Source organism: Kitasatospora papulosa (genome assembly GCF_000717245.1).
In the GTDB taxonomy this organism is placed as follows: Bacteria; Actinomycetota; Actinomycetes; order Streptomycetales; family Streptomycetaceae; genus Streptomyces; species Streptomyces papulosus.
This window is the reverse complement of the sequence record NZ_JNYQ01000005.1, coordinates 55,592-112,095: the sequence shown is the minus strand read 5'-3', so window position 1 is coordinate 112,095 and position 56,504 is coordinate 55,592. Positions and strand designations below refer to the sequence as shown.

51 protein-coding genes (2 of these 51 running past the window's edge) are annotated in these 56,504 nt (G+C 70.9%); 22 read left to right on the top strand and 29 right to left on the bottom strand.

Annotated elements, in window-relative coordinates; all coding sequences use genetic code 11:
* A protein-coding gene (locus IA22_RS0117765) for a D-alanyl-D-alanine carboxypeptidase (protein WP_014155682.1) crosses the window boundary here: on the bottom strand, positions 1–930 show its 5' end (the start). 1,752 nt of this gene lie to the left of the window's left edge; only the first 930 of its 2,682 coding nucleotides appear in the window; its start codon is at positions 928–930; the stop codon falls past the left edge of the window.
* Positions 931–1,125: 195 nt separating this feature from the next.
* Here IA22_RS0117765 and IA22_RS0117760 point away from each other — a divergent pair, with 195 nt between their 5' ends.
* The 4 genes from IA22_RS0117760 to IA22_RS0117745 all read left to right on the top strand — a co-directional run bounded on the left by IA22_RS0117760 (position 1,126) and on the right by IA22_RS0117745 (position 5,554).
* Positions 1,126–1,845, top strand: a complete 720-nt coding sequence (locus IA22_RS0117760; protein ID WP_014155681.1) for a GOLPH3/VPS74 family protein — start codon at positions 1,126–1,128, stop codon at positions 1,843–1,845.
* A gap of 239 nt (positions 1,846–2,084) precedes the next feature.
* On the top strand, positions 2,085–2,942 hold the full coding sequence (locus IA22_RS0117755) for a helix-turn-helix domain-containing protein (protein ID WP_014155680.1): 858 nt from the start codon (positions 2,085–2,087) through the stop codon (positions 2,940–2,942).
* Between the two features lie 245 nt (positions 2,943–3,187).
* On the top strand, positions 3,188–3,394 hold the full coding sequence (locus IA22_RS0117750; protein WP_014155679.1) for a DUF397 domain-containing protein: 207 nt from the start codon (positions 3,188–3,190) through the stop codon (positions 3,392–3,394).
* Positions 3,395–3,970: 576 nt separating this feature from the next.
* Positions 3,971–5,554 (top strand): sodium:solute symporter family protein, encoded by a 1,584-nt coding sequence (locus tag IA22_RS0117745; RefSeq protein WP_015577575.1) that lies wholly within the window; start codon positions 3,971–3,973, stop codon positions 5,552–5,554.
* A 103-nt stretch (positions 5,555–5,657) separates the two neighbouring features.
* Here the strand turns inward: IA22_RS0117745 and IA22_RS0117740 are convergent, their stop codons facing one another.
* From IA22_RS0117740 to IA22_RS0117730, 3 genes are all read right to left on the bottom strand, one after another.
* On the bottom strand, positions 5,658–6,773 hold the full coding sequence (locus IA22_RS0117740) for an ADP-ribosylglycohydrolase family protein (protein ID WP_030124139.1): 1,116 nt from the start codon (positions 6,771–6,773) through the stop codon (positions 5,658–5,660).
* Between the two features lie 256 nt (positions 6,774–7,029).
* A complete protein-coding gene (locus IA22_RS0117735) occupies positions 7,030–7,503 on the bottom strand; it encodes a carboxymuconolactone decarboxylase family protein (RefSeq protein ID WP_030124138.1) in 474 nt (157 codons plus the stop codon).
* Positions 7,504–7,673: 170 nt separating this feature from the next.
* Entirely contained in the window at positions 7,674–8,780 is a 1,107-nt protein-coding gene (locus IA22_RS0117730) for an alkene reductase (protein WP_030124137.1), read from the bottom strand.
* A 57-nt stretch (positions 8,781–8,837) separates the two neighbouring features.
* Here IA22_RS0117730 and IA22_RS0117725 point away from each other — a divergent pair, with 57 nt between their 5' ends.
* Positions 8,838–9,212, top strand: coding sequence for a MerR family transcriptional regulator (locus IA22_RS0117725; protein WP_014155672.1), 375 nt, complete (start codon positions 8,838–8,840; stop codon positions 9,210–9,212).
* Positions 9,213–9,282: 70 nt separating this feature from the next.
* Here the strand turns inward: IA22_RS0117725 and IA22_RS0117720 are convergent, their stop codons facing one another.
* Positions 9,283–11,859, bottom strand: a complete 2,577-nt coding sequence (locus tag IA22_RS0117720; protein WP_030124136.1) for a bifunctional FO biosynthesis protein CofGH — start codon at positions 11,857–11,859, stop codon at positions 9,283–9,285.
* A gap of 120 nt (positions 11,860–11,979) precedes the next feature.
* Between IA22_RS0117720 and IA22_RS0117715 the strand changes: the two genes are divergently transcribed.
* On the top strand, positions 11,980–12,798 hold the full coding sequence (locus IA22_RS0117715; RefSeq protein WP_030124135.1) for an HAD family hydrolase: 819 nt from the start codon (positions 11,980–11,982) through the stop codon (positions 12,796–12,798).
* A 37-nt stretch (positions 12,799–12,835) separates the two neighbouring features.
* Here the strand turns inward: IA22_RS0117715 and IA22_RS0117710 are convergent, their stop codons facing one another.
* The gene (locus IA22_RS0117710) at positions 12,836–13,570 is read right to left on the bottom strand and encodes a FadR/GntR family transcriptional regulator (protein WP_030124134.1); all 735 of its coding nucleotides are present in this window, start codon (positions 13,568–13,570) and stop codon (positions 12,836–12,838) included.
* A 248-nt stretch (positions 13,571–13,818) separates the two neighbouring features.
* On the opposite strand from IA22_RS0117710, the gene IA22_RS0117705 reads away from it, so the two are divergent.
* The 6 genes from IA22_RS0117705 to IA22_RS0117680 are packed head-to-tail and all read left to right on the top strand — an operon-like array spanning position 13,819 to position 19,882.
* Positions 13,819–15,180 (top strand): MFS transporter, encoded by a 1,362-nt coding sequence (locus IA22_RS0117705; RefSeq protein ID WP_015577584.1) that lies wholly within the window; start codon positions 13,819–13,821, stop codon positions 15,178–15,180.
* Positions 15,180–16,916, top strand: coding sequence for a dihydroxyacetone kinase family protein (locus IA22_RS0117700; protein WP_015577585.1), 1,737 nt, complete (start codon positions 15,180–15,182; stop codon positions 16,914–16,916). The genes IA22_RS0117705 and IA22_RS0117700 overlap by 1 nt, the downstream gene beginning before the upstream one ends.
* On the top strand, positions 16,916–17,410 hold the full coding sequence (locus IA22_RS0117695) for a ribose-5-phosphate isomerase (protein ID WP_015577586.1): 495 nt from the start codon (positions 16,916–16,918) through the stop codon (positions 17,408–17,410). The genes IA22_RS0117700 and IA22_RS0117695 overlap by 1 nt, the downstream gene beginning before the upstream one ends.
* Positions 17,410–18,231 carry a triose-phosphate isomerase family protein gene (locus IA22_RS0117690; protein ID WP_030124133.1) on the top strand — a complete coding sequence of 274 codons (822 nt, stop codon included), beginning with the start codon at positions 17,410–17,412 and terminating at the stop codon, positions 18,229–18,231. The genes IA22_RS0117695 and IA22_RS0117690 overlap by 1 nt, the downstream gene beginning before the upstream one ends.
* The gene (locus IA22_RS0117685; RefSeq protein WP_030124132.1) at positions 18,216–19,013 is read left to right on the top strand and encodes a sugar phosphate isomerase/epimerase family protein; all 798 of its coding nucleotides are present in this window, start codon (positions 18,216–18,218) and stop codon (positions 19,011–19,013) included. Before IA22_RS0117690 ends, IA22_RS0117685 begins: the two co-directional genes overlap by 16 nt.
* Positions 19,013–19,882, top strand: coding sequence for a phosphogluconate dehydrogenase C-terminal domain-containing protein (locus IA22_RS0117680; RefSeq protein ID WP_014155663.1), 870 nt, complete (start codon positions 19,013–19,015; stop codon positions 19,880–19,882). The genes IA22_RS0117685 and IA22_RS0117680 overlap by 1 nt, the downstream gene beginning before the upstream one ends.
* Before the next feature lie 94 nt (positions 19,883–19,976).
* Here IA22_RS0117680 and IA22_RS0117675 read toward each other — a convergent pair whose 3' ends face one another.
* Entirely contained in the window at positions 19,977–20,600 is a 624-nt protein-coding gene (locus IA22_RS0117675) for a TetR/AcrR family transcriptional regulator C-terminal domain-containing protein (RefSeq protein ID WP_030124131.1), read from the bottom strand.
* Positions 20,601–20,661: 61 nt separating this feature from the next.
* Between IA22_RS0117675 and IA22_RS0117670 the strand changes: the two genes are divergently transcribed.
* Positions 20,662–22,077: an FAD-dependent monooxygenase gene (locus IA22_RS0117670; RefSeq protein ID WP_030124130.1), complete on the top strand. Its 1,416-nt coding sequence runs from the start codon at positions 20,662–20,664 to the stop codon at positions 22,075–22,077.
* Between the two features lie 96 nt (positions 22,078–22,173).
* Here IA22_RS0117670 and IA22_RS0117665 read toward each other — a convergent pair whose 3' ends face one another.
* The gene (locus IA22_RS0117665) at positions 22,174–25,659 is read right to left on the bottom strand and encodes a hypothetical protein (RefSeq protein WP_030124129.1); all 3,486 of its coding nucleotides are present in this window, start codon (positions 25,657–25,659) and stop codon (positions 22,174–22,176) included.
* A 297-nt stretch (positions 25,660–25,956) separates the two neighbouring features.
* Here IA22_RS0117665 and IA22_RS0117660 point away from each other — a divergent pair, with 297 nt between their 5' ends.
* Positions 25,957–27,117 carry a hypothetical protein gene (locus IA22_RS0117660; RefSeq protein ID WP_030124128.1) on the top strand — a complete coding sequence of 387 codons (1,161 nt, stop codon included), beginning with the start codon at positions 25,957–25,959 and terminating at the stop codon, positions 27,115–27,117.
* Between the two features lie 57 nt (positions 27,118–27,174).
* Here IA22_RS0117660 and IA22_RS0117655 read toward each other — a convergent pair whose 3' ends face one another.
* The 4 genes from IA22_RS0117655 to IA22_RS0117640 form a co-directional block, all read right to left on the bottom strand.
* Entirely contained in the window at positions 27,175–28,659 is a 1,485-nt protein-coding gene (locus IA22_RS0117655; protein WP_014155658.1) for a peptidoglycan D,D-transpeptidase FtsI family protein, read from the bottom strand.
* Positions 28,660–28,795: 136 nt separating this feature from the next.
* Positions 28,796–29,641, bottom strand: a complete 846-nt coding sequence (locus IA22_RS0117650; protein ID WP_014155657.1) for an LLM class F420-dependent oxidoreductase — start codon at positions 29,639–29,641, stop codon at positions 28,796–28,798.
* Positions 29,642–29,811: 170 nt separating this feature from the next.
* Complete coding sequence (locus IA22_RS0117645; RefSeq protein ID WP_014155656.1) at positions 29,812–31,725, bottom strand: AMP-dependent synthetase/ligase; 1,914 nt, start codon at positions 31,723–31,725, stop codon at positions 29,812–29,814.
* Positions 31,726–31,842: 117 nt separating this feature from the next.
* The gene (locus IA22_RS0117640) at positions 31,843–33,120 is read right to left on the bottom strand and encodes an acetyl-CoA C-acetyltransferase (protein ID WP_030124127.1); all 1,278 of its coding nucleotides are present in this window, start codon (positions 33,118–33,120) and stop codon (positions 31,843–31,845) included.
* A gap of 74 nt (positions 33,121–33,194) precedes the next feature.
* Between IA22_RS0117640 and IA22_RS0117635 the strand changes: the two genes are divergently transcribed.
* Positions 33,195–34,517, top strand: a complete 1,323-nt coding sequence (locus IA22_RS0117635) for a 3-oxoacyl-ACP reductase (RefSeq protein WP_030124126.1) — start codon at positions 33,195–33,197, stop codon at positions 34,515–34,517.
* 3 nt (positions 34,518–34,520) lie between these two features.
* Positions 34,521–35,345 carry a MaoC/PaaZ C-terminal domain-containing protein gene (locus IA22_RS0117630; RefSeq protein WP_015577599.1) on the top strand — a complete coding sequence of 275 codons (825 nt, stop codon included), beginning with the start codon at positions 34,521–34,523 and terminating at the stop codon, positions 35,343–35,345.
* Positions 35,346–35,377: 32 nt separating this feature from the next.
* Here the strand turns inward: IA22_RS0117630 and IA22_RS0117625 are convergent, their stop codons facing one another.
* Complete coding sequence (locus tag IA22_RS0117625; protein ID WP_030124125.1) at positions 35,378–35,998, bottom strand: TetR/AcrR family transcriptional regulator; 621 nt, start codon at positions 35,996–35,998, stop codon at positions 35,378–35,380.
* Between the two features lie 211 nt (positions 35,999–36,209).
* On the opposite strand from IA22_RS0117625, the gene IA22_RS0117620 reads away from it, so the two are divergent.
* Positions 36,210–37,403, top strand: a complete 1,194-nt coding sequence (locus IA22_RS0117620; RefSeq protein ID WP_030124124.1) for an alpha/beta hydrolase family protein — start codon at positions 36,210–36,212, stop codon at positions 37,401–37,403.
* A gap of 65 nt (positions 37,404–37,468) precedes the next feature.
* On the opposite strand, the gene IA22_RS0117615 is transcribed toward IA22_RS0117620, so the two are convergent.
* From IA22_RS0117615 to IA22_RS0117595, 5 genes are all read right to left on the bottom strand, one after another.
* Positions 37,469–38,824: a dicarboxylate/amino acid:cation symporter gene (locus IA22_RS0117615; RefSeq protein ID WP_030124123.1), complete on the bottom strand. Its 1,356-nt coding sequence runs from the start codon at positions 38,822–38,824 to the stop codon at positions 37,469–37,471.
* Positions 38,825–39,217: 393 nt separating this feature from the next.
* Positions 39,218–39,514, bottom strand: a complete 297-nt coding sequence (locus IA22_RS0117610) for a DUF4229 domain-containing protein (protein WP_014155649.1) — start codon at positions 39,512–39,514, stop codon at positions 39,218–39,220.
* Positions 39,515–39,624: 110 nt separating this feature from the next.
* Positions 39,625–40,155: a GNAT family N-acetyltransferase gene (locus tag IA22_RS0117605; RefSeq protein ID WP_014155648.1), complete on the bottom strand. Its 531-nt coding sequence runs from the start codon at positions 40,153–40,155 to the stop codon at positions 39,625–39,627.
* 135 nt (positions 40,156–40,290) lie between these two features.
* Positions 40,291–41,454: an aminofutalosine synthase MqnE gene (gene mqnE, locus IA22_RS0117600; protein WP_014155647.1), complete on the bottom strand. Its 1,164-nt coding sequence runs from the start codon at positions 41,452–41,454 to the stop codon at positions 40,291–40,293.
* 91 nt (positions 41,455–41,545) lie between these two features.
* Positions 41,546–42,001 carry an Lrp/AsnC family transcriptional regulator gene (locus IA22_RS0117595; protein ID WP_014155646.1) on the bottom strand — a complete coding sequence of 152 codons (456 nt, stop codon included), beginning with the start codon at positions 41,999–42,001 and terminating at the stop codon, positions 41,546–41,548.
* Positions 42,002–42,122: 121 nt separating this feature from the next.
* Here IA22_RS0117595 and IA22_RS36805 point away from each other — a divergent pair, with 121 nt between their 5' ends.
* Positions 42,123–42,272: a hypothetical protein gene (locus IA22_RS36805; RefSeq protein WP_157840930.1), complete on the top strand. Its 150-nt coding sequence runs from the start codon at positions 42,123–42,125 to the stop codon at positions 42,270–42,272.
* Between the two features lie 10 nt (positions 42,273–42,282).
* Here IA22_RS36805 and IA22_RS0117585 read toward each other — a convergent pair whose 3' ends face one another.
* Positions 42,283–42,915 carry a UbiX family flavin prenyltransferase gene (locus tag IA22_RS0117585; protein WP_015577604.1) on the bottom strand — a complete coding sequence of 211 codons (633 nt, stop codon included), beginning with the start codon at positions 42,913–42,915 and terminating at the stop codon, positions 42,283–42,285.
* A gap of 148 nt (positions 42,916–43,063) precedes the next feature.
* Here IA22_RS0117585 and IA22_RS0117580 point away from each other — a divergent pair, with 148 nt between their 5' ends.
* Positions 43,064–43,669, top strand: a complete 606-nt coding sequence (locus IA22_RS0117580) for a rhomboid family intramembrane serine protease (protein WP_015577605.1) — start codon at positions 43,064–43,066, stop codon at positions 43,667–43,669.
* On the opposite strand, the gene mqnP is transcribed toward IA22_RS0117580, so the two are convergent.
* Positions 43,659–44,570: a menaquinone biosynthesis prenyltransferase MqnP gene (gene mqnP, locus IA22_RS0117575; protein WP_015577606.1), complete on the bottom strand. Its 912-nt coding sequence runs from the start codon at positions 44,568–44,570 to the stop codon at positions 43,659–43,661. The genes IA22_RS0117580 and mqnP overlap by 11 nt on opposite strands.
* A complete protein-coding gene (locus IA22_RS0117570; protein WP_014155641.1) occupies positions 44,567–46,024 on the bottom strand; it encodes a menaquinone biosynthesis decarboxylase in 1,458 nt (485 codons plus the stop codon). Before IA22_RS0117570 ends, mqnP begins: the two co-directional genes overlap by 4 nt.
* 89 nt (positions 46,025–46,113) lie before the next feature.
* On the opposite strand from IA22_RS0117570, the gene IA22_RS0117565 reads away from it, so the two are divergent.
* A complete protein-coding gene (locus IA22_RS0117565; protein WP_015577607.1) occupies positions 46,114–46,521 on the top strand; it encodes a PLD nuclease N-terminal domain-containing protein in 408 nt (135 codons plus the stop codon).
* A gap of 72 nt (positions 46,522–46,593) precedes the next feature.
* Here the strand turns inward: IA22_RS0117565 and IA22_RS0117560 are convergent, their stop codons facing one another.
* Positions 46,594–47,031, bottom strand: coding sequence for a MarR family winged helix-turn-helix transcriptional regulator (locus tag IA22_RS0117560; protein ID WP_014155639.1), 438 nt, complete (start codon positions 47,029–47,031; stop codon positions 46,594–46,596).
* A gap of 174 nt (positions 47,032–47,205) precedes the next feature.
* On the opposite strand from IA22_RS0117560, the gene IA22_RS0117555 reads away from it, so the two are divergent.
* Together IA22_RS0117555 and IA22_RS0117550 are read left to right on the top strand one after the other, a co-directional pair.
* A complete protein-coding gene (locus IA22_RS0117555) occupies positions 47,206–47,901 on the top strand; it encodes a type 1 glutamine amidotransferase domain-containing protein (protein WP_014155638.1) in 696 nt (231 codons plus the stop codon).
* Complete coding sequence (locus IA22_RS0117550; RefSeq protein ID WP_014155637.1) at positions 47,898–49,214, top strand: aldehyde dehydrogenase family protein; 1,317 nt, start codon at positions 47,898–47,900, stop codon at positions 49,212–49,214. Before IA22_RS0117555 ends, IA22_RS0117550 begins: the two co-directional genes overlap by 4 nt.
* A 67-nt stretch (positions 49,215–49,281) precedes the next feature.
* Here IA22_RS0117550 and ccsB read toward each other — a convergent pair whose 3' ends face one another.
* The 7 genes from ccsB to hemL form a co-directional block, all read right to left on the bottom strand.
* On the bottom strand, positions 49,282–50,361 hold the full coding sequence (gene ccsB, locus IA22_RS0117545; RefSeq protein WP_030124122.1) for a c-type cytochrome biogenesis protein CcsB: 1,080 nt from the start codon (positions 50,359–50,361) through the stop codon (positions 49,282–49,284).
* Positions 50,358–52,058, bottom strand: a complete 1,701-nt coding sequence (gene resB, locus IA22_RS0117540) for a cytochrome c biogenesis protein ResB (RefSeq protein ID WP_014155635.1) — start codon at positions 52,056–52,058, stop codon at positions 50,358–50,360. Before resB ends, ccsB begins: the two co-directional genes overlap by 4 nt.
* A 4-nt stretch (positions 52,059–52,062) precedes the next feature.
* Entirely contained in the window at positions 52,063–52,836 is a 774-nt protein-coding gene (locus IA22_RS0117535; RefSeq protein ID WP_014155634.1) for a cytochrome c biogenesis CcdA family protein, read from the bottom strand.
* Positions 52,833–53,438 carry a TlpA family protein disulfide reductase gene (locus tag IA22_RS0117530; RefSeq protein ID WP_014155633.1) on the bottom strand — a complete coding sequence of 202 codons (606 nt, stop codon included), beginning with the start codon at positions 53,436–53,438 and terminating at the stop codon, positions 52,833–52,835. Before IA22_RS0117530 ends, IA22_RS0117535 begins: the two co-directional genes overlap by 4 nt.
* A gap of 67 nt (positions 53,439–53,505) precedes the next feature.
* A complete protein-coding gene (locus IA22_RS0117525) occupies positions 53,506–54,762 on the bottom strand; it encodes a polysaccharide deacetylase family protein (RefSeq protein ID WP_030124121.1) in 1,257 nt (418 codons plus the stop codon).
* Positions 54,763–54,981: 219 nt separating this feature from the next.
* Positions 54,982–55,689 carry a histidine phosphatase family protein gene (locus tag IA22_RS0117520; protein ID WP_014155631.1) on the bottom strand — a complete coding sequence of 236 codons (708 nt, stop codon included), beginning with the start codon at positions 55,687–55,689 and terminating at the stop codon, positions 54,982–54,984.
* Positions 55,686–56,504 carry the 3' portion of a glutamate-1-semialdehyde 2,1-aminomutase gene (gene hemL, locus IA22_RS0117515; RefSeq protein ID WP_033249620.1) on the bottom strand. It continues 405 nt past the right edge of the window, so the window shows 819 of its 1,224 coding nt (coding positions 406–1,224); the start codon falls outside the window, past its right edge; its stop codon occupies positions 55,686–55,688. The genes IA22_RS0117520 and hemL overlap by 4 nt, the downstream gene beginning before the upstream one ends.

Genomic DNA, 56,504 nt, shown 5'->3' with positions numbered 1-56,504 from the left:
GTCTTCGGTGCCGGCGGAACCCTTGGCGTCGCCCTTGTCGCCCTTGTGGTCGCTGTCGGCGGGTGCGTCGTCGGTCGGCCTGGCGGCGGCAACTGCCTTCGTCGCACCGCCGTCGCCCGGCGCCTTCGCCTCGGTGACGGCGGCACCGTCCTTGGCGGCAGCCTTGCCGTCGGCCTCGGACGGCTCGGCGTCGGCCCGGGGCGTCTTGTCGGCGTCCTCTGGATCGCCGTCCTGAGCTGCGGCTTCATCGTCCGGCTCGGTCGCCACCCACGCGGCGACGGCGGCACGCAGCCGCGCGTCCGTCGGCTTCGGCGCGGTGTCCGACCCTGCCTCGGATCCGGCGGCGGCCTCGGCGGCCTCCTCGCGCCCGGAGTCGTCGGCGCGCTCGGAGTCCGAGGCGGGCTCGGCGTCTTCGGCGGGCTGGGAATCGGCAGCCCCGGCCTCGGGCTCGGCGTCCGCACCGGTACCGCCCTCGGCCTCCGCCTCAGGCCCTGCATCCGCATCCGCATCGGCACCGGCACCGGCACCGGCACCGGAGTCGGCCGCCGGCTCCGCCGCCCCGGCAGGCTCCGGCGCGTCCGCGTCCGCAGACGCCTCGGGCGCCTCGGACGCCTTCGCAGCCGTATCGCCCGCCTCGGAGGGTGCCGAGGCTCCCTCCTGGGCCGTGGAGGCCCCTCCAGGGCCCTCTGCGCCCTTCGAGGACCCGGAGGCGCCCTCGGACGCCTCGGCCTTCCCGGACGGCGGCAGGCGGAAGACCGCCGTCTCGCTGTCCGTACCGGCGTCCGCCGACCCGTCCGCCGTTTTCCCGACCGCCGTGCCGCCGTCCGCCTCAGCGACCGGTTCACGGAACACGGCGAAACGCGGATCGCGTCCCTCAGCCGTCCCCGACGACTTCCGCTGATCCGACTTGCCGGGGGACTCGCCCGCCACCGATACCTCCTGAAGAGCCGCGGGGTCACGCCCGCACCGTGTCCGAACCATCTACCAGTGTCCTGTGTGAACCCCTGGCCGAGCCGCTAGACGAGAACGACATAGCTAACGGTTCCCTCACAAAGCACCCAGGCGCCCTCGACAGACCATTGTGAGAGGGGTCACCCTGTCACTCATCCACGCGGGGAGGCATGGATGGGCAGGAGCCGCAGAACAATTCCGGAGGAGCTTCTGCTGCTCGCTCTGGACCCGACAACGGGTACCACAGCGCAGCCGCAGTCGCTCGACCTCGGCCTGGCCGGGGCACAGCTAGTGGAGCTGGCTCTGGCAGGACGGATAGCCCCTGACGGGGATCGTATCGCCGTGGTGATGCCACGGCCGACAGGAGATCCGACTCTGGACTCCGCACTGGAGCTGCTGCGCCGTCGTGGCAGCCCGGTTCGGGCGGTCCACTGGATCGGCGGACCCCGGCTGGGACTTCGCCAGATCTACCTCGCGCATCTGGAGCGGTGCGGCATGGTTCATGCCGTGGCGGGCCAGATGTGCGGAGTGCTGCCGACGACTCGCTACCAGGCGACGGACACGGCAATCAGCAGGGACATCAGAACCCGGCTGGACAGCGCGATCCGCACCGGCGTACCACCGGACCCGCGGACCGCCGCGCTCGCCGCACTGGCCCACGCGGTCGGACTCGGCAAGCATCTGTACCCCGGGAACGAGGGGCGTTCATCGCGCTCCCGGCTCCGGGACCTGATCAGACACGACCCGATGGGCGGACTCGTGGCGCACGCCGTGATGGACGTCCAGAACGGTGTGGCGGTCCAGCCGCGCCGTAATCAGCAGGCGGCAGGCGTGCCGTTGCAGCCGCAAGCGCAAGCCCGCCGCGGCAGCATGGCGCACACCTCCGTCCACTGACAGCACGACCGCGCGGACACTTGCGCGGGGTACCGAATACCGCCGCACCGACGTCCCCATGACCCGGTCCGGGAGCCGCACCAGGCGCGGGGCAGCCGGATCCACCGGCTGCCCCGCGCTCCTGCGTGCCCTCGTCGCGTGTGACGATTTCCCAGCGCGCCGGGGTGCCCGGGTGGCAATCTGCTGGGCAGTAGATACACACAGCTACCACAGCTGCATAGCCCGGAGGTGCCGTTCCCGTGCCGACCAACGTCAATCCCACCGTCAGACGACGCCGGCTGGGTCAGGAATTGCGCCGCCTCCGGGAGATCAAGGGCATGACGGCCGAGGAGGTCGCGGACAGGCTGCTGGTCTCGCAGTCGAAGATCAGCCGACTGGAGAACGGCCGCCGTTCCATCAGCCAGCGCGACGTGCGCGACCTCTGCGGGGTGTACGAGGTCGCGGACCACCGCGTCGTCGACTCGTTGATGCAGATGGCGAAGGACTCCCGCCAGCAGGGCTGGTGGCACGCCTTCGGCGACATCCCGTACAGCGTGTACATCGGGCTGGAGACGGATGCCGAGTCCCTCCGCGTGTACGAACCCCAGATCGTCCCGGGGCTGCTGCAGACCCGCAGTTACGCGGAGGCGCTGATCACCGGCGCCCTGCCGGAGGCGCCGCCGTCCGACATCGAGAAGCGGGTGAACGTCCGGGCCCGCCGCCAGGACCGTGTGAACGCCCCCGAGCACCCGCTGCGGCTGTGGGCCGTCATCGACGAGTCGGCCCTGCGCCGGCTGGTGGGCGGCAAGCAGGTCATGCTCGCACAGCTCGAGCACCTCGTCGAGCAGTCCAAGCTGCCACACGTGACCGTGCAGGTGCTGCCCTTCGAGATGGGCGCCCACCCCGGCATCAACGGCCAGTACGCGATCCTCGAATTCCCCGACGCGGCGGACTCCAGCGTCGTGTACATCGAGGGGGTCACCAGCGACCTCTACCTGGAGAAGGCGAACGACGTGCAGCGCTACAGCGTCATGTACGAGCACCTGCGGGCACAGGCGCTGAACGTGGACCAGACACGCGAGTTCATCGGTGACATCGCCAAGGGCTACACCCGCTGAGAGCCCGGCGACACCCACGGGAACAGGACGGTCCGACACGGGCTGATGTACGGGATATGCCGTGATGCAGGTGAGGTGGGGCGGGAAGATACACCGCCCCACCTCGCAAGGGAAGACCTGCATGGAATATGCCATCCGGTCGAGTGAACGGCGGCACCACCAAGCGATGTTGGCGAGTAGCGTCGATCACGCCAACAGGAACGAAGTTGGTGCCACTCACATCAACTCTCTGAACCGGAGTGAACATGGCCATTCTTCAGGGTGCTACGGAAAACTGGACGAAGTCGTCGTACTCCGGCGGCAACGGGGCGTGCGTCGAGGTGAAGTCGCCCGTCACGCAGGCCATCGCCGTGCGCGACTCGAAGGCGCCCGAAGGCCCCTCGCTCTCCTTCGTGTCCGGAGCGTGGAACACCTTCGTGCGCGACGTCGCCTCGGGCTCGATCAACGCCTGACGCATACGTCGAACCTCAGCTCCGCGCTGCGTCCGGTCGGCCCACGGCCGACAGGAGCCCTCTCGACCGGCCCGCCGTCCTGGCCGAGGGGGCTCGGCCCGCCACCCGACCCGGCGCCACCTGTAGGCGTACGCACACATCACGACCACAGCGATCGACACCGACCACGCGCTCGGCGCCGTCGGTGCGTCAGTCACGTCGTGCAGCTCTCCCCCTTCTCCGACCGCACGGGACCCGCATCCCGTGCGGTCGTTCTGCGTTCTCGGGCGTTCCTGCGTTCTCACGTTGCTGCGTTCGCGCATCCGTGCTCGCGTCGAACTCTGCACAGCCTGACGAAGTGCTCGCTCATCGTGTGGCCGTGGTCACGTTCACGACAACGCCCCGCAAGGTCAAGAACACGTAAAATCGTTCGCCTTGCTGATCTGCGTTCACATCCCTGACCGAGAAATCCTTGACCGAGGACCCGGACAAGCGGTTCAATCCCCCAAGTCCCTGTTCCCGCACGGGGATCCCGCTGAAACGGCCGTACTGACGAAGTGCGTTCCCGTTCACAAGGCGGACCCCTGGAGGGGGCACATGAACAGTCTCGACTGGGCCGTGCTCATCGGATACTTCGGTGTGATGGTCGCGATCGGACTCTGGTCGCACAAACGCGTGGACAACGTCAGCGACTTCTTCACGGCCGGCGGCAAGATGCCCTGGTGGCTGTCGGGCATCTCGCACCACATGTCCGGCTACAGCGCGGTGATGTTCACCGGCTACGCCGGGATCGCCTACCAGTACGGCGTCACGTCCTTCGTGACCTGGTCCCTGCCGATCGCGATCGGCATCGGCATCGGCGCGAAGCTCTTCGCCCCCCGGCTCAACCGGCTGCGTTCGCGGCTGCACGTCGCCTCGCCGCTCGAGTACCTGAAGAACCGCTACAACATCCCGACCCAACAGGCCCTGGCCTGGTCCGGGCTGCTGCTGAAGATCGTGGACGTCGGCGCCAAGTGGGCGGCCATCGCCACCCTGCTCTCCGTCTTCACCGGCATCACCCTGACCCAGGGCATCTTCATCACCGGCGCCATCACGGCCGTGTACTGCACGGTCGGCGGACTGTGGGCCGACGCGCTCACCGAGCTCGGACAGTTCATCATCCAGCTCTTCGCCGGTCTGGCCATGCTGTTCATCGCCATGAGCAAGCTGGGCGGCTTCAGCTCGCTGTGGACGGTCTGGGACAAACTGCCCGAGGGCCACACGAGCCCGACGGCAGGCCCGTACACGGTGACGTTCCTGCTCGCGTATCTCTTCATCAAGACCTTCGAGTACAACGGCGGCATGTGGAACCAGGCCCAGCGCTACATGGCCACGGACTCCCCGCGCTCCGCGACCCGTTCGGCCCGGCTCTCGGCCGTGCTGTGGCTGGTCTGGCCGACGGTGCTCTTCTTCCCGATGTGGGTCGCCCCGCTGCTCGTCGAGGCCAAGAAGCCCGACGCGTCGGACAGTTACGCCCTGATGACCGAGCAGCTGCTGCCTCACGGGCTGCTGGGCCTGGTCGTCGTCGGCTTCTTCTCGCACACGATGGCCATGTGCTCCTCGGACGCCAACGCCATCTCGGCGGTCTTCACCCGGGACATCGCACCGGTCCTCTCGAAGTCGGCCCGCACCTGGAGCGACCGCAGCGGTCTGCTGGCCGCGCGGCTGTCCACGCTCGCCTTCCTCGGGCTCTCGATGGCGCTGGCGACCCAGATCAACTCGCCGACGTTCAAGGACATCATCTCGGTCGTCATCAAGTGGGTGGCCGGGCTCATGGGGCCGATCGCCATCCCGTTCATGCTGGGCCTGCTGCGCAGGTTCCGCCGGTCCGGGCCCACCGCGGCGCTCACCAGCTGGGCGGCCGGGCTGCTCGCCTTCTACCTCACCAACTACAACTTCGACGGTTCGGTGAAGACGGACGTCGCCCTGCAGTACCAGGTGGCCCTGCCGCTGGCGATCTCCCTCGTGCTCTACGTCGCGATCGGGTTCATCAAGCCGGAGGACACCCCGGAGCGCGACGCGCTGATCGAGCAGATCAACTCGGACGACGGAGGCCCCACGGGCGGAGCCGCGGCTGCCGCCGTCCCGATGCAGAAGTCCGGCCCCGGGAACACGGGGGTCGTGGAGGGCGTGAAGGACTGACCTTCGCACCCGCGGGGGTCGCACGGACGGTGGGCGGGCGCGGCGGCGCCCGCCCACCCCCGTCGGCGTCCCGCCCGTCCCTCTCCCCCTTGCCCAGCCCCGCTCAGTCCCGGGGATAGCGGGCCAGCCATCCCGGGGCAGCGGCGGTGGGACTGTGCAGGGCGGGCCCCTGGGTCATCTCCATCGCGAAGTCGTCGGAGAGTTCGAGGAGGGTCGAGCGGCCCTCCAGTTCCGCCAGCCAGCCCGGCGGCAGCGCCGTCTCCCCGTGCAGCGCGCCGAGAAGGGCCCCGCAGACGGCTCCCGTGGCCGCGGAGGGCCCTGAGTGGTTCACGGCGAGCCGCAGACCGTGACGCATGTCCTCGCCGACCAGCGCGCAGTACAGCGCCACGGCGAGGACCTCCTCCGCGGAGTCGGTGTCGCCGAGCGCCTCGATGAGGGCCGGTCCGGGGATCCCCTGCCGTACGGAGCCGAGCGCCTGCCTCAGCGCGTCGGTGACCTGTTCGCCGCCCTGCCGTTCGGCGATCAGGGCCAGAGTGCGCTGGACCGAACCGTCCAGGGTCTCCCCGCGGGCCAGACCGTGCACCATCACGGCGAGCGCCCCCGCGGCGAGCTGGGCGGTGGCGTGTCCGTGGGTGTGGGCGGCGCACTCGACCGCCAGTTGGAGGACCAGTTGGGGCTCCCAGCCGACGAGCAGCCCGAAGGGCGCGGAGCGGGTGAGCGCCGCCGAGTCCCGGGCCGCCGGGTTCTTGGGTACGGCGAGCGTGCCCATCGTGGAGTCACCGAAGCCGGCCAGACACTCCCTGGTGGGGGAGCGGCGGGTGTACAGCCACTCCTCCCTGGCCAGCCAGCCGTTGTCCTTGCGACGCTCGTCGGGCCCCCAGGCGCTCTGGGTGGCCGCCCAGCGCAGATGCGCGCGGTGCACGTCGGTCGGCGGGTGCCAGGCGCCGGTGTCGCGGCGGACCTGGGCCCGGATCAGCCCGTCGACGGTGAAGAGCGTGAGCTGCGTGACGGCGGTGACGGCACCGCGCCGGCCGTGCGCCGGGACGAAGTCGGCCACGCCCTCCGCGCCGTGGGCGGCGCGTATCGCCTCCAGGGTGAGCCCGGAGACTCCCGCCCCGAGCGCGTCCCCGATGGCCCCGCCGAGCAGGGACCCCCGTACGCGGCCGCGGAAGTCCTGCTGCTGGGCGCGGCCCCAGACGGCTGTGGTCCCTGTGGTCACCGTGCCCCCTTTTTTCTCCGACTCACAGTGCGACTGCGCAAGCACTGTAATCGAACGGGAACGGTGGGCTCATAGGCGGAACGCTATGTACGGACTAGCACGGCGGAGCACTTTTGAACGGCATTCCTCACGTTATCCGGGACCATTTCCCCGCATGTATCCCGGGCGGAATTCCCGGGCCCCGACCCGCCTCGGGCACGGCCTCGGTCCCCCGTCCGCCGGGGCCGCGCGAGCGGTCCCGGCGGCGTCCGGACCGTCAGCCGAACTGGCCGGGCTGGTAGTCCCCGGCCGGCTGCCGGGTCATGACGTTCAGCCGGTTGTAGGTGTTGATCACGGCGATGAGGGCCACCAGGGCGAGGAGCTGGTCCTCGTCGTAGTGCTTGGCCGCGTCGGCCCACGCCTCGTCCGTGACCCCGCCCGCCGCGTCGGCGATGCGCGTGCCCTGCTCGGTCAGCTCCAGGGCGGCGCGCTCGGCCTCGGTGAAGACCGTGGCCTCCCGCCACGCCGCGATCATGTTCAGACGCAGGGAGGTCTCACCGGCCTCGGCGGCTTCCTTGGTGTGCATGTCGAGGCAGAATCCACAGCCGTTGATCTGACTGGCGCGGATCTTCACGAGTTCCTGCGTGGCCGCCGGAACGGACGACTTACCGACGGCCATACCCGCCGAATTGATGTGCTTCAGGAAGGTGGCCGCGAAGGGGTTTCCGAAGACGTTCAGACGCGCTTCCATCATGAGCTCCTATGCGTTGCTGCCGGGCTGGTTACACCCTCTTGACGGAGCGGCGCCGGCCGGATGTGACACGGTCGGCTGTGATCCACGTCTCAGGCCGGCTGTCCTGCGATCGCGTTCGGCCTCGTCGTCGCCGCGCCGGCGTGGACGGCCTTCGTCGCCCACGTGGCTCACCCCACGGCGTCGAGCGTCGGGTAGTCGGTGTAACCCGTCTCCCCGCCGACGTACATCATGTACGCGTCCCGGACCTGGTTCACCGGGGCGCCCGTGCGCATCCGGTGGATCAGGTCGGGGTTGGCCAGGAAGGGGCGGCCGAGCGCGATCACGTCCGCTCCGGCGGCCAGCAGACGCTCGCCGTGGGCGAGGCCGCCGTCGTCCGGGATGCGGTCCTTCGGCAGCACGGGGTTGGCCATCAGCGTGCCCGGCCAGTCCTTCCGGATCCGCTGGAGGACGGGGTCCTCCGGGTCGGCGTATCCCACGTGCAGATAGGCCAGGCCGCTGCCCGCGAGGGCGCCGAGGAGCGCGGGGTAGATCTCCTCGGTGTCGCCCTCCTCCATGCCGTTGACCGTGCTCCACGGCGAGATGCGCAGGCCCACCCGCTCGGGGCCGATCGCCGCGGCCACCGCTTCCGTCACCTCCACGACGAAGCGGATGCGGTGCTCCACGGAACCGCCGTAGGCGTCGGTCCGCCGGTTGGTCCCCCGGCCCAGGAACTGGTGGAGCAGATGACCGTTGGCGCTGTGCACCTCGACGCCTTCGAATCCCGCCTCGATCGCGTTGCGGGCGGCGGCTGCGAAGTCGGCGACGGTGGACGCGATGTCCTCCGCGGTCATCTCGCGGGGCACCACCGAGGGCACGCGCCCGGCCGAGGTGTGGATCGTCTCCGGCAGTGCGATCGGCGAGGGGGCGACGGGTGTCAGTCCGCTGGTGTCGGGGTGGCCGGCGCGCCCGCCGTGCTGGATCTGGAGGAACATCCGCCCGCCCTCCGCACGGACCGCCTCTGTGACCCGGCGCCATCCGGCGATGTGGGCCGGGCTGTGGATCGCCGTGATGTTCGGATACGTCTGGCCCACGACGTTCGGCGTGGACGCCTCGGCGATGATCAGTGCCGCCGTGGCGCGCTGGGCGTAGTAGGTGGCCATGAGCGGGGTCGGTACGCCCTCGGGGGTGGCCCGGTTCCGGGTCAGCGGAGCCATCACGAGGCGGTGCGGAAGGGTGAGGGGGCCGAGCGTGACGGCCTCGAAGAGCTTCTGCGGGGATGCGGATGCGTTCGTCATGCCGGAACGGTAAGAATTGACACCGGTGTCAGGTTCAAGTCGGAAGGCGAGGCAGTCATGCGGATCGGCGAGCTGGCCCGGCGTACGGGCGTGAGCGAACGCTCCCTGCGCTACTACGAGGCCCAGGGAATCCTGAAGGCCGACCGTACCCCCGGCGGCCACCGCGACTACCCGGAGGGCGCGGTCGACCGCGTGATCCGCATCCAGGAGTTCTACGCCGCCGGGCTGTGCAGCTCCAAGATCGCCGAGCTGCTGCCCTGCGTACGGGACGCGGACGGCGGACCCTCCGCGATCGCCACCCCGCGCCTGGTGGACGACCTGACCCTGGAGCGCGACCGCATCGACCGCAGGATCGACGAGCTGCGCCGCTCCCGGGAGGTGCTGGACGACGTGATCACCACGGCGGCGGGCGGGAGCGCGGACGAGGACTGAGCGGCGCCGCTCCCCCGCGCTTCCCGCCCCCGACGGGAAACCCGGGGACGGGAAGCGCGGGGTCCGCCCCTCACCCCTCCAGCACCGGCAGCAGCTCCGGCAGGTGGCCGTCCGAGGCCGTCGCCGCCGTGACGCGCTCCTCGGGGACCTCGCCGTACAGCGTCGTGCGCGGCTTCGCCGGCCGGCCGGCGAGGTCGGCGATGGCGACGAGGTCCTGGATCGAGCGGTACGAGCCGTAACTGGAGCCCGCCATACGGGAGATGGTCTCCTCCATCAGGGTCCCGCCGAGGTCGTTCGCGCCCGATCGCAGCATCTCGGCGGCGCCCTCCGCACCGAGCTTCACCCAGCTGGTCTGGATGTTGGTGATGTGCGGGTGGAGCAGGAGGCGGGCCATCGCGGTGACGGCGCGGTTGTCCCGGTCGGTGGGACCGGGGCGGGCGATGCCGGCCAGGTAGACCGGGGCGTTGGTGTGGATGAAGGGGAGGGTGACGAACTCCGTGAAGCCGCCGGTCTCCTGCTGGAGGCGGGCCAGCGTCCTGAAGTGGCCGAGCCAGTGGCGGGGCTGGTCGACATGGCCGTACATCATCGTGGACGAGGAGCGCAGGCCCGTCTCGTGCGCCGTCCTGATGACCTCCAGCCAGGTGGCGGTGGGCAGCTTGCCCTTGGTGAGGACCCAGCGGACCTCGTCGTCGAGGATCTCCGCGGCGGTGCCGGGGATCGAGTCGAGCCCCGCCTCCTTGGCCGCGGCCAGCCAGTCGCGGATGGACAGGCCGGTGCGGGTCGCGCCGTTGACGACCTCCATCGGCGAGAAGGCGTGGACGTGCATGCCGGGCACGCGCTCCTTCACCGCGCGGGCGATGTCGAAGTACGCGGTGCCGGGCAGGTCCGGGTGGATGCCGCCCTGCATGCAGACCTCGACCGCGCCGACGTCCCAGGCCTGCGCGGCACGGTCGGCGACCTGGTCCAGGGAGAGGGTGTAGGCGTCGGCGTCCGTACGCCGCTGGGCGAAGGCGCAGAAACGGCAGCCGGTGTAGCAGACGTTGGTGAAGTTGATGTTCCTGGTGACGATGTAGGTGACGTCGTCACCGACCACGTCGCGGCGCAGGGTGTCCGCGATCCGGCACAGCTCGTCCAGCGCGGGCCCGTCCGCGTGCAGCAGGGCGAGCGCCTGGTCGTCGGTGAGCTTCGTGGGGTCGTCGGCGGCCTGGCTCAGGGCCTGGCGTACGTCGGTGTCGATCCTGGAGGGGACCATGCCCGGGGCCGCGGCCTCCCGCAGGGCCTCCCAGTCGCCGTAGACCTCGTCGAAGTCGTCGCGCCGGTCGCCGGTGCGGCCCTCGGTGTCGATGGTGCGGTGCAGGTCGGTGCGGCCGGAGGCGTTGAAGCCCTGGTCGGGCTCCTGCCAGGGCAGCCCGGCCGGGATCGCGCCCTCCTTGGCGAGGCCGGTCTCCGGGTCGGCGAGGGCCCGTACGTGCGGGAGGAGACGGGGGTCGAGCCAGGGTTCGCCGCGCTGGATGAACTCCGGGTAGATGGTCAGGCGTTCCCGGAGCTCGAAGCCCGACTCGGCCGTGCGCGCGGCGAGTTCCTCGATGTGCGGCCAGGGGCGCTCGGGGTTCACATGGTCCGGGGTGAGGGGCGAGACGCCGCCCCAGTCGTCGATGCCCGCGCCGATCAGCAGGGCGTACTCGGCGTCGACGAGGTTCGGCGGGGCCTGGATGCGGGCCGAGGGGCCGAGGATGTGGCGGGCGACGGCGATCGCGGCGGCCAGCTCCTCCAGCTCGGCGTCCGGCATCCCGCGCATCGCGGTGTCCGGCTTGGCGCGGAAGTTCTGGACGATGACTTCCTGGATGCCGTGGTAGGCGCGCGCCGTCCGGCGGAGCTCGAAGAGGGAGTCGGCGCGCTCCTCGTACGACTCGCCGATCCCGATCAGGATGCCGGTGGTGAACGGCACGTTGGACCGGCCCGCGTCCTCCAGCACCCGCAGCCGGACGGCCGGCTCCTTGTCCGGCGAACCGTGGTGGGGGCCGCCCTTCTCGGACCAGAGCCGGGTCGCCGTCGTCTCCAGCATCATGCCCATCGAGGGGGCGACCGGCTTCAGCCTCTGCAGGTCGGTCCACGTCATCACGCCGGGGTTGAGGTGCGGGAGCAGCCCCGTCTCCTCCAGCACCCGGACCGCCATGGCCCGTACGTACGCCAGGGTGTCGTCGTACCCCTCGGCCTCCAGCCACTCCCGCGCCTCGGGCCAGCGGTCCTCGGGCCGGTCGCCGAGCGTGAACAAGGCTTCCTTGCAGCCCATTTCCGCGCCCTTGCGGGCGATGTCGAGGACCTCGTCCGGCGACAGGAACATCCCGTGTCCCGCCCTGCGGAGCTTCCCCGGCACGGTGACGAAGGTGCAGTAGTGGCAGGTGTCACGGCAGAGCCGGGTCAGCGGGATGAAGACCTTGCGGGAGTACGTGATCACTCCGGGGCGGCCCGCCGCTTCGAGGCCCGCGTCCCGGACCCGGGCGGCGGACGCGGCGAGGTCGGTCAGGTCCTCCCCCCGCGCCTGGAGCAGTACCGCGGCCTCGGCCACGTCGAGGGCGACACCGTCGCGGGCCCGCCGGAGGGCGCGCCGCATGGCGTTGGTCGTGGGGCGCTGAGGATCGGTCATGATCCGAGCATACGAGCGTGTCATCCCTTCCGGACCAGGGCCCATGTCCGGCGTAACCACCCCTCCGGCACTGGCGCCTTGACCGTTATGCCCCGCTTGCCCCCTAGGCTCGGAGGGGTGATGAAAACGATCGTCTTCGACACCGGCGAAACCCTCGTCCGCGACGACCGCCACTGGGCCTCGTGGGCCGACTGGCTCGGAGTCCCCCGGCACACGGTCAGCGCGCTGGTCGGCGCCGCCGTCGCCCAGGGCCGTGACTGCACCGACGCGCTGCGGGTGCTGCGCCCCGGGATGGACGTCGGAGAGGCCGGCCACGCGCGCGCGGCGGCCGGACGCGGCGAGTACCTGGACGAGACGGACCTCTATCCCGACGTACGGCCCGTGCTGGCCGAACTGCGCACGCTCGGCCTGCGGATCGTCGTCGCGGGGGACGGGACGGTTCGGGCCGGGGAGCTGCTGCGGGCCCTCGACCTGCCGGCCGACCTGGTCGTCACCTCACAGGAGTGGGGTGCCGCCAAACCGGACCCGGAGTTCTTCGCCCGGGTGCTGGAGGTGTCGGGCGCCGAGCCCGAGGCCACCCTGTACGTGGGCGACCATCCGGCGAACGACCTCTTCCCCGCGAAGTCCTCGGGGCTGCGGGCGGCGCACATCCGCCGCGGCCCGTACGGGCATTGGTGGGCGGACCACCCCGACGTCGTGGAGGCCGCGGACTGGCGGGTCGGCGCGTTGACCGAACTGCCGGCGCTGCTGGGCGGAACCGGGCGGCGGAAAGGGCTCGCCGCCCCGTCCGCCCGGCCGGCACCGGCCGTGGAGTCCACGCCTCCGGGAGAGGAACCGGACTCCCTCCCGGCGGGGAGGGCAGATCTCCCGGAGGAGGCGGCCGGCCCCCCGGAGGAGACGGCGGAGGAACCCGCGCCTCCCGGGCCGTCACGGGCCTGAGCGCCGCCACCCTGCCCGCACGCCTACCCCCTACCGCCTACGCATCGCCTTCCCGCAGCGAGAGCCTCAGCCGGTCGCTCGCAAGCCTCATGTGCTCGGCCATCGCCGCGTCCGCGCCCTCCGGGTCACCCGCCCGGATCGCGTCGAGCACGGCTCCGTGCTCGTGGAGCGTCCCGCTGACGGTTCCCTCGATGTCTCCCGCACGCTCCATCCACACCTGGAGCAGCGCCCGGATGGAGTGCAGGATGTCGCTGAGCACCGTGTTGCGGGCGATGTGCGCGGTCTCCAGGTGGAAGGCGATGTCGGCGTCGATGAACGCCTTGACGTCCGTCCCCGCCTCCCGCATCCGCTCCAGGTGCGCCTCCAGCCGCTCGACGTCCTCCTCGGACGCCCGGTCCGCGGCCAGCCGCGCCGACATGCCCTCCATGAAGGTGCGGACCTCGACCAGGTCCTGCGTGCGGCGCTGACCGAGCATCAGGCCCCAGTTGATGGCCCGCGGCAGGAACTCCGAGGTCCCCTCGCGGACGTACGAGCCCGAGCCCGGCCTGATCTCGATGATGCCGAGGACGTCCAGCGCGGACAGCGCCCCGCGGACGCTGGAGCGCGCGACGCCCAGGGCGTCGGCGAGCTGGCGCTCGGCGGGCAGGCGTGTGCCCGGCTTCAGGTTTCCCTCGGAAAGATGATCAAGGAGTCGCTTGGCCACCTCACTGACCGAGGACTCCCGTACGACGGGGCGCAGAAGTGACGTGAAATCGGGCGCTTCGGGCTGCATGGACACGCTGACCAGTACATCAGACCGGGCGGCGGAACCCCGGGGCGGGCGGACGATAACGCGCTCATCGGTCCAGGAGAAGAGCTCAGGGGAGCGACCTACGTCACTTTGGTAAATTGGTGACCAATTTAGGATCCAGGGCTAGCTTGGAGTTGTTCACCGGCCGGAAACACAACCTTCCAGGTTCGCCTTTACATGCCGGAGTAGACACAGAACCGGACAAAGCGGTCCGCAAGCGAGGAGTCTCCATGGGCGCCACTGCGCATTCAGCGATCGAGAGATCAGCGATCAAGAAGGTCTCGGTCCGGCTCGTCCCGTTCGTGGCCCTGATGTTCTTCGTGAACTACCTGGACCGGACGGCCGTCTCCTTCGCGGAACCCAACGGCATGGGGCAGGACCTGGCCCTCACCGCGGCGCAGTTCGGCTTCGCCTCCGGCGTCTTCTTCATCGGCTACATCATTCTCGAAGTGCCCAGCAACATGGCACTGCACAAGTTCGGCGCCCGGCGCTGGCTGGCCAGGATCATGGTGTCCTGGGGCGTCGTCGCCCTCCTCTTCACCTGGGTGCAGAACAGCGAGCAGCTGTACACGCTCCGCTTCCTGCTCGGTGTCGCCGAGGCCGGATTCTTCCCCGGCGCGATCCTCTTCCTGAGCCAGTGGGTGCCCTCCCGGCACCGCACGAAGGTGCTCGGCCTCTTCTACCTGGCGCAGCCCCTGACCACCGTCATCGGCGCCCCGCTGGCCGGCTGGTTCATCAACCAGCACGGGCTCTTCGGCCTCGAGGGCTGGCGCGTCATGTTCCTCGGGGTGTCCGTCCCGGCGATCCTGCTCGGCGTCATCGCCTGGTTCTACCTGATCGACAAGCCGGCCGACGCGAAGTGGCTGACCGCCGAGGAGAAGACCTGGCTGACGAACGAGCTGGCCGCGGAGAACGCCGGCAAGACCGGCGCCGACGAGAAGTCCGCTCACGGCAAGGAGGCCCTGAAGGCGGCCTTCACCAACAGCCGCGTCTGGATCCTCGCCCTCATCTACTTCGGCTTCATCTACGGCCTGTACGCCCTCGCCTTCTTCCTGCCGACGATCATCAACGGCTTCCAGGAACAGTTCGGCACGACGTTCAGCGTGATGGACAAGGCCCTGATCACGGCCATTCCGTACCTCCCGGCAGCGATCGTCCTCTACTTCTGGTCCCGCCACGCCACCCGGCACGGTGTCCACACCTGGCACATCGCGGGACCGGCCGTCGTCGGCGGGGTCTCCATCCCCCTCGCCCTCTACATGGGCTCGCCGGCCGCCACGGTCGCCGTCATCACCGTCACCGCGTGTGCGATCTTCGCCGCGCTGCCGGTCTTCTGGTCCGTCCCCTCGCAGTTCCTGACCGGCGCGGCAGCCGCCGCCGGTATCGCCCTGATCAACACCGCGGGCAACGTGGCCGGCTTCGCCGCCGGATACGTGACCGGCTGGCTGAAGGACTTCAGCGGTGCCTACTACCTGCCGTTGTTCCTCGTCGGGGCCTTCATGCTCATGTCCGCCGCGCTGATGCTGTGGCTCGCCAACCGGTCCAAGGACCACGGCGCGCACCACGGCCGCCCTCTCGCAGAGGTTCGCTGATGACCCGCCTGTCCAACGACCCCGCCGCCTTCGCCGACGAGGCACTCGAAGGCTTCGTCGCCGCTCACCCCCGCAGGGTCCGCCAGGTCCCCGGCGGGGTGGTCCGGGCCACCCGCACCGCCCCCGGCCAGGTCGCCGTGGTGGTCGGCGGCGGCTCCGGGCACTACCCGGCCTTCTCCGGGCTGGTCGGCCAGGGCCTCGCGCACGGCGCGGCGGTCGGCAACGTCTTCGCTTCGCCCTCCGCCCACCAGGTGCGCCAGGTCGCCCGTGCCGCCGAGACCGGCGGCGGGGTCCTGCTCGCCTACGGGAACTACGCCGGTGACGTCCTGCACTTCGGCCAGGCAGCGGGACAGCTCACCGCCGAGGGGATACCCGCCCGCACGCTCGGCGTCACGGACGACATGTCCAGCGCCTCGCCCGAAGAGGCCCACAAGCGCCGTGGTGTCGCCGGGGACCTGGTCGTCTTCAAGGCGGCCGCGGCGGCGGCCGAGGCAGGGCACCCGCTGGACGAGGTGACCCGGATCGCGGAGCTGGCGAACGCCCGTACGCGCTCCTTCGGTGTCGCGTTCTCCGGCTGTACGCTGCCCGGCGCCGACCACCCCCTGTTCACCGTGCCCGAGGGCCGCATGGCCGTCGGCCTCGGCATCCACGGCGAGCCCGGCATGGGCGAGCGGCCCGTGCCGACCGCCGACGAGGCGGCCGAGCTCCTGGTCTCCACCGTCCTGGGCGAACTCCCGGAAGGGGTGGAAGCGCCGCGCGGACAGCGGGCCGCGGTGATCCTCAACGGGCTCGGCTCGGTGAAGTACGAAGAGCTGTTCGTCGTCTACCGCCGGGTCGCACAGCTCCTCGCCGATGCCGGTGTCGAGGCCGTCGACCCCGAGGTCGGCGAGCTGGTCACCAGCTTCGACATGGCCGGTGTCTCGCTGACCCTGTGCTGGCTCACCGACGAGCTGGAGCCGCTGTGGACGGCCCCGGCCGACGCTCCCGCCTACCGCAAGGGCACCGTCGAAGCGGCCGACCTCGTCGTCCCGGACCCGTCCGCGGAAACCGCCGAGGACACCGTCCCGCCCGCCACCGACGACTCCCGCGAGGCGGCCCGCACCGTGCTGGCCGCCCTGCGCGTCCTCAAGGACACCGTCGACGTCCACGCCGACGAGCTCGGCCGGATCGACGCGGTCGCCGGTGACGGCGACCACGGCATCGGCATGCGGCGCGGCTCCACCGGGGCGTACGAGGCGGCGGTACGCGCCGAGACGCTCGGCGCCGGCGCAGAAACGCTTCTGCACCGGGCTGCCGACGCCTGGGCCGACCGGGCCGGCGGCACCTCCGGCGCCCTGTGGGGCGTCATCCTCCGGGCCGTCGGGACCGCGCTCGGCGACACCGCACGGCCCACGGCCGCCGAGGTCGCCTCCGGCGTCGCGCAGGCCTCGGCGGGCGTGAGGAAGCTGGGCGGGGCGGAGGTCGGCGACAAGACGATGGTCGACGTCCTCGTCCCCTTCTCCTACGCGCTCACGGCCGCCACCCGGGCGGGGCAGCCCCTGGCCACCGCCTGGGACACGGCCGCGCACTCCGCGTCCGCCGCCGCCGAGGCCACCGCCGACCTGCTCCCCCGGATGGGCCGCGCCCGCCCGCACGCCGAGAAGAGCCTCGGCACCCCGGACGCCGGAGCCCACTCGCTCGCCCTGATCGTCCGTGCCGTGCACGGCGTGTTCGTACCGACCCTGGAGAACCACTGATGTCCGAGAAGCTCCGCATCGTCGTCGGCTCCGACGACGCCGGCCACGCCTACAAGGAAGCCCTCCGGAAGGACCTGGAGGCCAGCGGCCTCGTCGCCACCGTCACCGATGTGGGGGTCGACGCGGACGGGCACACCGCCTACCCCAAGGTCGCCATCGCCGCCGCCGAGATGGTCGCCCGGGGCGAGGCCGACCGCGCCCTGCTGGTCTGCGGCACGGGCCTCGGGGTGGCCATCGCCGCGAACAAGGTCAAGGGCGTCCGGGCCGTCACCGCCCACGACTCCTTCTCCGTCGAGCGCGCGGTCCTGTCCAACAACGCCCAGGTCCTCACCTTCGGCCAGCGTGTCGTCGGGCTGGAGCTCGCCCGCCGGCTGGCCTCCGAGTGGCTGACGTACCGCTTCGACGAGGCGTCGGCGTCCGCCGCCAAGGTCGCGCTGATGGACGACTACGAGAACAAGAAGGACCACGAGAACCAGCAGGAAGCCGCAGCCTGATGCCCGCCGCGCAGAACACCGCGCAGAACGCCGCGCACAGCCCCCGGGTCACGATCGGGGTGAGCCTGAAGATGTACTTCGGCCACCACGAGACCCTCAACTGGGCCCGCAGCATCGCCTCCCTCGCCGCCCGGCACCCCGCCGTCACCGGCGGCACGGCCGAACTGTTCGTGCTGCCCGCCTTCCCCGCGCTCGTCCCGGTCACCGGGATCCTGGCCGGTACGGAGGTGCGCACCGGGGCGCAGGACCTGGCCACCGACGACTCCGGTCCGTACACCGGCGAGGTCAGCGGTGCCCACCTGCACGAGATCGGTGCCCGCTACGCCGAGGTCGGCCACGCGGAGCGCCGCCGCCTCTTCGGCGAGGGCGACACGGTCGTCGCCGCGAAGACGGCCGCCGCCCTGCGCAACGGGCTGACCCCGGTGCTCTGCGTCGGCGAACTCGACCAGGTCGCCCCCGCCGAGGCGGCCGCCCGCACGGTCGCCGAGGCCGAACGCGTCCTGGCCACGGCGTCCCACGAGGGCCCCCTCGGCCCGGTCGTCCTCGCGTACGAACCGCAGTGGGCGATCGGCGCGCCCCGGCCGGCCTCCCCCGACCACATCCGCACGGTCTGCGAGTCCCTCACCGGCTGGCTCTCCACCCAGCCGGCCCTGGCGGGAAGCCGCGTGATCTACGGCGGAAGCGCGGGCCCCGGCCTGCTCACCGAGCTGGGCACCGGCGTCGACGGGCTGTTCCTGGGCCGCTTCGCCCACGACCCGGCAGCGGTGGGACGCATCCTCGACGAGACGCTGGAAGGAGCCCTCGCATGTCCTACGGCCTGAGCACCTACGCGTTCTTCTGGCGCGTCTCCGACCGGGCCCCCCGCCCGCTCACCCTCGACGAGATGCTCGCGCAGACCCGGGAGATGGGCGGCGAGGTCTTCCAGATCTGCGACTACCCGCCGATCGAGGCGTACGACGACGGACAGCTCGACGCCCTGCGCGCCACGGCCGCCGGGTACGGCATCACGCTGGAGCTGGGCACCCGGGGTGTACGCACCGAGCACCTCGCCGCCTACCTCCGCATCGCGCGGCGCCTGGGGGTCACCCTGGTGCGCTCGATGCTGAACACCGCGGACCACCGGCCGACCGTCGCGGAGGCGACCGCCCTCCTGCGGGAGACGGTCCCCGCCTACGCGGCGGCGGGTGTCACGCTCGGCCTGGAGACCTACGAACAGGTCTCCACCGACGACCTGCTGGCGGTCGTGCGCGGTGTGGACAGCCCGCACCTGGGTGTCGTCCTCGACCCGGGCAACTGCGTCGCCCGGCTGGAACGCCCGGTGGACGTCGTCGAGGCCACCGCCCCCTACGTGGTGAACATGCACGTCAAGGACTTCTCGTTCTCCCGTCGTGACGGATGGGTCGGCTTCACCTTCGCCGGCTGCCTTCTCGGCGAGGGCCTCCTCGACCGCGGCCACATGACCGCGACGGTCCGGCCGGACGAGCGGGGCATCAACCAGATCGTGGAGCACTGGCTCCCCTGGCAGGGCGATTTCGAGGAGACCGCCCGCCTGGAGGACCGGTGGACCCGGCACAGCATCAACACCCTTCTGAGGAGCAAGTAATGGCCACCGGATCCAAGACAGTCGCCGTCATCGGGGCCGCGGGCAAGATGGGGCAGCGCGTCTCGAACAACCTGGTCAAGAGCGACTTCACCACCCTCTTCGCCGAGAACTCCCCCAAGGGCCAGGAGCTGATCCGCGAGCTGGGCCGCGAGCTGACGGACAGCGCCGACGCCGCCGCACAGGCCGACGTCGTGATCCTCGCCGTCCCGGACGTCGTCCTCGGCACGGTCTCCGAGCAGCTCGTCCCGGTCATGAAGCCCGGCGCGATCCTGCTGACCCTGGACCCGGCCGCCGCGTACGCGGGCCTGCTGACCCGCCGCGCGGACGTGCACAACGCCGTGGCGCACCCCTGCCACCCGTCGGTGTTCCTGGAGCGCACGACGAAGGAGGAGTGGGCGGACACCTTCGGCGGCATCGCGGCGCCGCAGGAGGTCGTCGCCTCCTTCGAGCCCGCCGCCGAGTCCGCGGACCCGGCCGCCCAGGAGCTCGCCGAGGCCGTCATCTCCACCATGTACGCCCCGGTCGTCGAGGTGCACTGGGTGACCGTCAAGCAGCTCGCGGTCCTGGAGCCGACCCTCGTCGAGACGATCGCCTGTATGGTCGGCGCCCTGCTGACCGAGGCCCTCCACGAGACCGTCCACACCGTGGGCGTCCCGGAGAAGGCGGCCCGCGCCATGCTCCTCGGCCACACGCAGGTCGCGCTGGCCAACACCCTCAAGGGCTCGAACCCGTTCTCCGACGCGTGCCTGATCGCGATGGACTACGGGCGCGAGTCGATCGTCCGCGACGACTGGAAGAACGTCTTCGAGGACGACGAGCTCGACAAGGTCATCACCCGGATGCTCAAGATCAAGGAGATCAGGCGCTGACCCGGTCCTGACACCGGCACCGCTCGGCTCCCGCGAAACGGGCCGGGCCCTCCATCAGGGGTGGAGGGCCCGGCCTTTCGCGTGCCGTCCCGCCTCACGCGCCCAGGATGCGGGAGATGCCGTAGTCGAAACGTTCGTCGAAGGAGGTGTCCTCGACGTGCTGGGCGGCCCGGGACAGTGCCGGGTACTCCCCCGCACCCAGCCGGCGGGCGAGCGCCGGGCCCCTCGCGTCCGGCAGAGCCTGCTCCTCCTGGGCCAGCCCGAGGGTGAAGTAGACCAGGGTCCAGCACGTCCAGACCGCCTCGCGCTCCCGGAGCCCGCCGGCCAGCAGCGCCTCGACCAGCAGCTCGGCGAAGCGGAGCGTGGCGGGCTCGGCGGCGTACGTACCGGCCACGATCCTGGCCCCGTCGCGGTGGGCGAGCAGGGCGCGGCGGTAGCGGTGGAACAGCTCACGGACGCGCGGCTCCCACGGCTCGGGCAGCCCTTCGACCGGCACCTCGGCCAGGATCGCGTCCGCCATCAGCTCCAGCAGCCGCGCCTTGGTCTTCGCGTGCCAGAGCACGGTGTTCATCCGGACGCCGAGCCGGTCGGCGATGCCCCGGATCGAGAGCCCGTCGGCCCCCTTCTCGTCCAGCAGTTCCAGCCCCGCGCGCACCACGGCGCCGGGGCCGAGCCGGGTCTGTCCCGGTGCGGACTCCTCCACTTGCTTCTTGGTCACCGACCTAGTCTACTGTGCCCCATCATCATTGGTCACCGACCAAGAGATTCGAGGAGCCGTCATGGAACACGTCGTCATCGCGGGAGGCGGGCCCACCGGCCTGTGGCTGGCAGCGGAGCTGCGCCTGGCCGGGACACCCGTCACCGTCCTGGAGGCGCGCCACGCACGCGACCCCCACTCCAAGGCCCTGACCCTCCACCCCCGCACCCTGGAGATCCTGGCCTTCCGAGGCGTGGTGGAGCCCTTCCTCGCCGAGGGGAGGCGCATCCCCAGCGGGCACTTCGGCGGGCTGGACGACCGGATGGACTTCGGCGCCCTCGACACCCCGTACCCCTTCACGCTCGCCCTGCCGCAGGCCCGCACCGAGGAGCTGCTGGAGGCGCACGCGGTCGCGTCGGGCGCCGACGTGCGGCGCGGGCACCGGGTCACCGGCCTCACCCAGGACGAGGACGCGGTGACCGTGGAGGTGGCCGGCCCCGACGGCCCGTACACCCTGCGCGCCGCCCACCTCGTCGGCTGCGACGGCACCCGGAGCACCGTGCGCGAGGCCGCGGGCATCGCGTTCCCCGGCAGCGACGCCACGACGTGGGGCTGGCTCGGCGACGTCGTCCTGGACGCCCCGCCCGAGGGGGCGGTGTACGCGGCGTCGGGCCCCGAGGGCGGGGTCATGGTCGTCCCGATGCCCGGCGGCGTCCACCGGATCGTCGGCGGGGACCACGACAGCGACGGCCCGGACCACCCCGGCGAGCTGACCCTCGACGCGCTCCGCGCGAAGGTGACCCGTGTCGCCGGCACGGACTTCGGGATGCGCGACCCGAGCTGGCTCTCCCGGTTCGGCAACGCCACCCGCCAGGCCGCCACCTATCGCGAGGGCCGCGTCCTGCTCGCGGGCGACGCCGCGCACATGCACTACCCGGCCGGAGGCGTCGGCCTCAACGTCGGCTTCCAGGACGCCACCAACCTCGGCTGGAAGCTGGCCGCGACCCTGGCGGGCACCGCCCCCGACGGGCTCCTGGACAGCTATCACGCGGAACGCCACCCGGTCGGCGCCGACCTGCTGCTCAGCACCCGGGCCCAGACGGCGCTGATGAACGCCCACTCGGCGGAGGGCCAGGACCTGCGCACCCTGCTCAGCCGGCTCATCGCCACCGTCCCCGCGTTCTCCCTGAGCCTGGCCGAGCGGCTCTCCGGGCTCGACGTCGCCTATCCGTCCCCGGCATCCGGGCACCCCCTGACGGGCCACCGCGCACCCAATCTCGAACTCGCGGACGGAACGGACCTGTTCACCGCCCTGCGCCCCGGCAGGCACGTCCTCCTGCACTTCACGGACACCCCCGCCCCGGCCCCCGGCGTGGTCGCCCGGGCCGCGTCCCGGCCCGGCACCCGCCCCGCCTGGTCCACCGTGCGCACCGCGCTCATCCGCCCGGACGGGCACGTCGCCCGGGCGAGCGACGGCCCGGACCCGATCCGGACGTGATCACCGGCCCACCGCCCGGCTCCCGCGAAAACGGCCGGGCCCTCCATCAGGGATGGAGAGCCCGGCCTTTCGCACGCGTGTGGACGCTTCACGGCATCAACGCACGACCGCCTTGGTCGCCTTGCTGACGGCGGACCCGTCGCTGTGGCCGGTGCGACGCGCCGTCACCTTGACCGTGATCTTCTTGCCCTTCTGCGCGGTCCTGAGCGTCAGGGAGGTCTTGGTCGCCCCCTTGATCGCCTTGCCGCCGGCGTACCACTGGTAGGTGTACGAGGACGGAGCGGGCGTCCACGTGCCCCGGGCGGCCTTCAGCACCTTGCCCACCTTCGCGGTGCCCGAGACCGTGGGCACCTTGGTGGCCTTGGGGGCGGCACCCTTGGCCACGGTCACCGCAGCCGTTGTGGCGACCCCGGCGGTGTGGCCGGTGCGCCGGGCGGTGACGGTGACCGAGATCTTCTTGCCCAGGAGCGACGCCGGGACGGTGTAGGCCGACGCGGTCGCCCCTGTCACCGCCTTGCCGTCCGCCTTCCACTGGTAGGTGTACGAGGTGGCGGCGGGGGACCAGACGCCCGGCCCGGCGGTGAGCCTGGATCCGACCTTCACCGTGCCGGTGACCTTCGGAGCGGTGGTGGCCTTCGGCGCCGCGCCCTCGGCGACGACGACCGCCGCCGAGGTGCCGGTCACGTCCGGGGTTCCGCTCCTGCGGGCGTCGACCGTGACGCTGACCTTCCTGCCCAGCAGCGAGGCCGGGAGGACGTACGAGGAGGCGGTCGCACCCGTCACCGGCTTGCCGTCGGCGTTCCACTGGTAGGTGTAGGACGACGGGCCGCCCGACCAGGTACCGGTGCCGGCGGTCAGCGTGGCCCCCACCTTCGCGGTACCGCTGATCGCCGGGACCGTCAGGTTCGCCAGAGGGGCGGCGGTGACGGTGAAGGAGCCCTTGTCGTACTGCCACGCGTTGTGCGTGACGACGCTGAGACTCCAGGTGTCGACGGCGACCCCGGTCAGGTCGAGGACGGCCGTCAGGGTCCTGCGGTCGGCCGACACCGAGGTGGTGGTCGCCTCGACGGTCTTGCCCGACCGGTAGATCCGCACGATGTCGTCCTCGTGCAGGGCCGTGCCGGTGACCTGGAGGGTCACCTTGCCGCCGGTGGCCCCGGTGGCCGGCGTCACCGTCCCGACGGTGACCTTCTCGGTGCCGCAGCGGATGGACTTGCAGACCGCTTCGGCCGAGTAGGACGTCTGCGACGCGGTCTCGGGAAGGGACAGCACCAGGATGCTCGACGTGTCGTCCGAGCCGTACGGTTCGCTGACGTAGCACTCGTATCCACTCGGGATGTAACGCATGCAGCCGTTGTCGCGGCTCGCGTCGTACAGCGCCGGGACCGCGGTCGTCGTCGCGCCCGTGGTGTCGCTGATCTCCATGCCGAAGCGGTCGTTGTACGCGGTCGGCAGCGCCGCGCACACCGCGCTGTGCTGCTCGTCCAGCGTGCCGGTGACGGGCCCGTACCCGTAGCTGACGTCGGGCACCTTCACGCACTCGTCCGCCGGGCCGGAGGCCGTGGCGACGCGGAGGGCGTCGAAGCGGTAGGAGGGCGCCGCCTTCAGACCCGCCCGTACGGTGACGAGCACCTGGTAGCGGGTGGAGCCGGTCACGGCACACGCCTGGTTCCTGTTGCACAGGGCCTCGCCGTCGGCACCGTAGGCGACGACGTTGGCGGTGCCCAGGGCGTCACGCACGTCGAGATGCAGGGTGTCCCGCGCATCGGCCGTGGTGACCTGCCGGCAGACCAGGGCGCCGGGGGCACCCATGGCGCCGCCCGTGGACGGCCCGCCGACCCTGGCGGCGGGGTTCGCGGCGCAACCCTTGGCGGTCGAGGTGACGTCGCGCCGGGTCAGGGTGTACTCCGCTGCCGTGTCCCGGCCCGTGACGAGCACCGTGTGGGCGACTCCGGGGGCGAGGGCGCAGGTGGTCCAGGTGGAGAGGGAGGAGTAGATCGAGCAGACCTGCTTCCCGGCGGCGTCCAGGACGGAGAACTGGGCCGTGGACGTGGTGCCGGGGGCCGCCTGGAGCTGCACGTTCTCCTGCGCGCTGTGGTCGTCGGCCGGGATGCTCAGGCAGTGCGAGAAGACACCGCCGCCGGTGGAGAGGCGGGCGGTGGGGCTGTCGGCCGAGAAGTCGCCCGCCGGAACGGCCGGGCAGCCGCCGGCGGTGTCCGTGCGGTGCAGGGCGAACGTGTACGTGCCGGTGGGCGCGCTCTCGCTGTCGGTCGAGACCAGCAGCCGGAAGGGCGCCTTGCCGGTGAGCTCGCAGCTGCCGCCCGAGAGGTCGCTCCCGTCGCAGCGCTGCACGCCGTCGGCGTCCACAGCGGTCACGTCCGCCCGTGGCGAGGAACCGCTGAGGGGCTTGAGCACGGCGGTACGGGCCCCCGTGGGAAACGGCAGTGACAGGCAGTCGATCTCGCCGGCCGCCGTGAACGCGGAGGTGTACAGACCGGGTTCGGCCGGCACGCAGCCGGCGGTGGAGGACCGGTCGATGATCAGCGTCGGGTCGTCGGTGAGGACGGTGTAGTCACCGGCCGCCGGAAGCGCGCATCCGGACCACGTGGTGCAGACGGTCCTTCCCTCCCGGTCGTACACCGCGAGCGTGGTGCGGCTGTCCCGGACCCCGTACGCGTCGTAGCGTCCGGCGGCCGGCGCGTGGAAGGTCTTGCAGCCGGTGGCCGGGCTCACCGCGGTGGGAGCGGAGTCGTAGGCGTTCAGCGGGACCCGCGCGCACCCCACCGGGTCGGAGAGCCTGCGGACCTTCAGGGTGTATTCGGCGGGGAAGCCCCGTTCGGCAGCGCTGACCTGCGACAGAACCCTGTACGGCCCTTCGCCGGGCAGGACGCAGCCCTCGCTGTCGTCCTCGTTGAACCGGGGGCAGATGTGCGCCCCGGTTCCGTCGGTGATCCACGACCCGCTGGAACCGGACACGGTGGTTCTGATGTCGTCGGTGATCCGCTCACCGGGCTTCGCCGCGATGGGCTGGCACTGGATCGCCGTGGGGCCGGCCGCCGATCCCTTGAGCGGTGCGCTGTCCCACGCGGTGCCGGTCTCGGGAGAACAGCCCTCGTCTGACCGGAGGGAGGTGAGGGCGACGGTGGGCCTGCTCGGGTCCGGCCAGTTGTTGTACAGCGTGAGCGTGTACGCACCCCGGTGGCTCAGGTCGCACCAGCCGGCACCCCACTGGGGGTCGTAGCAGTCGATCTCGGTCTCGCCGTCGAAGACGGACGGATAGGTGTTCTCGGTACCGGCTCCGGTCACGATCAGGCGGTGCAGGCCGGGCTGCTCCACGTCGACGGTGAAGCAGACGGTTCCGTCCGCCGGAACGTCCACCGTGCCCTCGGCGGGGGCGGCTTCACCGAACGCGGACAGCGGAAGCGCTGTGCAGTCCTCGCCGGCCGCGGTGACGCCCGTCGCGCCGGTGACGGCTGCCTGCGCCGCCCCCGCGGGCAGCACCAGTGACAACAGGACCGACAACGTGAGCAGAAGGGCGGTACAGGCCGCGGATCTCGCGGCCGTACCCAGGCGGTGTGGCATTCCGTTCCCCCCGGAGCGGTGAAGTGGACCGTGCGCCGGAGCCGCCCGTACCGGGTGGGCTCGACAACGCCGAGCACTCGCCTGTCATGTGTAGGACATGTGGAGAGCGCACGTGATGATCGCACAGATCACACCGCCCGCACCCACCGATTCCCGTCCACCGGCCGGCCCCCGCAACAGGCCCTGGCCCGCCACCGTGTGCCGGTGCGCCGTCGTGATCCACGCGTGACCACCGCCCCGTAACCTCCCACCGGTCACCAGGAATTCACGGGTGTGCGAGCGATGCGGGGGCAGTTCATGACATACGGACGCGCGGCGGTACCGGCTGTGGCGGGGGCTCTGCTCCTCACGGCCCTGCTGTGGTGGGCGGGGGCGAGCGTGAACGCGCTGCACCTCCAGGGCACGGCCCGGGTGCTCGGCCCCCAGGCGGTCGCCGACCTGGAGTACTGGCTGAACCCCTGGTCGTACGATCCGCCGGAGTCCGTCCGGCTGGGCACCCTGGCGCAGGGCGGGACCGGCTCCCGTTACCTCGCCCTGTACGGGACCGCGATGCAGATCCGGTTCGCCGCGGTCTTCGCCTTCTTCGTGCCGGGGGCGCTGCTCCTCGTCCGCAGGCTGCCTCCGGTGGACCGCCGGCTTCCGGCCACGCTGATGGCGCTGTGGGCCTGGGGCATGGCGGCCGGGACCCTGGCGGTCACCGTCTCCGCGCCGTGGGTGATCGCCTCGCAGGGGCGCGGCAGTTACCGCTTCCTGCCGCAGCTGGCGGGCACGATGACCGCCGGACGGCAGATTGTGGTGCCCGTCGCCCTGGTCGTCGCGGTGGTCACCGTGCTGATCGCCCGGATCACCGCCAAGGGCGCGGGTGACCTGCCCCGGACGGTCGTACCGGCGCGCGCCGCGAGGGCCGCGGCCACCGTGGGGACGCTCGTCGTCGCCGTGTCCCTGGTGGTCCTGTCGTACCAGCCGGTCGCCGCTCGCATCCAGACCGTCTCCCTGTCGGGGGGCCTGCTCTCCGAACCCGGTGACTTCCTTCGCCAGTGGCTCCTGCTCGGCGGCTGGGCGGTCCCCGCGGGCACGTCGATCGGTGAGTGGCTGCTGTACCGCGCCGCCGACGGGCTGCTGCTCGCCGTGGTGTGGTGTGCGCTGCGGTGGCTCCCCGGCCTGCTGACCCGTGCCACGGTGACGGCGGTGACGGCCGTCGCGGTCTGCGCGACCGTCGTCGGGCTGCTGGCGGGCCAGTTGCTGCGGGTGGCGGTGGACTCGACGGGGCTGGCCATGCTCTACGGACCGGTGCGCGTGATGTCGGCCCTCGGGACCGGAGTGCCCGCCGCCCTGTTCGTCGGCTCCCTGGCGGGTCTCCTCGCCGCCCTGACCGTGCGGTGGGCGGGCGGCGGCGCGCAGGACGCCGACGCTCCGGCACCGCCCGCGGTGGCGCCGGAGAGTCCCGCAGCCGTATGACACGAACGCCCGCCAGGCTGTGTGCCGGGCGGGCGGTCGGGGACGGGTCCGGGGCTTCTACTTCCCGAGCACCGCCTTCATCACGTTCCTGGCGATCGGACCACCGAGACCACCACCGGAGATGTCCGAGCGGGAGATGTCCATCGCGGTCGGGTCGATGAACACCGCGACCGCCACCGACTGGCCGTCGGCCTTCTTGCCGTACGAGACGAACCAGCCGTACGGGACTTCCTTCGTCACGTCGTTGCCCCGCTGGGCCGTACCCGTCTTGCCGCCCACCGTCACACCGTCGATCAGGGCGCGCTTCGCGCTGCCCTCCTTGGCGGTGAACTCCATCATCTCCTGGATCTTCTTCGCGGTCTCCTCCGAGACCGCCTCGCTCATGAGCTGCGGCTCGTGCTCCTCCAGGGTGGAGAGGTCCGGGCCGCGCAGACTGTCGACGATGTACGGCTGCATCAGCTTGCCGTTGTTGGCGAGGGCCGCGGTGACCATCGCCATCTGCATCGGGGTGCTCGTGAGGCTGCCCTGGCCCATACCGGTGAGGGCCGTGCCAGGCTTGTCGAGCTTGTCGGGGTAGAGGCTCTTCGTGGCGAGCATGTCGCCGAAGGCCTCGGAGTAGACGTCCTCGTTGAAGCCGAACTTCTCGGCCGTCTCACGCATCCCCTGGTCGCCGACCTTCAGTGCGGCGTCCAGGAAGACGTTGTTGCAGGAGAACTGCATGGCGACCTTCAACGACGCCTTGTTGCACGCCGCGTCACCGGCCTCGCTGCTGATCTTCTTCGTCGACAGCGGCAGCGGGTACGGGGAGACCGCGTCGGTCGGCGCGTCGACGTCGTCGATCACGCCGTGCTCCAGGGCCGCGGCCGCCGTCAGGATCTTGAAGGTGGAGCCGGGCGGGAAGGTCTCGCGCAGCGGGCGGTTGGCCAGCGGCTTGCTCTTCTCGCCGATGAGGGCCTGGAACTTGTCGCCCTCCTTGAAGGAGTTGCCCGCGAAGACCGAGGGGTCGTACGAAGGGGTCGAGACCATGGCCAGGACCTTGCCGGTCGACGGTTCGAGGGCGACGACCGCGCCCCGTGCGTCGAGCTCGGTCAGATCCTTGTAGGCCGCCTCCTGCGCCTTCGGCACGATGGTGGTGACCACGTCGCCGCCCCGCCGCTCCTTGCCGGTGAGGATGTCCTTCGCGTGCCGGAAGGCGAAGCGCTCGTCCTGGCCGCTGAGGATGCTGTCGTACGTCTTCTCCAGGAGGGACATGCCCTGCGCCTGGGAGGCGTACCCGGTGACGGGGGCGTACATCGGACCCTGCTTGAAGGTGCGCTGGTACTTGAAGTCGGTCCCCTCGACCACCTTCGACCCGGTGATCGCCTTGCCGCCCACGATGATGTCACCGCGCGGGGTGGAGAACTGCGCGATCTTCACCCGCCGGTTGTGCTCGTGGGTCGCCAGCTCCTCGCTCTTGGCGTACTGGAGCCAGTTGGTGCGTATCAGCAGGGCGAGCATCAGCAGCCCACAGAAGATCGCTATGTGCCGCAACGGCCTGTTCATCGTGCTCCCGCTCCCCAGGCAGCCGAGCACACACGCACACGGGCCGCACCATCGATGTCCGGAGGTGATAGATGCGATTTTAGCGTCGGCGGTTGCGCCGACGAATCACGGTAGAGCCTAATCGGCCACGGTTCGCTCACAGATACGCCGCAAAGGCGTCCAGGGCGCGCAGGACCTCCGCCTCCTCGGCGGGGGGCAGCTGCAGGACGACCTCCTCGACACCCAGCTCCGCGTAGTACTCCAGCTTCCCCGGCGCGGGCCGGACGGCGTACGGCACCACCTGGAGGTGCTGCGGGTCGCGCCCCGCCTCCTCCCACGCCGCCCGCAGCTTCGGCACGGACTCCGCCAGGCCGCGCCCGCCGATCGGCAGCCAGCCGTCCGCCTCCCGCGCGATCCGTTCGAACAGCTTCGGGCCCGCCGCTCCGCCGATCAGGGTGCGCGGGCCGCTCACCGGACCGCGCGGCTTCTGCACCGGCTTCGGATAGGCATGGCTCGCCCGGACCGAAGCGAACTCCCCCTCGTAGGAGGTCGGTTCGTCGGCCCAGAGGGCGCGCATCAGAGCCAGCCTGTCACTGCCGAGCGCGCGCCGGGTCGACCACTCCACACCGTGGTCGGCGGCCTCCTCGACGTTCCAGCCGTAGCCGATGCCGAGCGTGAGACGGCCGCCGGAGAGGTGGTCGAGCGTGGCGGCCTGCTTCGCCAGGTCGATGGGGTCGTGCTGGGCGATCAGCGTGATGCCGGTGCCGAGGGCCAGTCGCTCGGTGACGGCGGCGGCCTGCCCGAGGGCCACGAAGGGGTCGAGGGTCCGGCCGTACTCGTCCGGCAGCTCGCCGCCCGCCGGGTACGGGGTGTCCCGGCTGACCGGGATGTGGGTGTGCTCGGGCAGGTACAGCCCGGCGAATCCGCGCTGCTCCAGCTCGCGCGCGACCCGGACCGGCGTGATCGTCCGGTCGGTGAGGAAGATCGTCGTTGCGATCCGCATGGGGGGCTCCTCGGTCGTCGTCCGTGACCGTCCACGGTATGCGGTGCGGCGTGCCGCCGGGGCCGTCGCACGGAGCACGACGCACTGTTTCCGGCCATAACTCCCCTTCCCGGCCGACCGGGAAGGGGAGGGACCGGGAGAACGCGCCGGGTCACCGGCCCACGGGGGAGCTACTTGCGGTACAGCTCCTCGATCTCCGTGTCGAAGTCCCTTGTGATCGCGTCCCGTTTCAGCTTCAGGGACGGGGTGAGGTGTCCGCTCTCCTCGGTGAAGTCCTGCGGCAGGACCGTGAACTTGCGGATGGACTCGGCGCGCGAGACCAGCCGGTTGGCCTCGTCGACCGCGCGCTGCAGCGTGCCGCGCAGCTCCTCGTCGTGGACGAGTTCACCCATGGGGACGTCCTCCTTCTTCCGCATCCGGCGCCAGTGGGCGAGGCCGTCCGGCTCCAGGGTGATCAGGGCCGCGATGAACGGCCGGTTGTCGCCGACCACCATGCACTGGCCGACCAGCGGGTGGGCCCGCAGCCAGTCCTCCAGAGGCGCGGGGGTGACGTTCTTGCCGCCCGACGTGATGATGATGTCCTTCTTGCGGCCGGTGATCGTGAGGTAGCCGTCCTCGTCCAGGGCCCCCAGGTCCCCCGTCGGGAACCAGCCGCCCTCGGTGCCGGGGACGGCCTCGCCGCGCTCCGTGTCCCAGTAGCCCTGGAAGACCTGCCCGCCGCCGAGCAGGACCTCCCCGTCGTCGGCGATCCGCACGGCGGTGCCCGGCAGCGGCCAGCCCACCGTGCCCAGGCGCGGCTTGAGGGGCGGGGTGACCGTGGCGGCGGCCGTGGTCTCGGTCAGGCCGTAGCCCTCGAAGATCTGGATGCCCGCCCCCGCGTAGAACGCGGCGAGCCGGTGTCCCAGCGGCGAGCCGCCGCAGATCGCGTACCGCACCCGGCCGCCCAGCGCGGCGCGGATGCGCCGGTAGACGAGCGGGTCGTAGAGCGCGCGGGCGGCGCGGAGCTTGAGGCCGGGGCCGGGCCCCGTGCCGTGTTCCGCTGCCTCGACGGCCTCGCCGTAGCGCTGCGCGATACGGGCCGCACGGTCGAAGGACGAGGCGCGGCCCATCTTCTCGGCGGTGGCCCGGCCGGTGTTGTAGACCTTCTCCAGCACGTACGGGATGGCCAGCAGGAACGACGGCTTGAAGCCGGCCAGGTCCTCGAGCAGGTCCTCGGTACGGATCGACGGCGCGTGCCCCAGGCGGACCCGGGCGCGCATGCAGCCGATCGCCACCATCCGGCCGAAGACGTGGGAGAGGGGGAGGAAGAGCAGCGTGGACGCGGGGTACGTCGAGACCGACTTGAAGACCGGGTGGAGCAGCTCGATCGCGTTGTCGACCTCGGCGAAGAAGTTGCCATGGGTCAGGGCGCAGCCCTTGGGCCGGCCCGTGGTGCCCGAGGTGTAGATGAGGGTGGCGGGGCTGCCGGGTTCGAGAGCGGCACGGCGGGCGGCGACAACGGCGTCCGGTATGTCCTTGCCGAGTGTCTTCAGCCGGCCCAGGGCGCCGGTGTCGAACTGCCAGAGATGGGCGAGGTCCCCGAGCTGCTGCCGCTCCTGGCTGACCAGCCGGCCCTGCTCCTTCGTCTCCACGGCGCAGGCGACGGCCCCGGAGTCCTGGAGGATCCAGCGCGTCTGGAAGGCCGAGGACGTGGGGTAGACGGGCACGGTGACCAGCCCGGCCGCCCAGGAGGCGAAGTCGAGCAGCGTCCACTCGTAGGTCGTACGGGCCATGATCGCGATGCGGTCACCGCTCCGGAGTCCCTCCGCGATCAGACCCTTGGCGACCGCCTTGACCTCCTCGGCGAACTCGGCGGCGGTCACGTCCTGCCAGGTGCCGTCCGTCTGTTTGCGGCTGAGGACCGCCTCGGCGGGAGCCTGCCGGGCGTTGTCGAAGGGGATCTCGGCGAGCGAGCCGCTCCGCACCTCGGGTGCGAGGGGCGGCACGGACACTTCACGGACGGTCCCGTCGGCCCCCCTGACCTTGGTCGGCTCGACCAGGACGGGAACGGCGGGCGCGGCGGGTACGGCGGCGGGCGTGGACACGAGCGGCTCCTCGACATGGGGTCCTGCGCCGGGCCCGTCCCTGGGGCCCGGCGCCGGGGCGGCTGCTGGGTGCGCGGGTTCGTTCACGTACGGATGCGACTGCGGACCGGGCTGGGGTCAGGGGCGTTCCAGGATGGCGGTGACCCCCTGGCCTCCCGCCGCGCAGACCGAGATCAGGCCCCTGCCAGGGGCGTCCCGCTCCGCGAGGAGCTTGGCCAGCGTCGCCACGATCCGTGCGCCGGTCGCGGCGAAGGGGTGCCCGGTGGCGAGGGACGACCCGGCCACGTTCAGCCTGTCCCGGTCGACGGGGGCGAGGCCCTGCTCCTCCCAGGCGGCGAGGGTCGCGAGGACCTGGGAGGCGAAGGCCTCGTGGACCTCGAAGAGGTCGAAGTCCTCCATGGTCAGCCCGGCGCGCTCCAGCATGCGCGGCACGGCGTACGCGGGCGCCATCAGCAGCCCGTCCTCGCCGTTCACGTAGTCCACGGCGGCCGTCTCGTACAGCGACAGGTAGGCCAGCGGTTCCAGGCCGTGGGCCCCGGCCCACTCCTCGCTCGCCAGGAGCACGGTGGCGGCGCCGTCGGTGAGCGGTGTCGAATTGCCCGCGGTCATCGTCGCGTCGGGGTGGCCGGTGCCGAACACCGGCTTCAGCGTGGCGAGTTTCTCCACCGTGGAGCCGGGGCGCAGGTTCTGGTCGCGTTCCAGGCCGAGGTACGGGACGACGAGGTCGTCCAGGAAACCGCGTTCGTACGCCGCGGCGAGCCGCTGGTGGCTGGTCGCCGCCAGCAGGTCCTGGTCCTCGCGGGCCACGCCCCACTTCCGGGCGGTGACGGCCGCGTGCTCGCCCATCGACAGGCCGGTACGCGGCTCGGCGTTGCGCGGGATGTCCGGGACGAGATGGCCGGGGCGGACGGCGGCCAGCGCCTTGAGCCGGGCCCCCGTCGACCGGGCGCGGCGCGCCTCCAGCAGGATCCTGCGCAGCCGGTCGTTGACGCCGAGGGGCGCGTCGCTCGCGGTGTCCGCGCCGCCCGCGATCGCCGAGTCGACCGCGCCGAGGGCGATCTTGTTCGCCGCGGCGATGACGGCCTGCAGCCCGGTGCCGCACGCCTGCTGGATGTCGTAGGCGGGGGTACGCGGGTCGAGAGCGGAGCCCAGCACGGTCTCGCGCGCCAGGTTGAAGTCCCGGCTGTGCTTGAGGACCGCGCCGGCCACGAACTCTCCGACCTGCTGGTCCCGCAGGCCGAAGCGCTCGACGAGCCCGTCCAGTGCGGCGGTCAGCATGTCCTGGTTGGACGCCCGGGCGTACGGGCCGTCGGAGCGGGCGAACGGGATGCGGCTGCCGCCGATGACCGCGACCCTGCGCGGCTGCGGACGTGCGAGGGGGATCAACTCGACCAACTCATCTCGACAACTCCTGACCCTTGAGTAACCTTACTCTGGAGTAAATCTACGACCGAGCAGGAGTCCAGACAATGGCCGACCGCTATCTGCACTTCACCGGCACCGCTCCCGGCCGTTTCCTGAGCCGTGGGCTCGGCCTGCCCCGGCCCGCGCCGCTCCGCCGCTGGACACTGGAAACGCCTTCCCTCGACGGGCCGTTGCTCCACCTCACGGCAGGCGACTCCGCCCACTCGGACACGCTCGGCCCGGTCCTCGCCGCGACCGGCCTGAAGGTCACCGCACGGGCGGAACGCCCCGTCGCCGTCGTCCTGGACGCCACCGGCGTCAGCACGGCCGCCGGCCTCGCCGACGTGCACGCGGCGCTCCACCCCGTCGTACGGTCGCTCGCCGGCGGAGGCCGCGTCGTCGTCCTCGGCACCACCCCGTCGCCCGAGGACCACCACCAGGCGGCGGCCCAGCAGGCACTCGAAGGGTTCGTGCGCTCGCTCGGCAAGGAGATCGGCCGGGGCGCCACCGCGCAGTTGGTGCGGCTGGCCCCCGGCGCGGACGCCGCCTCGGCCGGGTCCACGCTCCGCTTCCTGCTGTCTCCCCGCTCCGCCTACGTCAGCGGCCAGGTCGTGCAGCTCAGCGCCGACGAGCCCGGCGAGGTGGCCGACTGGGCGGCCCCCCTGTACGGACGCACCGCCCTGGTCACCGGCGCGGCACGCGGCATCGGGGCGTCCGTCGCCTCCGTCCTCGCCCGGGACGGCGCCCGGGTCGTCTGCCTGGACGTCCCGCAGGCCCAGGAGGAACTCGGCCGCACCGCCGACCGCCTGGGCGCCACCGCCCTGCCGCTGGACATCACCGCACCCGACGCCGCCGAGCTGATCGCCGCGGCGGTGCCCGACGGCCTGGACGTCCTCGTCCACAACGCCGGCATCACCCGCGACCGCCGGCTCGCCAACATGCCGGCCGACCGCTGGGCCTCGGTCATCGACGTCAACCTGGACAGCGTCCTGCGCACCACGGACGCGCTCCTGACGTCGGGCGCTGTCAACCGGGGCGGCCGGATCGTCGCCACCGCCTCCATCGCCGGGATCGCGGGCAACAACGGCCAGACCAACTACGCGGCCAGCAAGGCCGGAATCATCGGCCTGGTCCGGTCGCTGGCCCCACGCGCCGCCGCGGAACACGGCGTCACCGTCAACGCCGTCGCGCCCGGCTTCATCGAGACGAAGATGACGGCGGCCGTGCCCCTCCTCATCCGGGAAGCCGGACGCCGGATGAACTCCCTGTCGCAGGGCGGGCTCCCGGTCGATGTCGCCGAGACCGTCGCCTGGTTCGCCCAGCCCGCCTCCGGGGCCGTCAACGGCCAGATCGTCCGGGTCTGCGGCCAGAGCCTGCTGGGGGCCTGACCCATGACCGGCCTGAGCCTGTCCCTCGCCCGCGGAGCCGTCACCTCCCCGTTCAAGCGGGCCGGGCGGCCGGGCGCCGCACTGCCCGCCGACCGCGAGGTGATCCCGTCCGGACGCATCGCCCCCGGCCCCCTCGCCGCGTACAGCAGGGTCTGCGGCTTCGCCGAATCGGGCCCGCTGCCCCTCACCTACCCGCACGTGATGGGCTTCCCGGCCGCCATGCGGCTGATGACGGCCCGCGGCTTCCCGCTGCCGGTGCTGGGACTGGTCCACACCTGGATCGAGATCACCGCCCACCGGGCGCTGCACCCCACGGACGAGCTCGAACTCACCGTGTACGCGGACGGGCTGACGCCCCACCGCCGCGGCACCGAGGTCACCATGGTCACCGAGGCGCGCCTCTCGGGCGTCCTCGTCTGGGAGTCCCGCAGCGGCTATCTGTCACGGCACGCGACCGGGACGACGACACCGACGTCGGCGCCCCCGGCCTCACCGCCGGAGCTGCCCGCCGCGGCCGAGTGGCGGCTGCCCGCGGATCTGGGCCGTCGCTACGGCGCCGCCTCGGGCGACCGGAACCCCATCCATCTGCACCCCGTGACGGCGCGGCTCTTCGGGTTCCCCCGGCACATCGCGCACGGCATGTGGACCGTCGCCCGCTGTCTGGCGGAGGCCGGGACCGGACCGGGCAGGATCCGTTCGGTGCGGGCGGACTTCAAGGCGCCCGTCCCGCTGCCCTCCACCGTCACGTACGCCGCCGAAGGCGCCGCCTTCCAGGTGCGGGGCGGCAGCCGCGTCCACCTCACCGGCAGCCTGACCCGGGAGGGATGAACCAGCCGGCATGACCCGGGAGGGATGAGCCCTCAGTCCCCCCGGGACTGCCAGCCGCGCCCGTGCATGAGGTTCTCCAGCCCCGCCCAGGAGAAGTTCATCAAGGTGGTGGCGGCCTCCTTGGCCGAGACGCCGGGAGTGACGTTCGCCCATCCGGCGAGCGCCTCGGCCGCCCCCACCAGCGCCTGCGCGAGCCCCGCCACATCACGGTCGGGCAGCGCGCGATCACGGTGCGCCTCACGCGCCGCCGCACCGATCAGACCCGTCACGAACGCAACGATCTCCTCGCGCAGCGCCCCCACCTCGCTGACGAACGGCTCCCCGTGCGAGCTCGCCTGCTGGTGCAGCACCGCCCAGCCGTCCGGGTTCTCCGCCGTGTGCGTGAAGAACGCCCGCAGCCCCGACCACAGTTGCCGGTCGGCGGGAATCCCCGGCTCCACCCCCGCCTGCACGGCCTCCACCAGCGCCTTCGACTCGCGGCGGATGCAGGCGGTGAAGAGCTCCTCCTTGGAGTTCAGGTACAGATAGACCAACGGCTTGGATACACCGGCCAGTTCCGCGATCTCGTCCATCGAGGCGGCCCGGTACCCGCGCTGCGCGAACGTCCGCACGGCCGCGTCCATCATCTGCTGCTCACGCACCGCGCGCGGCATCCGTTTGCTCTTCACTGCACTCACGTCAGACATCCCTCCCGCCCCCACTGTGCTGCTCCCCGGTAAGAGTACGGCGCGACCCTACGGCTCGTGATACGGAAGGGAGTCGCCCCGCCGGGTCCTCGCGGCGCACCTCGTACACCCCGAATTGCTCACGAAATCACCCTGCGGGCCGATGCCCGCGCCCGACTCCCCACCTAATGTCCATGACATGACAATGAGACTTCGCAGACGGACGGCAGCCACCGCCCTGGCGGCCCTGCTCCTGTTAGCCGCTCCCGTCACCACCGCCCACGCCTTACCCTCGCCCGCGGCCTCCACCGGGACGGAGACGGTCGCACTGCCCGACCCGACCGGCTCGTACGCCGTCGGCACCGAGGTCCTGCACCTCACCGACCACGACCGGGCCGACCCGTGGGTGCCGGCGGCCGGAGACCGTCAGCTGATGGTGTCCCTGTACTACCCGGCGCGCCCCGGGAGGCCGGGGCAGACCGCTCCGTACATGAGCACCGCGGAAGCGCGGCTCGTGCTGGAGGGCATCGGGCTGGAAGGCACCGTGCAGCCGTCGGCGCTCAGTGCGCTCGGCACCCACGCCCGAACCGGCGCACGGGCCGCCCACGGCAGCTTCCCCCTGGTCCTGCTCTCCCCCGGCCTCGGCAACCCCCGGGCGACGGTGACCTCGCTCGCCGAGGACCTGGCGAGCCGCGGCTACGTGGCGGCGAGCGTCGACCACGCCTACGAGTCCGTCGGGACCGAACTGCCCGACGGCCGACTGCTGACCTGCGTGGCCTGCGAGAAGATGCAGTCCGCGCCCACGGCGGAGGCCCGGGCGAAGCTGGGCGGACTCGTCTCCGCCGGAAGGGCCGCCGATCTCTCGTTCGTACTTGACCGGCTCACAGGGCATCGTCCCGCCTGGAAGAACTCAGGTGTGATCGACCGCCACCGGGTCGCCGCCGTGGGCCACTCCATGGGCGGCAGCGCCGCTGCCTCCACCATGCTCACCGACCCACGCTTCGACGCAGGCGTCAACATGGACGGCACCCTCTTCGAGCGGATTCCCGTGTCCGGCCTCGGCGGCCGCCCCTTCATGATGCTGGGCGCCGCATCCCACTTCCCCGGCGGCGAGGACCTCTCCTGGGACGAGAACTGGCCGCGGCTCGACGGCTGGAAGCGCTGGCTCGTCGTCCAGGGCTCCGGCCACTCCAGCTTCATCGACTCACCCGTCCTGGCGGACCGAATGGGGGTGACCCTGGACCCCACGGTCACCCTCTCCACCGAACGGCAGGTCCGGATCACGCGTGACTACGTCGGCGCCTTCCTCGACCAGCACCTGAAGGGCCGGCACCAGTACCTGCTGGACGGCCCCACACCCGGGAACCCCGAGGTCGTCTTCCACCGGCCCTGAACGGCCCGTGCACACAGCGGCGCCCCCGGACAGCTGTCCGGGGGCGCCGCTGTGCGTGCGTCGGGTCAGGCCGCTACGGGAACGCCCTTCGGCTCCGCGTCGCGGACCTCGGGCTCGTCGACCGGGGAGGACGACGCCGAGTTGTACGCGTCGTGGTCGAGGATCTTCTCGCGGGCCGCGACGATCACCGGGACGAGCGCCTGACCGGCCACGTTCGTGGCGGTGCGCATCATGTCCAGGATCGGGTCGATGGCGAGGAGCAGGCCCACGCCCTCCAGCGGGAGGCCCAGGGTCGACAGGGTGAGGGTCAGCATGACCGTGGCGCCGGTGAGGCCGGCGGTGGCCGCCGAGCCGATGACCGAGACGAACGCGATCAGGATGTAGTCACCGATGCCCAGCTGGACGTCGAAGATCTGCGCGATGAAGATCGCCGCCAGCGCCGGGTAGATCGCGGCGCAGCCGTCCATCTTGGTCGTGGCACCGAACGGGACGGCGAAGGAGGCGTACTCCTTCGGGACGCCGAGACGCTCGGTGACCTTCTGGGTGACGGGCATCGTGCCCACGGAGGAGCGGGAGACGAAGGCCAGCTGGATCGCGGGCCAGGCGCCCTTGAAGAACTGGATCGGGCTGACCTTGGCGACCGTCGCGAGCAGCAGCGGGTAGACGCCGAACAGCACCAGGGCGCAGCCGATGTAGACGTCCGCGGTGAACGTCGCGTACTTGCCGATCAGGTCCCACCCGTAGTCGGCGATCGCGTAGCCGATGAGGCCGACGGTGCCGATCGGGGCGAGGCGGATGACCCACCACAGGGCCTTCTGGAGGAGCTCCAGGACCGACTCGCTGAGCGTGAGGATCGGCTTGGCCTTCTCGCCGAGCTGGAGCGCGGCGATACCGGCGACGGCGGCCATGAAGACGATCTGGAGGACGTTCAGCTCGGTGAAGGGCGTGATGACGTCCGTGGGGATGATCCCGGTGAGGAAGTCGAGCCAGGAGCCCGCGTTCTCGGGCTTGGCGCCGTCCTTCGGGGTGAGGCCCGTTCCGGAGCCCGGGTTGGTGACCAGGCCGATCGCGAGGCCGATGGCCACGGCGATCAACGACGTGATCATGAACCAGAGCAGCGTGCGGGTGGCGAGCCTGGCGGCGTTGTTGACCTTGCGCAGGTTGGTGATCGACACCAGGATCGCGAAGAAGACGAGGGGCGCGACGGCCAGCTTCAGCAGCTGGACGAAGATGTGGCCGACCTGGTCGAGCGTGGTGTAGAGCCAGCCGATCTCGTAGCTGCGGGTGATCCAGCCGAGCAGGACACCGAGGACCAGACCGGCGACGATCTGTATCCAGAAGGGGATGCTCGGCAGACGGAAACCGGAACCGGACGGCTTACCGGCCTCGGTCTCGGCGGGGGACGCGGAATTCGCGGACACGGACACACTCCAGATGTGACGCATCGGGACGTACGGGGACAGACGTACGGTCGTGCGGTGGAACAGGGGGACGGGGGTGCGGCGCCCGCGTCAGGGGCGGCGCCGCTGCATGATGCCGGTTCAGACGTTGCGGCAACAGACCGCGGACATACAGCGGCAGAGATCGACGTGCAGGCGCACCACGAGCGGGACGCCCAGGGCGTGAGGGGTGCGCACTGCGGTCATCATGTCGAATACGTTAACACTGCAACTTTGAGAACCTCAAAGGTCCACTTCTTGATCAACTTCGGCCGCAGTGACGTCCGGACACGCCGAAGCCCCGGTACGGGAGCTGTCGCTCCGGTCCGGGGCTCGGTTCGTACGGGGTCCGGTGTGAGGAACCTTACGCGGCGCCTACCGCGTGACGCTGTCCTCGCGGGTGCGGTTCGCCTCGAGCTTGGCCTTGGTCCGGTCCACCGAGGAGATGATCTGCTCGGACATCTCGTCGCGCTGCTTGCGGAGCAGGATGAAGCTGAGCGGCGCGGAGAGGAGGAGGCCGAGAAGGATGACCCAGACGGCGTTGGAGCCGCCGACGCCCGAGGGCAGCACACCGAAGTGCACCGCGACACCGGCGACGAAGAAGCAGCCGACGAAAATCAGCAGCCGCATGGCGGTGTACCGGATCGTTGCGCTCGGCTTGGCAGCGGGCACGGCTGGCCTTCTCTCTACGTCCGACGTTCCTGCGGTCGATCAGTCCGGGATCCTGCCCGACCAGTGAAGCATGACCCGAATTCGATCAGTTCGCAGGGGTTCCCCGGGCGTCACCGCGCCGGGAGCGGAAGCAGCATGATGACGTCGTCGCGGTAGTCGTCCTCGGCGACCCGGATGGCGTCCGGGACCCGGCCGACCTCCTTGTACCCGCAGGAGGCGTAGAACCGGTCGGCGCCGGTGCCGCCGCGGCAGGTGAGGCGCACGGCGCCGATGCCGTCGAGCCCGCGGGCCGCCCCGGCCACGGCCTCCATGAGCTCACGCCCGAAGCCCTTGCCCTGGTGGCGGGGGTGGACCATCACCGTGTACACGCCGATCCAGTGCCGCATGAGCCGGTGGGTGTTGTGGGTGAGGAAGGCGGTGGCGGCGACCTCGCCGTCCTCGTCCCGCCCGACCACCAGGTGGGTGCGGCCCTCGGCCATCGCCGCGAGGTGGCGGACCAGTTCCGGCCTGACGTCGTCGGCGGTGACGGGGGCCACGAAGCCGACGGCTCCGCCGGCGTTGGTGACGTCGGCCCAGAGCGCGGTGATGCCGTCCCGCAAGGTCCGGTCGAACGCGGGATCCACTTCGAATGTAAGCGCCATTCCAGCACGTTAACCATTACGTGTGGTGTCCCTCAAACCGCGTCCATCACGCGAGAAAGCCCCGGCCGGGGGACGGCAGGCCGGGACTTCCGTACAGCGGGACACCGGGCGCCACGGGGAGCGGGCGCCCGGTCCTCAGACGCGCATCGGCTGCGGGGTCTCGCGCCGCCCGGCGTCCGGGCCCGGGTACTCGCGCAGGATCTCGTAGCGGGTGTTGCGCTCGACGGGCCGGAAGCCCGCGTCCCGGATGAGGTCCAGCAGGTCCTCACGGCCGAGCTTGTTCGGGGTGCCGTAGTCGTCGGCGTCGTGCGTGATCTTGTACTCGACGACCGATCCGTCCATGTCGTCGGCGCCGTGCTGGAGCGCGAGCTGCGCGGTCTGCACGCCGTGCATCACCCAGAAGACCTTGACGTGGGGAACGTTGTCGAACAGGAGCCGGGAGACCGCGAAGGTCTTGAGCGCCTCGGCGCCGGTCGCCATGGACGTCCGCGCCTGGAGGGTGTTGCGGACCTTGCCGTCCTTCATGTCGACGAAGTCGTGCTGGTAGCGCAGCGGGATGAAGACCTGGAATCCGCCGGTCTCGTCCTGCATCTCCCGCAGCCGCAGCACGTGGTCGACGCGGTGACGGGGCTCCTCGATGTGCCCGTACAGCATCGTCGCCGGGGTCTTCAGACCCTTCTCGTGCGCGAGACGGTGGATGCGCGACCAGTCCTCCCAGTGGGTGTTGTGGTCGACGATGTGCTGGCGGACCTCCCAGTCGAAGATCTCCGCGCCGCCGCCGGTCAGCGACTCCAGACCGGCTTCGATCAGCTCGTCGAGGATCTCGGAGGCCGAGAGCCCCGAGATCGTCTCGAAGTGGTGGATCTCCGTCGCCGTGAACGCCTTGAGCGCGACCTCGGGCAGGGCTTCCTTGAGCGCGCTGAGCGAGCGCGGGTAGTAGCGCCACGGCAGGGTCGGGTGCAGCCCGTTGACGATGTGCAGCTCGGTGAGGTTCTCGCCCTGCATCGCCTTCGCGAGCCGGACGGCCTCCTCGATGCGCATCGTGTACGCGTCCTTCTCGCCCGGCTTCCGCTGGAACGAGCAGTACGCGCAGGACGCGGTGCACACGTTGGTCATGTTGAGGTGCCGGTTGACGTTGAAGTGGACGACGTCGCCGTTCTTCCTCGTACGCACCTCGTGGGCCAGCCCGCCGAGCCATGCCAGGTCGTCGGACTCGTAGAGCGCGATCCCGTCCTCGCGGGTCAGCCGCTCGCCGGCCCGGACCTTCTGCTCCAGCTCGCGCTTGAGTCCCGCGTCCACCAGGGCGCCTCCATATCCTCTGTACAGCCGTTCCGGCAGCCCACGGTACTCCCCCGCCTTCCGGGCGGGGGGAACCCCCACCCACTCGGCGTCACGCCTCCTCGGGGAGCTCCCCGACCCTGTTCTCCCACTTGGTGGACAGGACGACCGTGGTACGGGTCCGGGAGACCCCCTTGGTGCCGCTGAGCCGGCGGATCGTCCGCTCCAGGCCGTCCACGTCGCCGACCCGGACCTTGAGCATGAACGAGTCGTCGCCCGCGATGAACCAGCAGTCCTCGATCTCCGCCAGGTCCTTCAGCCGGTGCGCCACGTCCTCGTGGTCGGCGGCGTCGGAGAGCGAGATGCCGATGAGCGCGGTGACGCCCAGCCCGAGCGACGCGGAGTCCACGGTCGCGCGGTAACCGGTGATGACCCCGGCGGTTTCCAGCCGGTTGATGCGGTCGGTGACGCTGGGCCCGGAGAGCCCTACGAGCCGCCCCAGCTCGGCATACGAGGCCCTGCCGTTCTCCCTGAGGGCCTGGATGAGCTGCCTGTCCACCGCGTCCATATGACTGAAACCTTCCATTGTTCAGCAGTACCGCGAGTTTACGTGTAGAATCTAAGGCACGACAGGGTCAAGCCCTGTAAATCTTTTCCAGCATCCACGAAACGCTTTCGAATCTTCAGGAGTGAACGTCACCGTGTACTCGATCGAGATGGCCTACGCCCGAATGCGCGAGCTGCAGGACCTGGCCAACCGCTCGCGTGCCCACCAGCCCGCCGCCGCCCACCGGGTCGACCGCACCCGCGCCCCGGGCGCGAACAGGAAGAAGCGCTGACCCCGGCGGTTCAGCCCCGGGAGGAGGCGCCACCGAGCTCCCCCTCCCAGCGGCGGTACAGCTGGTGCGGCACACCCGCCGCGTCCAGCACCCGCCCGGCGACGAAGTCCACCAGGTCCTGGATGTGCGTCGCACCCGCGTAGAAACCCGGAGAGGCGGGCAGCACGACCGCGCCCGCCTCGTCCAGCGCCACCATCTGCCGGAGCGTCGAACCGCTGAGCGGAGTCTCACGGACGGCGACGACCAGCTTCCGCCGCTCCTTGAGCGTCACGCTCGCGGCACGCTGGAGCAGGTCCTTCGAGAGCCCGAGCGCCACCCCGGCCACACACGCCGTCGACGCCGGGACGATCAGCATCCCCTTGGCCGGATACGACCCCGAGGACGGCCCTGCCGCCAGGTCCCCGGCCCCCCAGTGGCGCACGTCGCCGATGTCCGGCCGGAAGGTGTCCGGCTTCCCGTCGGCGCCCCGCGACAGCCAGCTCAGCAGGTCCTCCTGCCAGTGGGCGTCCCGGTAGGAGATCCCCGTCTCGTCCAGGATCGTCAGCCGGGAGGCGCGGCTCACCACGAGGTCGACGCTCTCCCCCGCTGCCAGCAGTCCGCGCAGCACCGAGGCCGCGAAGGGTGTGCCCGATGCGCCCGACACCCCGACAATCCAAGGCCTGCGCTGCTGTTGACTCGTCGAACTCGCGGCTGTCACACCACCGAGCCTATCCGGCACCCCGCATCAGGAACCGAGCCAGGGGCTCCGGACGTTGCAACGGTGTGGGAACAGTCGTCGACAGGGGGTGACCATGCCGGTCACACGCACGAGCGCCACCGCACGGGCCGTCACGGCCGGCGTCGTCATGCTCGCCTGGGTCGCCCTGCTGTGGCTCCTGGAGGGCATCGACACGGCGACGGGCCACTCCCTCGACACCTACGGCGTCAGTCCGCGCGAGCCCGCGGAGCTGGCCGACATCGTGCCGTCCGCGTTCCTGCACAGCGGCTGGGAACACGTGGCGTCCAACAGCGTCCCGCTGCTGGTCCTCGGCTTCATCGCCGCGCTGGGCGGCACAGGCAGGTTCGCGGCCGTGGTCCTGACGGTGATCGTGACGTCCGGCCTCGGCGTCTGGCTGACCGCGCCCGCGCACACCGTGACGCTCGGCGCGTCCGGCGTGGTCTTCGGGCTGTTCGGCTACCTGCTGGTCCGCGGCTTCGTGGACCGGCGCCCTGTGGACGTGGTCGTCGGCGTGGTCATAGCCGCGGTCTACGGCTCGCTGCTCTGGGGCGTGCTGCCGACGGACTCCGGCATCAGCTGGCAGGGCCATCTCTTCGGCCTGGTGGGCGGGGTGGTGGCGGCGTTCGTCTTCCGCCGCCCCCGCCGCCCCCGGGAGCCGCAGGGTTACGTCACGGTGTGAGGCCGCGCACCAGCAGATCGAGCAGGGCGCACGCGAAGAGCGCGATCCCGATGAAGCCGTTGACCGAGAAGAACGCCCGGTTCAGCCGGGACAGGTCGTGCGGGCGCACGACCCGGTGCTCGTACACGAAGGCGACGGCGACGATCACCATGCCGATCCAGTAGAAGATCTCCGCGTCCGTCGCCAGCCCGAACCACACCAGCAGCCCGGTCGTCACCACGTGGCAGACGCGCGCTCCCCAGAGCGCGGCCGGGATGCCGAAGCGGGCGGGGAAGGAGAGCACTCCGTGGGCGCGGTCGGCCCGCACGTCCTGGCAGGCGAAGATCAGGTCGAACCCGCCGATCCAGACACCCACGGCGAGCCCCAGGATCACCGCGTCCCACGACCAGCTGCCGGTGACGGCCAGCCAGGCGCCGATCGGGCCGATGGCCTGGGCGAGGCCCAGGATCGCGTGCGGGAAGTTCGTGAACCGCTTGCCGTACGGGTAGACGACCATCGGCACGACGGCCACCGGCGCCAGCATCAGGCACAGGGGGTTCAGCAGGGCCGCGGCACCGAGGAAGAAGGCCAGGGCCACCATCGCCCCGGTCCACGCGGACCGCACCGTGACGGCGCCGGTCACGAGCTCCCGGCCCTCCGTACGCGGATTACGGGCGTCGATCTCCCGGTCGATGATCCGGTTGGCGGCCATCGCGAACGTACGCAGCCCGACCATCGCGACGGTCACGAGCAGCAGCGTGCCCCAGTGGATCTTCTCGTCCAGCTGGAACATCGCGGTCAGCGCGGCGATGTAGGCGAAGGGCAGCGCGAAGACCGAGTGCTCGATCATCACCAGCCGCAGGAACGCGCGGGACTTGCCGCGCGGCTGCGGGACAGCCGCCGCCGAGGCCGATGCACTCACAGGCCGTACTCCTTCCACCGGCGGTCGACCTTCGCCGCCGTCTCCGGGTCGGACTCGACCATCTCCGGCCAGCCTCCGTCCCGCGTGTACCCCTCCTCGGGCAGCTTGCGCGTCGCGTCGATGCCCGCCTTGCCGCCCCAGAACTGCTGGTAGGAGGCGTGGTCGAGATGGTCGACCGGGCCTTCGGTGATCGTCAGGTCCCGCGCGTAGTCGGTGTTCCCGAGCGCCCGCCAGGCGACCTCGTGCAGGTCGTGGACGTCGCAGTCGGAGTCCACGACCACGATCAGCTTGGTCAGCGACATCATGTGCGCGCCCCAGATGGCACTCATCACCTTCTGGGCGTGCTTGGGGTACTTCTTGTCGATCGAGACGATCGCACAGTTGTGGAAGCCGCCCGCCTCCGGCAGGTGGTAGTCCACGATGTCCGGAACGATGATCTTGAGCAGGGGCAGGAAGAACCGCTCGGTGGCCCGCCCCAGCGGCCCGTCCTCGGTGGGCGGCCGGCCCACGACGATCGACTGGAGCAGCGGACGCTTCCGCATCGTCACGCAGTCGATCTTCAGCGCGGGGAAGGGCTCCTGCGGGGTGTAGAAGCCGGTGTGGTCGCCGAACGGCCCCTCGGGCAGCATCTCGCCGGGCTCCAGCCAGCCCTCGATGACGACCTCGGCCTGTGCCGGGACCTGGAGCGGGACCGTCTTGCAGTCGACCATCTCGATCCGCTTGCCCTGCACGAAGCCGGCGAACAGGTACTCGTCGATGTCCCCCGGCAGCGGTGCCGTGGAGGCGTAGGTGACCGCGGGCGGGGCCCCGAACGCGATGGCGACGGGCAGCTTCTCACCGCGCCTGGCGGCGACCTGGTAGTGGTTGCGGCTGTCCTTGTGGATCTGCCAGTGCATCCCGATGGTGCGCCTGTCGTGGCGCTGGAGCCGGTAGAGCCCGAGGTTGCGGATCCCCGTCTCCGGGTCCTTGGTGTGCGTGAGGCCCAGGTTGAAGAAGGAGCCGCCGTCCTCGGGCCAGGTGAAGAGCGCGGGCAGCTGGTCGAGGTCCACGTCGTCCCCGGTCAGCACGACCTCCTGGACGGGGGCGCTGTCGGACTTCACCTTCTTCGGCGGCAGGTGGCTCACCGACCCGAGCTTGCCGAACGCCTCACGGATCCCGACGAACCCCTGCGGCAGCTCCGGCTTGAGCAGGCCGCCGATCTTGTCGCTGATCTCGGCGTAGGACTTCAGCCCGAGCGCCTTGAGGAGCCGCCGGTCGGTCCCGAAGACGTTCATGGCAAGGGGCATGGACGCCCCCTTGACGTTCTCGAAGAGCAGCGCGGGTCCACCCGCCTTGTTCACCCGGTCGACGATCTCGCCGACCTCCAGGTAGGGGTCGACCTCGGCCTTGATGCGCTTGAGATCGCCCTCGCGCTCCAGAGCACGGAGCAGGGAGCGAAGATCGTCGTAAGCCATACGGTCAAGTATCGGACACCGGTTACCCTGGGCCCGTCACCGGGGGCGGTCCGTGCGCCTCCCCACCTCATCTCAGGGGATCCTTCACGATGCTCAGGGCCTTGATCTACATTCTGCCGCTGGCGCTGACGATCTACGCGTTCATCGACTGCCTGAACACCCCCGAGGACGAGGCCAAGCACCTCCCGAAGGTGGCCTGGGTCTTCATCATCCTGCTCTTCTGGATCGTCGGGCCGATCGTCTGGCTCGCCGCGGGCAAGCTGCGCAACGTGCCCGAGGGCGGCCGCACCCCCTCGGAGTGGCACCGCAGGCAGCGCACCACCTGGGTGGCCCCCGACGACAACCCCGACTTCCTCAAGTCGCTGAAGGACGAGAACAAGAAGGACGAGTCCCTCCTCAAGGACTGGGAGGCGGACCTGCGCCGCCGCGAGGAGGAGATCAAGCGCCGGGAGAGCGGCGCGGGCCCCGAGGACCCGGCCCCGCCGGCCGGGCCGTGAACACCACCGCCTGATCCATGCCTTCCGGCCGGGCCGTGAACACCGCCGCCTGATTCCGGGCCCGCGGGCCGCTCAGGACAGCAGCCGCCCGAGCCGCTCCAGGAGGGGCAGCAGAGCCGTGCGCTCCTGCGGGGTGAGGGCCTCCAGCGCGCCGTGCACCACCCGCATCTCGGCACGGATGCGGTGCGCCAGCTCGGTGCCCTCCTCGGTGCGCGCGGCCACCTTGGAGCGGCGGTCGCCGGGTGCCGGGGTGCGCGTCACCAGGCCGCGGGCCTCCATGCGGCCGATGAGACCGGTGGCGTTGGAGGCGTCGCACACCAGATGACTGGCCAGCGCGCTCATGGGCATGGGCTCGTTGAGGGCGATAAGCGCACGGGCCTGCGAGGTGCTGAGGCCGTGACGGCCGGCGACGGCGGTCAGGTCGTCGTGATGGCCGCGGACGACGACGGCGAGGGGTTCCAGCAGTTCGTCCGGAGTAGGGACGGCGCGGGGTGCGGGTTCCGTCGTCATGGTCGGTCATCCTTCGGTCGGTACGCGTGGTCCGGAGGCCCGCTCCGGCCACCACGCACCCGCATTCATTTGACATGCTCAACTTTTAGCCGTTACATGAACGGTATTGCTTGAGCATATCAAGCTTCGCGTTCCACGCGTCCTTCGCCCAGCGTCTCGTAGGGAGCACCCCCCATGCCCTCCGTACTCTTCGTCCTCACCGGTGCCGACCACTGGACCCTCAACGACGGCACCGCCCATCCCACCGGTTTCTGGGCGGAGGAACTCGCCGCCCCGCACCGCGTCTTCACCCAGGCCGGCTTCGACATCACCGTCGCCACCCCCGGCGGTGTGGCCCCCACGGTCGACGCCGCCAGCCTCGCCGCCGAGGCCAACGGCGGCCAGGAGCACGCCGACGCCGTGGCCTCCTACCTCGCCTCGATCGACGAGACGCTGCGCATCCCCGCCCGCCTCGAGGACATCGTGCCCACGTCCTACGACGTCGTCTTCTACCCCGGCGGTCACGGCCCCATGGAGGACCTGGCCGTCAGCGAGGTGTCCGGCCGGCTGCTGACCTCCGCCCTGGACTCCGGCACCCATGTCGCCGTCCTGTGCCACGCCCCCGCCGCCCTGCTGCCGGCCCGCCGGGAGGACGGCAGCTGGCCGTTCGCCGGCTACCGCATGACCGGCTTCAGCAACGCCGAGGAGACCCAGGCCGGCCTCGCCGACAAGGCGCCGTGGCTGCTGGAGAACCGTCTCGTCGAGCTCGGCGCCGACTACGCCGCCGCCGACCCCTGGGCGGTGCACACGGTGCACGACCGCAACCTGCACACCGGCCAGAACCCCGCCTCCTCCGAGCAGCTGGCGCGCGAGATCGTGGCGGCCCTGTGAGCGCCCGCGCAGAGTCCCCGGCGGAGGTCGTCGCCCGGCTCCGTGCCACCTTCCGCACCGGCCGCACCAAGGACCTCGCCTGGCGCACCACCCAGCTGACGCGGCTGCGCGCCCTGCTCACCGAGCGCGGCGACGAACTGGCCGAGGCGCTCCGGGCGGATCTCGGCAAGAGCCGCAAGGAGGCCTACCGGACCGAGATCGACTTCACGGTCCGGGAGATCGACCACACCCTGGAGCGTCTGGAAGGGTGGCTGCGGCCCGAGCCCGCCCCCGTACCGGCGGTCCTCGCGGGCGCCACCGCCCACACCGTGCAGGACCCGCTGGGCGTCGTCCTCGTGATCGCCCCGTGGAACTACCCGGTGCAGCTGCTGCTCGCCCCCGTCGTGGGGGCGCTGGCCGCGGGCAACGCGGTCGTCGCCAAGCCCAGCGAACTGGCGCCGGCGGCCTCCGCCGCAGTGGCCCGGCTGCTGCCGGAGTATCTGGACACGGACGCGGTCGCCGTGGTGGAGGGCGCGGTACCGGAGACCACCGCGCTGCTCGCCGAGCGCTTCGACCACATCTTCTACACCGGCAACGGCACGGTCGGCAGGATCGTCATGACCGCCGCGGCGAAGCACCTCACGCCGGTGACCCTCGAACTCGGCGGCAAGTCGCCGGTCTTCGTGGACCGTGACACGGATCTGAAGACGGTGGCCGCCCGGCTGGCCTCCGGGAAGTTCCTCAACGCCGGCCAGACGTGCGTCGCGCCCGACTACGTCCTGACCGACCCGGAGACCGCTCCGGCCCTGGCGGACGCACTCGCGGCCGCGGTCGAGGGGCTGTTCGGCCAGGACGCGTCCACCAGCCCGGAGTACGGCCGGATCGTCAACGAGCGCCACTTCGACCGGCTGGTCGGCCTCCTGGACTCCGGCCGCACGGTGACGGGCGGGGCCCACGACCGCGACGGGAAGTACATCGCCCCGACCGTGCTGGCCGATGTCTCCCCGGACTCCCCCGTGATGGGCGAGGAGATCTTCGGCCCGGTGCTGCCGATCCTCACCGTGGACGGACTGGACGAGGCCATCGGCTTCATCAACGACCGTGACAAGCCGCTGGCCCTGTACGCGTTCACCTCCGACCCCGCCGTACGGGAACGGCTGCTGACCGAGACCTCCTCGGGCGGCGTGGGCCTGGGCCTGCCCCTCGCCCATCTGACCGTCTCGGACCTCCCCTTCGGCGGGGTCGGTGAGAGCGGCATGGGCAACTACCACGGCCGGTACTCGCTGGAGACGTTCAGCCACCGCAAGGCGGTCCTGGACACCCCGCTCGGCTGAGGGCACCTACGACGGGAGGGCGCGACCACCGGTGGTCGCGCCCTCCCGTCGTACGCGGGTGTGCCCGTCAGACTCCGGCGTAGGAGTGCTTGCCGGTGACGAAGATGTTCACGCCGTAGTAGTTGAAGAGCCAGCAGCCGAAGGCGACCAGCGCCAGGTAGGCGGCCTTGCGGCCCTTCCAGCCGGCCGTCGCGCGGGCGTGCAGGTAGGCGGCGTACGCGACCCAGGTGATGAAGGACCAGACCTCCTTGGGGTCCCAGCCCCAGTAGCGGCCCCAGGCGTCGCCCGCCCAGATCGCGCCCGCGATGATCGTGAACGTCCACAGCGGGAAGACGGCGGCATTGATGCGGTACGAGAAGGTGTCCAGGGACTTCGCGGCGGGCAGCCGCTCCATGACGGAGGTCGCGAACTTCCCCGGAGTGCCCCCGCTCGCGATCTTGTTCTCGTAGCTGTCGCGGAACAGGTAGAGCAGCGTGCCGACGGCGCCCAGGTAGAAGACGGCGCCGCAGATGATGGCGGTGGAGACGTGGATCCACAGCCAGTAGGAGTGCAGCGCGGGGACCAGCTGGTCGCTGTCGGTGTACAGCGTGGTGGTCGCGATGCCCAGGTCCAGCAGGACCGTGGTGACCAGCATCAGACCGATCCAGCGGACGTTCTTCCTCAGCGCGAGGAGGATCAGGTACGCGCCGACCGCCACGGTGGAGAAGGTGATCGAGAACTCGTACATGTTGCCCCAGGGGGCCCGCTGCACCGACAGGGCGCGTGCGACGACTCCGGCCGCCTGGACGGCGAAGGCGACGACGGTCAGGGAGACCGCGATACGCCCCCACAGGTCGCCCTTGAAGGTGCCGCCGGCCGCACCGGGGCCGTCCGGGACGTCCCGGGAACCGGCGGCGGAACGCGTCACGACCTGGGGGCGCTCCAGAACGGCGGTGCCGCCCTTCTCCGCGGCCTGCGCCTTCACCGCCGGGTCGGTGGCCGAGTCCTTGTTGAGCGCGGCGGCCGTCCGGCCGACCTTGCTCCGGCTGCCGAACACCCACTCCGCGATGTGCGCGAAGAAGGCCAGGGTGTAGACGGCCATCGACGAATAGATCAGCGTGTTGCTGATGTTCGCCAGATTCTCGTTGGTTGCGGCGGCGAGATTCACTTCTCAGCCCCTTCGGCAGGTTCTTCGGAGGGTTGGTCGGGACGGTGGTCGGGATCGGGTCCGGACGCGGTCGGCGCCTCGTCGTGGAGCGCGATCGCGAGGCCGGTCAGCTCCTCGGGGAGCTTCGCGGACTCGCTGCGGCCCAGGCCCGCCATCTCGACGACGGTGACACCGTCCGCTCCCCGCACGGCCCGCACCCACACCCGGCGGCGCTGGATGAAGAGCGATCCGGCGAGGCCGATGATCGCGGCGACGGCGCCGGTGAGCGCCCATCCGCTGGCGGGCTGACGCGTGATCTGGAAGCTGGCCCACTCCTCGACGCTCTCGAAGGTGATCGACCCCGCGCCGTCGGGGAGCTTCATGGTCTCGCCCGGGCGCAGCCGCTTCTTCAGCTTGTCCCCGTTGCTGTCCTTGAATTCCTTCATCTTGGACGTGTCGAGCTGGTAGACGTTCTGCGGCAGCCCGGAGTCCACGCCGAGGCTGCCGTAGTAGCCGTTGAGCGCGAGGACCGGGTAGTCGAGGCCGGGGTACTGCGAGAACATCGTGCCCTGGCCGTCACCGGCGAACGTCGGCACGAAGAACGCCTGGAAGCCCAGCTGGGACTTCTTGCCGTTCTTGTCCTTGTAGCCGTCCATCACCTTGATGGCGCCGGTCGAGGTGACGTTGTTGTCGATGGGCAGCAGAGGCACCGCGCTCCGGTAGACCTCCTTGCCCTTGCCGTCCTTGACCGAGATGACCGGGGCGTAGCCGTGTGCGTTGAGGTAGACCTTCGTCCCGTCGACGACGAGCGGCTTGTTGACCTCGATGACCTTCTTCTTCGTCTCCCCGTCCGCGCCCTCGGCGTACGTCACCCGCGCCTCGTAGGTGCGGGGCGTACCGCGCTGGGGGCCGTTGCGCTCGTACGTCCCGACGAAGTCCTGGAGGTCGAAGCTGAAGGGGGCGAGATCGTCGTCGTCGAAGAGCGAACCGGACTTGAAGTCGTCGTACTGGGTGATGGTGTTGGCGAACCCGTCGCCCTCGACGATCAGCTTGCCGCCCTCGGACTTGAAGAGCTGTCCACCGGCGAACGCGATCAGCATGACGATCAGCGCGATGTGGAAGAGCAGGTTCCCCGTCTCGCGGAGATAGCCCTTCTCGGCCGCGACCGCGTCACCGACGACGTGTGAGCGGAAGCGTCGCCTGCGCAGGAGGGAGTGGGCGACCTCGCGGACCCGCTCGGGCTCGGCGTCGGTGCGCCAGGTGGTGTAGGCCGGCAGCCGCGTCAGCTTCCTGGGCGCGCCCGGCGGGCGGCCGCGCAGCTGTCCGACGAACTGCCAGGTGCGCGGGACGATGCAGCCGATCAGCGAGACGAACAGCAGGATGTAGATCGCGGAGAACCACACCGAGCTGTAGACGTCGAAGAACTGCAGCTTCTCGTAGACCGGGCTGACGGTGGTGTGGGCCTCCTTGAAGGTCTGCACCTTCAGTTCGTCCACGCTGTTCTGCGGGATCAGCGAGCCGGGGACGGCGCCGAGCGACAGCAGGAACAGCAGGATCAGCGCGACCCGCATCGAGGTGAGCTGGCGCCAGAACCAGCGGGCCCAGCCGATCACGCCCATCGAGGGCAGGGTGGCCGTCGGCTCCTCGCGCGGAGCGGTGGAGAGCTGTTCCCCGGCCTGGCCGAGGTCGCGCTCGTCCGTGGTGTTCGTGTTGCTCATGGACTCAGATCCCCACAGTGAAGCCGTTGGACCAGACCTGCATCTCCTGGATGAGCACGTCCCACGCGCCCGTCAGCAGGAGGATTCCGGTCACGATCATCATGCCGCCGCCGATCCGCATGACCCACGCGTAATGGCGCTTGACCCAGCCGAACGCGCCGAGCGCCCGGCGGAAGGCGATCGCCGCCAGGACGAAGGGGACGCCGAGCCCCAGGCAGTACGCCACGGACAGGATCGCCCCGCGTCCCGCGGTCGCCTGGTCGAAGGCGAGCGCGTTGACGGAGGCGAGCGTCGGGCCGAGGCAGGGCGTCCAGCCGATCCCGAAGAGCGCGCCGAGCAGCGGCGCCCCCGCCAGCCCGGTCACCGGCCGCTTGTGGATGCGGAACTCGCGCTGCGTCATCCAGGGCAGCAGGCCCATGAAGAAGATCCCCATGAGGATCATCAGCGCGCCGAGGATCTTGGAGAGCGTGCCGCTGTACTCCTGGAGCGTCTGGCCGAAGAAGCCGAAGAGCGCACCGCCGGACACGAACACGGCGGTGAAGCCGAGGACGAAGAGCGAGGCGCCGACGACGGTCCTGCCCCTGCGGCGTTCGGCGAGATCGGCGCCGCTCACCCCGGTGACGTAGCTGAGGTACCCGGGCACGAGCGGCAGGACGCACGGTGAGAAGAAGGAGACGAGCCCTCCGAGCAGGGCGATGGGCAGCGCCACTATGAGGGCCCCGCCGGCCACCGTCTCGTTTCCGCCGGTGGTCGCGGCCAGCTGGAGGACGGTGGTCACTTCTCGGCGACCAGCGGGTCGATCATCTCGCGCAGCTTGGTGGCGTCGAGCGCCGCGAGGGAGCGGGCCGCGAGCTTCCCCTCCCGGTCGACGACCACGGTCGACGGGATGGCCTTCGGGTTCAGCGTGCCCTTGGGGAAGCGCAGGAGCTGCTTCCCGGTCGGGTCGTAGAGGCTCGGGTAGGTGACCCCGAAGTCCTCCTCGAAGCTGACCGCGAGGGATTTCTGGGGGTCACGGGTGTTGACGCCGACGAACTGGACGCCCTGGTCCTTCATCTCCTCGGAGACCTTCACGAAGTGCTTGGCCTCGGCGCGGCAGGGGCCGCACCACGATCCCCAGAAGTTCAGGACGACGATCTTGCCCTTGTAGTCGGCGATGTCGAGGTCGGTGCCGTCCAGGGTCGCGCCCGCGAGCTGCGGCGCGGCGGTGCGTTCGCCCTTGGCGACGGTGGAGATCCCGCCACTGCCGGTGACGAAGTTCGTGTTGCCGCCACCGCCCGCCCGGGTGCCCTCCCCACTGCATGCGGACAGGGTCAGGGCACCGGCCACAGCAGTGGCGGCGAGCAGGGTGAAGCGGCGTCGGAGTGCGCGGCCAGAGCTCATGTGAAAAGTTTCGCATGGCAGTTCCAGAGATCTTGGGCACCCCCCTCGGTGCCCGTAAAGCCCCTTGTCAGGCCTGTTTAAAGAACGCGTTCCAGCCACCCTCGGGAGCCTGTCCGACCTGGAGCGAACGGAGCTTCGCGAGCACCGCCGGGTCCTGTGCGTCGAGCCAGTCGACGAACTGCCGGAACGAGACGAGGCGCACATCGGGCTTGCCCGCGATGTGTTTCAGCGCGTCCTCCACGGCGTCCATGTAGATACCGCCGTTCCACTCCTCGAAGTGGTTTCCGATGTAGAAGGGCGCGCGGTTCGTTCCGTAGGCGCGCTCGAATCCGGCGACATACGCCTCGGTGGCCTGGGTGCGCCACCCGGGATAGCGCGACGGCATGCCCTTGGTGGAATTCCTCGACTGGTTGGCGAGGATGTTGTAGTCCATGGAGAGGACCTCGAAGGTGTGCCCGGGGAACGGAATGCCCTGCAGCGGGAGATCCCAGACGCCCTGGCGCTTCTCGGGCCACATCTGGCTGCCGCCCGGCGAACTCGCGTCGTAGCGCCAGCCCAGCTGCTTCGCGGTGGGCAGGAGGTTGTCCTGGCCGAGCAGACAGGGCGTACGGCCCCCGACCAGTTCCTTCCGGTAGTCGAAGGGCAGCGGATCGACGTCCTTCCAGCCGGTGTTCGTGCGCCATTCGGTGACGAACGACACGGCCTGGTCGATCTCGCTCCGCCACTGCGCGGGCGTCCAGTCGCCGACCGAACCGGAGCCACCGCAGAAATGCCCGTTGAAATGGGTGCCGATCTCGTGCCCGTCGAGCCAGGCCTGGCGGACGTACTTCAGCGTCTGCTTGACGTGGTCGTCGGTGAGATAGCCGATGTCGGAGGCGCCGCGGGGGTTGTTGGGCGGCCGGTAGAGGGACTTCTTGGACTCGGGCAGCACATAGAGCCCCGAGAGGAAGAAGGTCATCGCCGCGTCGTGTTCCTGGGCGAGTTCGAGAAAGCGCGGGAAGAGTCCGTTGCCGACCTCGCCCGCCCCGTCCCAGGAGAAGATCACGAACTGCGGGGGCGTCTGGCCGGGCTCCAGCGGAACGGGGGCGGCGGGCTGATTCGGCTGCTTTCCGGTGTCCGCCGTGGAACCGTCACCGATCAGCCTGACGTGTTTCTCGGGCGGGCCGCCGCCATTCCCCGGCGTGGCCTTGCCGCCGTTGCCGCCCTTCTCGGTTTCCGGTCGTCCGCCGTCCGATGACCCGAGGGAGCCGCAGCCGGTCATCGTGAGTGCGGCTGCGGCTCCGAGTCCGGCCCCGAGCAGGCCCCTTCGGTTGATTTCACGCATAGCGTCCCCATCTGCGGTCGTATTACCTCATTGCCATACAAACTGGCGATGGCTTAGATGAGGAAACCAACACGGAGGTTCCGCCGATAATCACAAAAGTTGTTACGTGAACACACCCTTACAGGTGCTGCACACGGCATGCGGACGGGCGCCGCGCACGGGCCCGGAGTACGGGCCGGGTGCGCGGCGTACGGGTCAGCGTCCGCGAGGCAGGGCCGGCTACGCGCCGAACGCCTTGGACTGCCCCTTCACCGGCTTCGCCCCCGCGAGCAGATGTGCCGGCACCAGGTCCCGGGCGGGCTCGGTGTAGCCGACGGACACGATCTTGTCCCCCTGGTACGTGAAACTCGTCAGCGAGGCCAGGGTGCACTGCCGCTTGCGCGGGTCGTGCCACAGCCTGCGCCGCTCCACGAAGCTCCGCACGATCCAGATCGGCAGCTGGTGGCTGACGCAGACCGCCTCGTGCCCGCGCGCGGCGTCACGCGCGGCGTCCAGCGCGCCCATCATCCGCACGACCTGCTCGACGTACGGCTCGCCCCAGGACGGCTTGAAGGGGTTGGTGAGGTGCTTCCAGTTCTCGGGCTTGCGCAGTGCGCCGTCGCCGACCCCGAAGGTCTTGCCCTCGAAGACGTTGGCGGCCTCGATGAGGCGCTCGTCGGTCGCCAGGTCCACGCTGTGCGACACGGCGATCGGCGTCGCCGTCTCCTGGGCGCGCTCCAGCGGGGAGGCCACGACGTACGTGATGTCGCGCTTCTCCAGGTGCTCGGCCACCCGGTCGGCCATCCTGCGGCCGAGCTCGGACAGGCTGTAGCCGGCGCGGCGCCCGTAGAGCACGCCTTCCGGGTTGTGCACCTCGCCGTGGCGCATCAGGTGGACGACGGTGATGTCCTTGTCCCTGTCCTCGTCGGTCCCGTGGTGCGCGCTCATGCGACGGCCTCCGATGCGGCGCGGGCGGCGGCGGGCAGCGCTGCGGCGACCCGCTCCAGCGCCTGCGCGTCGTGGGCGGTGGAGACGAACCAGGACTCGAAGGCGGACGGCGGCAGGTACACACCCTGCTCCAGCATCGAGTGGAAGAACGCGGTGAAGCGGAAGGCTTCCTGCTTCTTCGCGCCCTCGTAGTCGCGGACGGGCTCGTCGGTGAAGAAGACGGAGAACATGTTGCTCGCCGCCGACACCGTGTGCGCGACACCCTCCTTCGTGAGGGCGTCCCCGACGAGGGAGCGCAGCTCCGCGGAGACCGCGTCCACCTTCGCGTACGCCGCGTCGTCGAGCAGCCGCAGCTGGGCGAGACCGGCGGCGGTGGCGACCGGGTTCCCGGAGAGGGTGCCCGCCTGGTAGACGGGACCGGCCGGGGCGAGGTGCGCCATCACGTCGGCGCGGCCGCCGAAGGCCGCGGCGGGGAAGCCGCCGCCCATGACCTTGCCGAAGGTCATCAGGTCGGGCCGCACCCCGTCGATGCCGTACCAGCCGGCCTTGGACGTACGGAATCCGGTCATCACCTCGTCGGAGATGTACAGCGCGCCGTTGGCCGCGCAGATCTCCTTCAGGCCCGCGTTGAAGCCGTCCAGCGGCGGTACGACGCCCATGTTGCCCGGCGACGCCTCGGTGATCACACAGGCGATCTCACCCGGCTGTGCGGCGAACGCGGCGCGCACGGCCTCCAGGTCGTTGTACGGGAGCACGATGGTGTCGCCCGCCTGCGCCCCGGTCACCCCGGGCGTGTCGGGGAGCCCGAAGGTGGC

Excerpts from the sequence above, each read along its gene's own strand:
- IA22_RS0117760 (WP_014155681.1), top strand. The coding sequence starts at position 1,126 with ATGGGCAGGAGCCGCAGAACAATTCCGGAGGAGCTTCTGCTGCTCGCT.
- IA22_RS0117750 (WP_014155679.1), top strand. The coding sequence starts at position 3,188 with ATGGCCATTCTTCAGGGTGCTACGGAAAACTGGACGAAGTCGTCGTAC.
- IA22_RS0117745 (WP_015577575.1), top strand. The coding sequence starts at position 3,971 with ATGAACAGTCTCGACTGGGCCGTGCTCATCGGATACTTCGGTGTGATG.
- IA22_RS0117735 (WP_030124138.1), bottom strand. The coding sequence starts at position 7,503 with ATGGAAGCGCGTCTGAACGTCTTCGGAAACCCCTTCGCGGCCACCTTC.
- IA22_RS0117730 (WP_030124137.1), bottom strand. The coding sequence starts at position 8,780 with ATGACGAACGCATCCGCATCCCCGCAGAAGCTCTTCGAGGCCGTCACG.
- IA22_RS0117725 (WP_014155672.1), top strand. The coding sequence starts at position 8,838 with ATGCGGATCGGCGAGCTGGCCCGGCGTACGGGCGTGAGCGAACGCTCC.
- IA22_RS0117720 (WP_030124136.1), bottom strand. The coding sequence starts at position 11,859 with ATGACCGATCCTCAGCGCCCCACGACCAACGCCATGCGGCGCGCCCTC.
- IA22_RS0117715 (WP_030124135.1), top strand. The coding sequence starts at position 11,980 with ATGAAAACGATCGTCTTCGACACCGGCGAAACCCTCGTCCGCGACGAC.
- IA22_RS0117710 (WP_030124134.1), bottom strand. The coding sequence starts at position 13,570 with ATGCAGCCCGAAGCGCCCGATTTCACGTCACTTCTGCGCCCCGTCGTA.
- IA22_RS0117705 (WP_015577584.1), top strand. The coding sequence starts at position 13,819 with ATGGGCGCCACTGCGCATTCAGCGATCGAGAGATCAGCGATCAAGAAG.
- IA22_RS0117700 (WP_015577585.1), top strand. The coding sequence starts at position 15,180 with ATGACCCGCCTGTCCAACGACCCCGCCGCCTTCGCCGACGAGGCACTC.
- IA22_RS0117695 (WP_015577586.1), top strand. The coding sequence starts at position 16,916 with ATGTCCGAGAAGCTCCGCATCGTCGTCGGCTCCGACGACGCCGGCCAC.
- IA22_RS0117690 (WP_030124133.1), top strand. The coding sequence starts at position 17,410 with ATGCCCGCCGCGCAGAACACCGCGCAGAACGCCGCGCACAGCCCCCGG.
- IA22_RS0117685 (WP_030124132.1), top strand. The coding sequence starts at position 18,216 with ATGTCCTACGGCCTGAGCACCTACGCGTTCTTCTGGCGCGTCTCCGAC.
- IA22_RS0117680 (WP_014155663.1), top strand. The coding sequence starts at position 19,013 with ATGGCCACCGGATCCAAGACAGTCGCCGTCATCGGGGCCGCGGGCAAG.
- IA22_RS0117670 (WP_030124130.1), top strand. The coding sequence starts at position 20,662 with ATGGAACACGTCGTCATCGCGGGAGGCGGGCCCACCGGCCTGTGGCTG.
- IA22_RS0117665 (WP_030124129.1), bottom strand. The coding sequence starts at position 25,659 with ATGCCACACCGCCTGGGTACGGCCGCGAGATCCGCGGCCTGTACCGCC.
- IA22_RS0117660 (WP_030124128.1), top strand. The coding sequence starts at position 25,957 with ATGACATACGGACGCGCGGCGGTACCGGCTGTGGCGGGGGCTCTGCTC.
- IA22_RS0117655 (WP_014155658.1), bottom strand. The coding sequence starts at position 28,659 with ATGAACAGGCCGTTGCGGCACATAGCGATCTTCTGTGGGCTGCTGATG.
- IA22_RS0117650 (WP_014155657.1), bottom strand. The coding sequence starts at position 29,641 with ATGCGGATCGCAACGACGATCTTCCTCACCGACCGGACGATCACGCCG.
- IA22_RS0117635 (WP_030124126.1), top strand. The coding sequence starts at position 33,195 with ATGGCCGACCGCTATCTGCACTTCACCGGCACCGCTCCCGGCCGTTTC.
- IA22_RS0117630 (WP_015577599.1), top strand. The coding sequence starts at position 34,521 with ATGACCGGCCTGAGCCTGTCCCTCGCCCGCGGAGCCGTCACCTCCCCG.
- IA22_RS0117625 (WP_030124125.1), bottom strand. The coding sequence starts at position 35,998 with ATGCCGCGCGCGGTGCGTGAGCAGCAGATGATGGACGCGGCCGTGCGG.
- IA22_RS0117620 (WP_030124124.1), top strand. The coding sequence starts at position 36,210 with ATGACAATGAGACTTCGCAGACGGACGGCAGCCACCGCCCTGGCGGCC.
- IA22_RS0117605 (WP_014155648.1), bottom strand. The coding sequence starts at position 40,155 with ATGGCGCTTACATTCGAAGTGGATCCCGCGTTCGACCGGACCTTGCGG.
- IA22_RS0117595 (WP_014155646.1), bottom strand. The coding sequence starts at position 42,001 with ATGGACGCGGTGGACAGGCAGCTCATCCAGGCCCTCAGGGAGAACGGC.
- IA22_RS0117580 (WP_015577605.1), top strand. The coding sequence starts at position 43,064 with ATGCCGGTCACACGCACGAGCGCCACCGCACGGGCCGTCACGGCCGGC.
- IA22_RS0117570 (WP_014155641.1), bottom strand. The coding sequence starts at position 46,024 with ATGGCTTACGACGATCTTCGCTCCCTGCTCCGTGCTCTGGAGCGCGAG.
- IA22_RS0117565 (WP_015577607.1), top strand. The coding sequence starts at position 46,114 with ATGCTCAGGGCCTTGATCTACATTCTGCCGCTGGCGCTGACGATCTAC.
- IA22_RS0117560 (WP_014155639.1), bottom strand. The coding sequence starts at position 47,031 with ATGACGACGGAACCCGCACCCCGCGCCGTCCCTACTCCGGACGAACTG.
- IA22_RS0117555 (WP_014155638.1), top strand. The coding sequence starts at position 47,206 with ATGCCCTCCGTACTCTTCGTCCTCACCGGTGCCGACCACTGGACCCTC.
- resB (WP_014155635.1), bottom strand. The coding sequence starts at position 52,058 with ATGAGCAACACGAACACCACGGACGAGCGCGACCTCGGCCAGGCCGGG.
- IA22_RS0117530 (WP_014155633.1), bottom strand. The coding sequence starts at position 53,438 with ATGAGCTCTGGCCGCGCACTCCGACGCCGCTTCACCCTGCTCGCCGCC.
- IA22_RS0117525 (WP_030124121.1), bottom strand. The coding sequence starts at position 54,762 with ATGCGTGAAATCAACCGAAGGGGCCTGCTCGGGGCCGGACTCGGAGCC.
- IA22_RS0117520 (WP_014155631.1), bottom strand. The coding sequence starts at position 55,689 with ATGAGCGCGCACCACGGGACCGACGAGGACAGGGACAAGGACATCACC.